The 54805-nt window shown below is 69.2% G+C and carries 57 protein-coding genes and 1 tRNA gene (1 of these 58 running past the window's edge); 32 read left to right on the forward strand and 26 right to left on the reverse strand.

The annotated features are described in order from the left end of the window. A protein-coding gene (locus HDC31_RS00755) for an HU family DNA-binding protein (RefSeq protein WP_017203554.1) crosses the window boundary here: on the forward strand, positions 1-200 show its 3' portion. The gene continues 88 nt to the left of window position 1, outside the view; 200 of the gene's 288 nt are visible here — the last part of the coding sequence; its start codon lies off the left edge, out of view; its stop codon occupies positions 198-200. A gap of 88 nt (positions 201-288) precedes the next feature. Further along, complete coding sequence (locus HDC31_RS00760; RefSeq protein WP_082108679.1) at positions 289-2289, forward strand: cytochrome c oxidase assembly protein; 2001 nt, start codon at positions 289-291, stop codon at positions 2287-2289. A gap of 18 nt (positions 2290-2307) precedes the next feature. Here HDC31_RS00760 and HDC31_RS00765 read toward each other — a convergent pair whose 3' ends face one another. Next, positions 2308-3378 carry a hypothetical protein gene (locus HDC31_RS00765; RefSeq protein WP_046748633.1) on the reverse strand — a complete coding sequence of 357 codons (1071 nt, stop codon included), beginning with the start codon at positions 3376-3378 and terminating at the stop codon, positions 2308-2310. 113 nt (positions 3379-3491) lie between these two features. Here HDC31_RS00765 and HDC31_RS00770 point away from each other — a divergent pair, with 113 nt between their 5' ends. After that, a complete protein-coding gene (locus HDC31_RS00770; protein ID WP_179516076.1) occupies positions 3492-4886 on the forward strand; it encodes an ATP-dependent RecD-like DNA helicase in 1395 nt (464 codons plus the stop codon). 7 nt (positions 4887-4893) lie between these two features. On the opposite strand, the gene HDC31_RS00775 is transcribed toward HDC31_RS00770, so the two are convergent. Together HDC31_RS00775 and HDC31_RS00780 are read right to left on the reverse strand one after the other, a co-directional pair. After that, complete coding sequence (locus tag HDC31_RS00775) at positions 4894-5541, reverse strand: heme oxygenase (biliverdin-producing) (protein ID WP_046748635.1); 648 nt, start codon at positions 5539-5541, stop codon at positions 4894-4896. A 79-nt stretch (positions 5542-5620) separates the two neighbouring features. After that, positions 5621-5935 carry a DUF2470 domain-containing protein gene (locus HDC31_RS00780; RefSeq protein ID WP_113680122.1) on the reverse strand — a complete coding sequence of 105 codons (315 nt, stop codon included), beginning with the start codon at positions 5933-5935 and terminating at the stop codon, positions 5621-5623. A 96-nt stretch (positions 5936-6031) separates the two neighbouring features. Between HDC31_RS00780 and HDC31_RS00785 the strand changes: the two genes are divergently transcribed. From HDC31_RS00785 to HDC31_RS00795, 3 genes are all read left to right on the forward strand, one after another. Beyond that, complete coding sequence (locus HDC31_RS00785; RefSeq protein ID WP_113680113.1) at positions 6032-7324, forward strand: serine hydrolase; 1293 nt, start codon at positions 6032-6034, stop codon at positions 7322-7324. 35 nt (positions 7325-7359) lie between these two features. After that, a complete protein-coding gene (corA, locus tag HDC31_RS00790; protein ID WP_113680123.1) occupies positions 7360-8376 on the forward strand; it encodes a magnesium/cobalt transporter CorA in 1017 nt (338 codons plus the stop codon). 93 nt (positions 8377-8469) lie between these two features. Then, positions 8470-9063: an isochorismatase family protein gene (locus tag HDC31_RS00795; RefSeq protein ID WP_179515720.1), complete on the forward strand. Its 594-nt coding sequence runs from the start codon at positions 8470-8472 to the stop codon at positions 9061-9063. A gap of 16 nt (positions 9064-9079) precedes the next feature. Here HDC31_RS00795 and HDC31_RS00800 read toward each other — a convergent pair whose 3' ends face one another. After that, positions 9080-9295 carry a hypothetical protein gene (locus HDC31_RS00800; RefSeq protein WP_058632992.1) on the reverse strand — a complete coding sequence of 72 codons (216 nt, stop codon included), beginning with the start codon at positions 9293-9295 and terminating at the stop codon, positions 9080-9082. Continuing rightward, entirely contained in the window at positions 9282-10667 is a 1386-nt protein-coding gene (locus HDC31_RS00805) for an APC family permease (RefSeq protein WP_179515721.1), read from the reverse strand. Before HDC31_RS00805 ends, HDC31_RS00800 begins: the two co-directional genes overlap by 14 nt. 240 nt (positions 10668-10907) lie before the next feature. Here HDC31_RS00805 and HDC31_RS00810 point away from each other — a divergent pair, with 240 nt between their 5' ends. Next, positions 10908-11558 carry an MIP/aquaporin family protein gene (locus HDC31_RS00810; RefSeq protein WP_046748641.1) on the forward strand — a complete coding sequence of 217 codons (651 nt, stop codon included), beginning with the start codon at positions 10908-10910 and terminating at the stop codon, positions 11556-11558. A 76-nt stretch (positions 11559-11634) separates the two neighbouring features. Here HDC31_RS00810 and HDC31_RS00815 read toward each other — a convergent pair whose 3' ends face one another. Further along, complete coding sequence (locus HDC31_RS00815) at positions 11635-12645, reverse strand: NADP-dependent oxidoreductase (protein WP_113680117.1); 1011 nt, start codon at positions 12643-12645, stop codon at positions 11635-11637. A 38-nt stretch (positions 12646-12683) separates the two neighbouring features. Next, positions 12684-13880, reverse strand: coding sequence for an MFS transporter (locus tag HDC31_RS00820; RefSeq protein WP_061015131.1), 1197 nt, complete (start codon positions 13878-13880; stop codon positions 12684-12686). 115 nt (positions 13881-13995) lie between these two features. Here HDC31_RS00820 and HDC31_RS00825 point away from each other — a divergent pair, with 115 nt between their 5' ends. The 9 genes from HDC31_RS00825 (at position 13996) to HDC31_RS00865 (ending at position 18646) form a co-directional block, all read left to right on the forward strand. Then, a complete protein-coding gene (locus tag HDC31_RS00825; protein WP_113680118.1) occupies positions 13996-14457 on the forward strand; it encodes a MarR family winged helix-turn-helix transcriptional regulator in 462 nt (153 codons plus the stop codon). 10 nt (positions 14458-14467) lie between these two features. Then, on the forward strand, positions 14468-15283 hold the full coding sequence (locus HDC31_RS00830; protein ID WP_113680119.1) for a sugar nucleotide-binding protein: 816 nt from the start codon (positions 14468-14470) through the stop codon (positions 15281-15283). 44 nt (positions 15284-15327) lie between these two features. Next, the gene (locus HDC31_RS00835; protein WP_046748646.1) at positions 15328-15963 is read left to right on the forward strand and encodes a DUF1684 domain-containing protein; all 636 of its coding nucleotides are present in this window, start codon (positions 15328-15330) and stop codon (positions 15961-15963) included. 153 nt (positions 15964-16116) lie between these two features. Next, positions 16117-16635: an Asp23/Gls24 family envelope stress response protein gene (locus HDC31_RS00840; RefSeq protein WP_046748647.1), complete on the forward strand. Its 519-nt coding sequence runs from the start codon at positions 16117-16119 to the stop codon at positions 16633-16635. Further along, on the forward strand, positions 16632-16820 hold the full coding sequence (locus HDC31_RS00845) for a DUF2273 domain-containing protein (protein ID WP_046748648.1): 189 nt from the start codon (positions 16632-16634) through the stop codon (positions 16818-16820). Before HDC31_RS00840 ends, HDC31_RS00845 begins: the two co-directional genes overlap by 4 nt. Then, on the forward strand, positions 16820-17212 hold the full coding sequence (locus HDC31_RS00850; RefSeq protein ID WP_113680120.1) for a hypothetical protein: 393 nt from the start codon (positions 16820-16822) through the stop codon (positions 17210-17212). The genes HDC31_RS00845 and HDC31_RS00850 overlap by 1 nt, the downstream gene beginning before the upstream one ends. Further along, positions 17209-17793, forward strand: a complete 585-nt coding sequence (locus HDC31_RS00855; RefSeq protein WP_058633000.1) for a DUF6286 domain-containing protein — start codon at positions 17209-17211, stop codon at positions 17791-17793. Before HDC31_RS00850 ends, HDC31_RS00855 begins: the two co-directional genes overlap by 4 nt. After that, positions 17790-18404, forward strand: coding sequence for a hypothetical protein (locus HDC31_RS00860; protein ID WP_046748651.1), 615 nt, complete (start codon positions 17790-17792; stop codon positions 18402-18404). The genes HDC31_RS00855 and HDC31_RS00860 overlap by 4 nt, the downstream gene beginning before the upstream one ends. 38 nt (positions 18405-18442) lie before the next feature. Beyond that, the gene (locus HDC31_RS00865) at positions 18443-18646 is read left to right on the forward strand and encodes a hypothetical protein (protein WP_045263865.1); all 204 of its coding nucleotides are present in this window, start codon (positions 18443-18445) and stop codon (positions 18644-18646) included. Positions 18647-18687: 41 nt separating this feature from the next. On the opposite strand, the gene HDC31_RS00870 is transcribed toward HDC31_RS00865, so the two are convergent. Then, a complete protein-coding gene (locus HDC31_RS00870; protein ID WP_046748653.1) occupies positions 18688-19692 on the reverse strand; it encodes a LacI family DNA-binding transcriptional regulator in 1005 nt (334 codons plus the stop codon). 162 nt (positions 19693-19854) lie between these two features. Between HDC31_RS00870 and HDC31_RS00875 the strand changes: the two genes are divergently transcribed. The 6 genes from HDC31_RS00875 to rhaI are packed head-to-tail and all read left to right on the forward strand — an operon-like array spanning position 19855 to position 26108. After that, positions 19855-21381, forward strand: coding sequence for a sugar ABC transporter ATP-binding protein (locus HDC31_RS00875; protein WP_046748654.1), 1527 nt, complete (start codon positions 19855-19857; stop codon positions 21379-21381). A 23-nt stretch (positions 21382-21404) separates the two neighbouring features. Next, positions 21405-22397 carry an ABC transporter permease gene (locus HDC31_RS00880; RefSeq protein WP_113680124.1) on the forward strand — a complete coding sequence of 331 codons (993 nt, stop codon included), beginning with the start codon at positions 21405-21407 and terminating at the stop codon, positions 22395-22397. After that, positions 22394-23446 (forward strand): ABC transporter permease, encoded by a 1053-nt coding sequence (locus HDC31_RS00885; RefSeq protein ID WP_113680121.1) that lies wholly within the window; start codon positions 22394-22396, stop codon positions 23444-23446. Before HDC31_RS00880 ends, HDC31_RS00885 begins: the two co-directional genes overlap by 4 nt. A 46-nt stretch (positions 23447-23492) precedes the next feature. Beyond that, positions 23493-24524 (forward strand): rhamnose ABC transporter substrate-binding protein, encoded by a 1032-nt coding sequence (gene rhaS, locus HDC31_RS00890; RefSeq protein WP_046748657.1) that lies wholly within the window; start codon positions 23493-23495, stop codon positions 24522-24524. A 58-nt stretch (positions 24525-24582) separates the two neighbouring features. Next, entirely contained in the window at positions 24583-24945 is a 363-nt protein-coding gene (locus HDC31_RS00895) for an L-rhamnose mutarotase (RefSeq protein ID WP_058633004.1), read from the forward strand. Then, positions 24942-26108: an L-rhamnose isomerase gene (rhaI, locus tag HDC31_RS00900; protein ID WP_061015125.1), complete on the forward strand. Its 1167-nt coding sequence runs from the start codon at positions 24942-24944 to the stop codon at positions 26106-26108. The genes HDC31_RS00895 and rhaI overlap by 4 nt, the downstream gene beginning before the upstream one ends. A gap of 2 nt (positions 26109-26110) precedes the next feature. Here the strand turns inward: rhaI and xylB are convergent, their stop codons facing one another. From xylB to HDC31_RS00925, 5 genes are all read right to left on the reverse strand, one after another. Continuing rightward, positions 26111-27508, reverse strand: coding sequence for a xylulokinase (xylB, locus tag HDC31_RS00905; protein WP_179515722.1), 1398 nt, complete (start codon positions 27506-27508; stop codon positions 26111-26113). Between the two features lie 118 nt (positions 27509-27626). Continuing rightward, a complete protein-coding gene (locus HDC31_RS00910) occupies positions 27627-28643 on the reverse strand; it encodes a substrate-binding domain-containing protein (RefSeq protein ID WP_171011038.1) in 1017 nt (338 codons plus the stop codon). 125 nt (positions 28644-28768) lie between these two features. Continuing rightward, positions 28769-29776, reverse strand: a complete 1008-nt coding sequence (locus HDC31_RS00915) for an ABC transporter permease (RefSeq protein ID WP_045263874.1) — start codon at positions 29774-29776, stop codon at positions 28769-28771. Continuing rightward, complete coding sequence (locus tag HDC31_RS00920) at positions 29773-31365, reverse strand: sugar ABC transporter ATP-binding protein (RefSeq protein WP_179515723.1); 1593 nt, start codon at positions 31363-31365, stop codon at positions 29773-29775. The genes HDC31_RS00915 and HDC31_RS00920 overlap by 4 nt, the downstream gene beginning before the upstream one ends. Further along, on the reverse strand, positions 31362-32408 hold the full coding sequence (locus tag HDC31_RS00925) for an NAD(P)-dependent alcohol dehydrogenase (RefSeq protein WP_179515724.1): 1047 nt from the start codon (positions 32406-32408) through the stop codon (positions 31362-31364). Before HDC31_RS00925 ends, HDC31_RS00920 begins: the two co-directional genes overlap by 4 nt. Positions 32409-32564: 156 nt before the next feature. Between HDC31_RS00925 and HDC31_RS00930 the strand changes: the two genes are divergently transcribed. Continuing rightward, positions 32565-33497, forward strand: coding sequence for a sugar-binding transcriptional regulator (locus HDC31_RS00930; RefSeq protein ID WP_046748663.1), 933 nt, complete (start codon positions 32565-32567; stop codon positions 33495-33497). A gap of 19 nt (positions 33498-33516) precedes the next feature. Here the strand turns inward: HDC31_RS00930 and HDC31_RS00935 are convergent, their stop codons facing one another. Next, positions 33517-34965: a rhamnulokinase family protein gene (locus HDC31_RS00935; RefSeq protein WP_179515725.1), complete on the reverse strand. Its 1449-nt coding sequence runs from the start codon at positions 34963-34965 to the stop codon at positions 33517-33519. Positions 34966-35018: 53 nt separating this feature from the next. After that, positions 35019-35804, reverse strand: a complete 786-nt coding sequence (locus HDC31_RS00940) for an SDR family NAD(P)-dependent oxidoreductase (protein WP_046748665.1) — start codon at positions 35802-35804, stop codon at positions 35019-35021. 117 nt (positions 35805-35921) lie between these two features. On the opposite strand from HDC31_RS00940, the gene HDC31_RS00945 reads away from it, so the two are divergent. The 3 genes from HDC31_RS00945 to HDC31_RS00955 all read left to right on the forward strand — a co-directional run bounded on the left by HDC31_RS00945 (position 35922) and on the right by HDC31_RS00955 (position 40228). Beyond that, positions 35922-36683, forward strand: a complete 762-nt coding sequence (locus HDC31_RS00945; RefSeq protein WP_058630755.1) for a DeoR/GlpR family DNA-binding transcription regulator — start codon at positions 35922-35924, stop codon at positions 36681-36683. A 102-nt stretch (positions 36684-36785) separates the two neighbouring features. After that, positions 36786-38822, forward strand: coding sequence for a bifunctional aldolase/short-chain dehydrogenase (locus HDC31_RS00950; RefSeq protein WP_179515726.1), 2037 nt, complete (start codon positions 36786-36788; stop codon positions 38820-38822). Continuing rightward, a complete protein-coding gene (locus HDC31_RS00955) occupies positions 38819-40228 on the forward strand; it encodes a rhamnulokinase family protein (protein WP_179515727.1) in 1410 nt (469 codons plus the stop codon). The genes HDC31_RS00950 and HDC31_RS00955 overlap by 4 nt, the downstream gene beginning before the upstream one ends. 75 nt (positions 40229-40303) lie before the next feature. Here HDC31_RS00955 and HDC31_RS00960 read toward each other — a convergent pair whose 3' ends face one another. The 3 genes from HDC31_RS00960 to HDC31_RS00970 form a co-directional block, all read right to left on the reverse strand. Further along, entirely contained in the window at positions 40304-41845 is a 1542-nt protein-coding gene (locus HDC31_RS00960) for a serine hydrolase (RefSeq protein WP_179515728.1), read from the reverse strand. A 163-nt stretch (positions 41846-42008) separates the two neighbouring features. Then, entirely contained in the window at positions 42009-42932 is a 924-nt protein-coding gene (locus tag HDC31_RS00965; RefSeq protein ID WP_113681873.1) for a DUF1295 domain-containing protein, read from the reverse strand. A 17-nt stretch (positions 42933-42949) separates the two neighbouring features. After that, complete coding sequence (locus HDC31_RS00970; RefSeq protein ID WP_113681874.1) at positions 42950-44788, reverse strand: long-chain fatty acid--CoA ligase; 1839 nt, start codon at positions 44786-44788, stop codon at positions 42950-42952. Between the two features lie 150 nt (positions 44789-44938). Between HDC31_RS00970 and HDC31_RS00975 the strand changes: the two genes are divergently transcribed. After that, on the forward strand, positions 44939-45619 hold the full coding sequence (locus HDC31_RS00975; protein WP_113681875.1) for a hypothetical protein: 681 nt from the start codon (positions 44939-44941) through the stop codon (positions 45617-45619). Positions 45620-45669: 50 nt separating this feature from the next. Here the strand turns inward: HDC31_RS00975 and HDC31_RS00980 are convergent. Then, positions 45670-45743 (reverse strand) — tRNA-Gly (locus HDC31_RS00980). Between the two features lie 102 nt (positions 45744-45845). On the opposite strand from HDC31_RS00980, the gene dcd reads away from it, so the two are divergent. Together dcd and HDC31_RS00990 are read left to right on the forward strand one after the other, a co-directional pair. Further along, entirely contained in the window at positions 45846-46451 is a 606-nt protein-coding gene (gene dcd / locus HDC31_RS00985) for a dCTP deaminase (protein ID WP_045263886.1), read from the forward strand. Between the two features lies 1 nt (position 46452). Next, positions 46453-46962 carry a hypothetical protein gene (locus HDC31_RS00990; protein WP_179515729.1) on the forward strand — a complete coding sequence of 170 codons (510 nt, stop codon included), beginning with the start codon at positions 46453-46455 and terminating at the stop codon, positions 46960-46962. A gap of 10 nt (positions 46963-46972) precedes the next feature. On the opposite strand, the gene HDC31_RS00995 is transcribed toward HDC31_RS00990, so the two are convergent. After that, a complete protein-coding gene (locus tag HDC31_RS00995; RefSeq protein WP_179515730.1) occupies positions 46973-48004 on the reverse strand; it encodes an FUSC family protein in 1032 nt (343 codons plus the stop codon). 43 nt (positions 48005-48047) lie between these two features. Continuing rightward, complete coding sequence (locus tag HDC31_RS01000; RefSeq protein ID WP_113681502.1) at positions 48048-48452, reverse strand: hypothetical protein; 405 nt, start codon at positions 48450-48452, stop codon at positions 48048-48050. A gap of 70 nt (positions 48453-48522) precedes the next feature. Here HDC31_RS01000 and HDC31_RS01005 point away from each other — a divergent pair, with 70 nt between their 5' ends. Beyond that, complete coding sequence (locus HDC31_RS01005) at positions 48523-48945, forward strand: MarR family winged helix-turn-helix transcriptional regulator (protein WP_046748676.1); 423 nt, start codon at positions 48523-48525, stop codon at positions 48943-48945. Positions 48946-48960: 15 nt separating this feature from the next. Here the strand turns inward: HDC31_RS01005 and HDC31_RS01010 are convergent, their stop codons facing one another. Both HDC31_RS01010 and HDC31_RS01015 read right to left on the reverse strand, forming a co-directional pair. Further along, entirely contained in the window at positions 48961-49866 is a 906-nt protein-coding gene (locus HDC31_RS01010; RefSeq protein WP_218867272.1) for an NAD(P)-dependent oxidoreductase, read from the reverse strand. Positions 49867-49890: 24 nt separating this feature from the next. Beyond that, entirely contained in the window at positions 49891-51351 is a 1461-nt protein-coding gene (locus tag HDC31_RS01015) for an MFS transporter (protein WP_061017726.1), read from the reverse strand. 116 nt (positions 51352-51467) lie between these two features. Between HDC31_RS01015 and soxR the strand changes: the two genes are divergently transcribed. Continuing rightward, the gene (gene soxR, locus HDC31_RS01020) at positions 51468-51908 is read left to right on the forward strand and encodes a redox-sensitive transcriptional activator SoxR (RefSeq protein ID WP_046748766.1); all 441 of its coding nucleotides are present in this window, start codon (positions 51468-51470) and stop codon (positions 51906-51908) included. 27 nt (positions 51909-51935) lie between these two features. On the opposite strand, the gene HDC31_RS01025 is transcribed toward soxR, so the two are convergent. Together HDC31_RS01025 and HDC31_RS01030 are read right to left on the reverse strand one after the other, a co-directional pair. Then, positions 51936-52262: an NIPSNAP family protein gene (locus HDC31_RS01025; protein ID WP_113681211.1), complete on the reverse strand. Its 327-nt coding sequence runs from the start codon at positions 52260-52262 to the stop codon at positions 51936-51938. An 18-nt stretch (positions 52263-52280) separates the two neighbouring features. Further along, a complete protein-coding gene (locus HDC31_RS01030) occupies positions 52281-53138 on the reverse strand; it encodes an alpha/beta fold hydrolase (protein WP_179515731.1) in 858 nt (285 codons plus the stop codon). 73 nt (positions 53139-53211) lie between these two features. Here HDC31_RS01030 and HDC31_RS01035 point away from each other — a divergent pair, with 73 nt between their 5' ends. Next, on the forward strand, positions 53212-53856 hold the full coding sequence (locus HDC31_RS01035) for a TetR/AcrR family transcriptional regulator (RefSeq protein ID WP_046748681.1): 645 nt from the start codon (positions 53212-53214) through the stop codon (positions 53854-53856). 71 nt (positions 53857-53927) lie between these two features. Here HDC31_RS01035 and HDC31_RS01040 read toward each other — a convergent pair whose 3' ends face one another. Next, the gene (locus HDC31_RS01040) at positions 53928-54725 is read right to left on the reverse strand and encodes a hypothetical protein (protein WP_179515732.1); all 798 of its coding nucleotides are present in this window, start codon (positions 54723-54725) and stop codon (positions 53928-53930) included. Between the last annotated feature and the right edge of the window lie 80 nt (positions 54726-54805).

The raw sequence follows: 54805 nt of genomic DNA on the forward strand, positions 1-54805 counted from the left end.
TCGACTCGCTGTTCGCCACGGTCTCCGACGCTGTTGCCAAGGGCAGCAAGGTCTCCATCCCGGGCTGGATCTCCTTCGAGCAGGTCGACACCGCTGCTCGCACGGGCCGCAACCCGCAGACCGGTGCCGAGATCAAGATCCCGGCCGGCAAGCGCGTCAAGGTGACCGCTGGTTCCAAGCTCAAGGCTGCCGTCAAGTAATTCGACCGCACCTCTTCGAAGGCCGCTCCCGTTCCGACGGGAGCGGCCTTCGTGCTTTCTCATCGCCGGGCGCGCCTAGGCTGGAGGGGTGAGTTCCCGCAGCGAGTCGACGAGTCGGATTTCGGCGTATCGCGTGTCCGGCGTCGCCATCCTCCTCGTCGCCGCCCTCGTGGCCCTGGTGCTGGCGCTCCTCGTGGGCGGCGGGGCCAAGCCGCCCCTGCTGCAGGACCCCGGTCCGTTCGTGCTCTGGGGCACGCCCGTGGCCAAGCTCGTCATGAACGTCTCCGGTGCCGTCATGCTCGGCTCGCTCGTGCTCGCGCTCTTCGGTCTGCGCGCGGGGGAGCGGTCGTTCGATGCGGCTCTGAACATCGCCTCGGTCGGTGCCGCCGTGTTCACGGTGTCCGCGGGCCTCGCCGGGTTCCTGGCCTTCATGGCCGCCTTCAACCCGAAGCTCAGCATCGAGCGCGAGTTCGGCTCTCAGCTCGGCCGCTTCCTGCTGGAGCTGCCACTGGGTCAGTCCTGGCTCATCACCACCATCTTCGGTGCCATCATCACGGTGCTGGCGTTCGCCTGGCGCTCGTGGACGCCCACGCTCATCACAGCGCTGCTCGCCGCGGCGTCCTTCCTCCCCCTCGCGACGCAGGGGCACGCCGGAGACCTCGCCGGGCACAATATGGCGGTGAACTCGATCCTGCTCCACACGATCGGCGCCGCGGTCTGGCTCGGTGGCCTCCTGCTGCTCGTGCTGCTGCGGGGGCGGACCGACGTCGACCCCGTGCGCCTCGTCGGCCGCTACTCCTCCCTGGCGATCGCCGCGTTCGCCGTGGTGGCGTTCTCGGGGGTCACGCGGTCGGTCGTCGCGGTCGGGAGCTGGGAGGCCCTGTGGGCGACTCCGTACGGCTGGATCGTGCTCGCCAAGATCGCCCTCCTCGGGGGCATGGGACTGCTGGGCGCCTGGTACCGGGCCCGCCTCATCCCCAAGCTGACGGGTCAGCGCGCTGCGGGCTGGTTCTGGCTCCTGGTGCTGTGCGAGGTCGCGCTGATGGGCCTCGCCTCGGGTGCGGCAGCCGCTCTCGCACGCACGCCTCCGCCCACCGGTGAGGTCGCTGCCTTCGCCCAGACCCCCGCACAGATCCTCACCGGCTCGACGCTGCCTCCGGAGTTGACGCTGGAGCGCTGGTTCACCGCCTGGGACTTCGACGTGCTCTGGCTCGTCGCTGCCGGCTTCGGCCTGTTCCTGTACCTCGCCGGCGTGCGACGCCTGCGGCTGCGCGGCGACCGGTGGCCGATCCATCGCACCGTGTTCTGGGTGCTCGGCATGCTGTTGCTGGTCTGGGTGACCAGCGGCCCGCTCAACGCGTACCAGGAGTACCTGTTCAGCATCCACATGATGGGCCACATGATGCTGTCGATGGCCATCCCGCTGCTGATGGTCTCCGGCGCCCCCATCACGCTCGCCCTCCGCGCGATCCACAAGCGCGACGACGGCACGCGCGGTGGTCGCGAATGGATCATGTGGGCCGTGCACTCTCCGTTCGCGCGCGTCGTGACCCACCCGTTCGTCGCTGCCGCGATCTTCATCCTGTCGCTGTGGGCCTTCTACTTCACCGATCTGGTGCGGTGGTCGATGTACGAGCATCTCGGCCACGAGTGGATGGTGATCCACTTCCTGATCTCGGGCTATCTGTTCGTGATGAGCCTGATCGGCGTCGACCCCGTCCCGTACCGTCTGCCGTACCCTGGCCGTCTGATCACCCTGATCGCTGTGATGGCGATGCACGCCTTCTTCGGCATCGCCATCATGATGCAGGAAGGCCTCATGGTCGCCGACTGGTTCGGCTCGATGGGGCGCGACTGGGGTGTCGACCCGATGATGGACCAGTACGTGGGGGGCGGCATCGCATGGTCGATCGGCGAGATCCCCACCCTGATCCTCGCGATCACCGTCGCGATCCAGTGGAGCCGAAGCGACACGAAGCTGCAGAAGCGCCGCGACCGGCATGCCGACCGCACCGGGGACGCGGAGCTCGAGGAGTACAACGCCAAGCTGGCGGCCCTCGCCGAGCGCGACAGCCGCGAGGGGCGCTGACGCCGAAGCGGGGTCCGGTCAGTCGACCGGGGCTTCGCTGGGGGAGCCGACCCTGATCGATGCCGTGCCGTCCGGCAGGATCGTGATCGTCCCGTTGAGCTGGAACGGCACGTCTTCGGACAGCGGCTGGACCTTGCCGTCGAACAGCGACCTGATGTCGACGTCGACGTGGGCGACCGCGTCCGTCGACGGAATCTGCCACTGTCCGCCGTCGGGTGCGACCGTGACACGGGGCTGGGTGGCGATCGACCACTTCGGAGCGGACGCGAGACGATTCGTGACCCGCAGGCCGAACGGGCAGGCGGTCGGCTGGAGGACCTCCTGCGTCGTGCACTCGGCGAGGAAGGACTCGACGCGCTCCTGGACCACGTCGATGAACGCCTCCGTCGGCTCGGTCTGCACATCGAGCGGCGTGATGGCCAGCGGTGTGTCCGCGAGAACCCCGTGGCCCGAGGCGGTCGAGATCGGGGTGTCGACCGTCACCGCATACAGTCCCGGTGTGAAGACGAGCAGGGGCAGCGGGTCGAGCGAGGCGGCGTCGACCCCGTCGACCGAGATCTGGCGCCTGTCGACCTCGAACCCGTTCACGGCGAACCGGTCTGCGCCACGCAGCGTCAGATCCACCACGGCCAGCGGGCTGGTGGTGAAGCGCCAGTTCGGGGTGACGCCCGCCCATCCGTCCTGCTCGATCAGGAAGGTGCTGGTTCCCGGATGGCCGCTCGCCCGGTAATCGACGGTGACGGCCGTACCGCCTTCCGCCGGCTCCTCGGAGGTGACCTTCACATCGGTCAGGGGGGCGAGCGCGGCGTGACGGAGCATGGCCTCGGACGCGGCGGGATCGATGCCGGCGGCGTCGAGGGTCTCGCGGTCGACCGCGACACCCGGCACGCGCAGCGCGTCGGCGGCGCGGCCGGAGGAGAGCAGGTCGAGGTAGCGCACCACGAATGCCGACGGTCCGTAGAACTGCTGGTAGAGCGTGGCTCCGCCTGCCCCGAGAGCGGCGACGAGCACGAGGCCGACGACGGCGAGCATCGCCAGGTCGACCCCCAGGCGCGCGCGCCGGGGCGCGCTCGCACGTGCCCGGTCCATGGCGTCAGTCTAGGAGGGCGTCCTGGGGGGACGCCGAGCGTCGGCGGCCGTGCGCGGATGCCGGGACGTAGCATGGACGAGCGCCCTGTCCGTCCGCTGCCCCTGTGAGAACCGTGTCCCTTCCCGCCCTGTCCGAGGAGCAGCAAGAGCTGTTCCGGCTCATCGAGGACACCGGTGAACACGTCTTCATCACCGGACGAGCCGGGACGGGCAAATCGACCCTCCTTCAGCACTTCGCCTGGAACACGAAGAAGCAGATCGCGATCTGCGCGCCGACCGGCGTCGCGGCGCTCAACGTCGAAGGGCAGACGATCCATTCGCTGTTCCGACTTCCGATCGGCCTGATCGGAGATGCGGACATCGATCAGAACGATGCGACCCGCCGCATCCTGAACGCGATCGAGACGCTCGTGATCGACGAGATCTCCATGGTCAATGCAGACCTGATGGACGCCATCGACCGCTCGCTGCGGCAGGCACGGGGCCGCAGGGGCGAGCCGTTCGGCGGCGTGCAGGTGGTCATGTTCGGCGACCCGTATCAGCTCGCTCCCGTGCCGCCGCGCGGCGACGAGGCCCGCTACGTGCAGGACCACTACCGCTCGTTCTGGTTCTTCGACGCGAAGGTGTGGGCGGGAGGTGGCGGTGGGGCCGGCGAGTCGGATCAGGACGGCCTGTTCGCTGTCGACACGCGGGCGGAGCTGCACGTGCGCGAGCTCGTGCAGATCCATCGCCAGTCCGACGACGGGTTCAAGGCCATGCTGAATGCCGTCCGCTACGGGCGCGTCACCGCCGAGATCGCCGGGGTGCTCAACACCCAGGGCGCGCGGACGCCGCCCGATCCCGAGCCGGGTGAAGTGCCGATGATCACGCTCGCCACGCGCAACGACATCGTGAACAGCATCAACAGTCGACACCTGGCTGCGCTGCCGGGTAAGGAGCAGACCGCGCGCGCAGAGGTGAGCGGAGACTTCGGGAGGGGCGAGGCCGCGCTCCCCGCCGAGTCGGAGCTGAAGCTCAAGGTCGGCGCGCAGGTCATGTTCCTGCGCAACGACACCGCGATGTCTGGCGAGCCGCCGCGCTGGGTCAACGGCACGATCGGGACGGTGGTGCGCATCCTCGGAAGTGCCGTGCGGGTCGACATCGACGGCGAGGAGGTCGACGTCGAGCCCGCCGTATGGGAACGGTTCCGCTACGCGTACGACCAGAACACCAAGAAGCTCACCCGCGACGTGGTGGCCGAGTTCACGCAGTTCCCGCTGCGGCTGGCGTGGGCGGTCACGATCCACAAGTCGCAGGGCAAGACCTATGAGCGCGCGATCATCGACCTCGGCTCCGGAGCGTTCGCACCGGGACAGACGTACGTGGCTCTCAGCCGGCTGACCTCGCTCGAGGGGCTCTACCTGTCGCGTCCGCTGCGCCCCCGCGACATCCGCGTGGACGAGGACGTGCGTCGGTTCATGCGCGACGCCTGGCTGGCCGCATCGACGCCGGAGCTGCCGAAGAGCTGAGCGCGGGTCAGGCGGCGGCGCGTGCGCGGTCGAGGTCTTCGAACAGCTCGGTGTTGAAGCGGTAGGCGAGCAGCACCTCGTCGATCACGCGCTCGCGCTCGGCATCGTCCCACGGCGCGGCGTCGAGCTGCTCGCGGTACACGTCCTTGAACGCGGCGGGGTCGGCGATGTCGTCGAACAGGTAGAAGCCGATGCCGTTGGTCTCGAAGCCGAAGCGGCGAGCCATCACGCGTCCGATGAAGATCCCGCCGGACAGGTCGCCGAGGTAGCGGGTGTAGTGGTGCGCGACGAAGCCGCCGGCCCAGGTGGCGCCGACCTGCCGGATGCGGTCGACGTAGCGCTGCGTCGTCGGCAGGGCGACGATCCGCTCGCGCCAGTCGGCTCCGAGCAGGAACTCGAGGTCGGCTTCGAGCGCCGGGAGCCGGGTGAGCTTGTCGGTGATGAAGACGGAGGCCACGGGATCCTGGCGCATGCGGTCACCTGCGGATTCGAGCGCCTCGTAGATGAAGTAGTGCTGAGCGACGAGCGAGATGTAGTCCTCGCGAGACCCTTCGCCCTTCAGGAGGTCGGACATGAAGCCGGCGGTCTCGCTGCGGGAGTGCGATCCGGACGAACGCTCGCGCAGGGCGGCGGAGAAGGAGAGGATCTCGGGCATGAGGCAAGTGTAAGGCTTGCCTTACCTCAGGGGAAGTCCGAGTCGGCAGGCGTGCGCAGTCGTCAGGCGTGCGCAGTCGTCAGGCGTGCGGTCGGGGCTCGACGCCCAGGCGCGCGCACGCGGCGTCGTAGAGTGCCACGACCTCCCGGCGCACGGACGGGCGGTCGGCGATCGGACCGCCGGGCCACGGCACGCGCAGCTCGGTCACGATGCCGTCGCGGGTGATGTCCCATGTCCCCGCCTCGCCGTCGAATCCGGTCATGACGGAGTCCGTGATGTGCGCGTCCGAGGTGTCGGCGAAGGCTCGTGCGATGAGCAGGTTGTCGTCGGTGTGGTCGCCGTTCATGTGGCGGAGGACGGCGGTGATCACGTCTGCATCGAAGGTGTGGGGCACGCTCCCCACCCTATGTCGACCTCCGACCCCGTCGCGGGGCCGACTTTCAGCATCGGCGCTCTAGACTCGGGAGACACGTCTTCGGGGGTTCTATCCATGCAGCTTCTCTCGTCGCGCCGGTGGCGCGCCGCAACGGCGACGGCGGCCGTGCTCGCTCTCGTCCTCACCGGATGCTCTTCCGAGGAGTCCTTCTCCTACACGCCTCCCGCTCAGGTGGACGGTTCGCTCCCTGACGACACCGTCGCCGCGATGCAGGCGGCCGTCGAGAACGCGATCACCGCGTCCGGCGCGTCGGGCGCCATCGTCGGCGTCTGGGCGCCCTGGAGCGGAAGCTGGGTGGCGGGCATCGGCACTCAGGATCGCGAGGGTGGAGCCGAGCTGTCGACGGACATGTCCTTCCGCATCGCGGACGTGACCCGTCTGATGACCTGCGACGTCCTCTACGCCCTCGCCGACCGGAAGGTGGTCGAGCTGGACGCGAACGTCGCCGACTACGTCTCCGGTGTCGCTGACATGCGCGAGGAGGGTGTCACCCTCCTCGACCTCTGCAACGGGACCAGCGGTGCCGGGTCCTCCGAGGAGACCGTGAAGTCGGCCTGGCTGAACACCCCCGACCGGGTGTGGTCCCCGCTGGAGCTTGCGGGCTTCGGCCTGGCACGCGACCGGGTCGCACCGCACACGACGTTCCGCGACTCCGACGCCGGCTACCTGCTGCTCGGCCTTGCTCTCGAACGCGCCTCGGGCATGACGGCCTCCGAACTGATCGCGGAGTACGTCACAGAGCCGCTCGGACTCTCGGACACCTCGCTGCCGGGACCGACCCCAGGGAAGCCGGGAAGCGGGGAGTCCCTGAACGGACACTTCCTGAACGCCGTCGAGGGCGGATACGACTGCGCGGCACCCGTCGACATCAGCACGCTGTCATCGAGCACGGGCTTCACCGATTCGGGCGTCGTGTCGACCATCACCGATCTCGGCCGGTATGCGCAGGCCGAAGCCCAGCAGGCGCTGCGCACGAAGGACAAGCCTGACCGCTTCGGCGACCCGTTGCCGGCCAGAGACGGCGCACCGTCTTGGTACCAGGCCACCGGTGGCGCCTACCTGGTCGGCTCGATGATCGGCCAGCACGGGTGGACCCCGGGTTACGCCACCGCGGCATACTCCGACCCGGCGACCGGATTCACCGTGGCCGTCGTGCTCAACGACTCCACGGGTGGAGCGCTGTTCGCCCAGCAGCTCTCGTGGGAGCTCGCCGCCATCGCGTCGAAGGCCCCGGCAGCGGCCGGTCAGACGGCACCGGAGTTCGGGCTGCCGTTCACGGCGGAGCAGTACCACCAGGGCACGGCCGAGGCCGCGCTCCCGTGCGTGGCCCCGCCCGCCGCCGAGTGAGCCGCTCCGACTGACAGTCGCGCGAAGGGGTGACGATGGCGATCATCGACAATGCGATCTACGTGGATGGCGTCCGCACCGAGAACCCGGTGACGCTCAGCGAGACCTTCGAGCGCATGCGCGAGCGCGGCGGCATGGGCTGGATCGGCCTCTACCGGCCGAGCGAGGAGGAGATCCGCGCGGTCGCCGACGAGTTCGGCATCCATGCGCTCGTCGTGGAGGACGCCCTCTCCGGTCATCAGCGCGCCAAGCTCGAGCGCTACGGTGACGTGCTGTTCATGGTGCTGCGGCCCGCCCGATACCTCGATGACGTCGAAGAGGTCGAGTTCGGCGAGGTGCACGTCCTCGTCGGGCCGGACTTCGTCGTGACGATCCGGCACGCGGAAGCCCCCGATCTCGGTCGTGTCCGACGGCGCCTCGAAGCCGACACCGCGCTCCTCTCCCACGGTCCGGAGGCCGTGCTCTACGCCATCCTCGACGAGGTCGTCGACGAGTACACGCCAGTGCTCGCCGGCCTCGAGAACGACATCGACGAGATCGAGAGCCAGCTGTTCGAGGAAGACACCGACGCCACGCAGCGCATCTACGACCTGGGCAGGGAGGTCATCGACTTCCAGCGTGCAACGCAGCCGCTCTCGGGAATGCTCGAGGCGCTCCTGCGCGGGTCCGACAAGTACGAGGTGGGCGAGGAGCTGCGTCGCTACCTTCGCGACGTGCTGGATCACACTCTGCGCGTGAGCGACCGCGCGACCACGTTCCGCACCGTGCTCGACAACGCGCTCACGGTGGAGTCGACCATCGTCGCGCGTCGCCAGAACGAGGAGATGCGGCGGATGACGGAGCTCAGCATCCGTCAGAACGACGAGGTCAAGAAGATCTCGGGGTGGGCGGCCATCCTGTTCGCCCCGACGCTCGTCGGCACGATCTACGGCATGAACTTCGACCACATGCCCGAACTGCACTGGCTGCTCGGCTACCCCATGGCGATCGCGATGATGGTCGCGCTGGGCTTCGGCCTCTACGCCGCGTTCAAGCGCAAGGGCTGGCTCTAGGCGCCGTCGCGGTGGCCGGAGCTGTCCGGAATCGTATGCTCGGCGACGGTTCCTCTCCTTGCCGACGAACCAGGCACCGGCGACGATGAGCGGATGAACGCTCACTCCGACACCGCCCTGCTCGTCGTCGATGCGCAGGAGTCGTTCCGTCAGCGCGCCGATGACTGGGCGGCCACCGCGAACCCCGCCGTGCTCGAGAACATCGCACTCCTCGTCGCGCATGCCCGTCGCGTGGGGGACGAGGTCGTCTGGATCACCCACTCCGAGCCCGGGTCCGGCGGCGTGTTCGACCCGGTCAACGGGTTCGTGCGCGTGATCGACGCTCTCGAGCCTCTCGCCTCGGAGCCGGCGCTGACGAAGACCACCATCAACGCCTTCGCGTCGACCGACCTCGAGGAGAGGCTGCGCCGCGACGGCATCCGCCGGCTGGTGGTGTGCGGCATCCGCACCGAGCAGTGCTGCGAGACGACGACTCGGGTGGCGGCCGACCTCGGCTTCGAGGTCGAGTTCATCACGGACGCCACCACGACGTCGTCGATCCCGGCGGCGGGTGCTCTGGCGGCGGTGTCGGGGGAGGACATCATGCGACGCACCGAGAGCATCCTCGCCGCCCGCGGCTTCGCCACGATCGGGAGCACGCGGGAGCGGGTGGGCGCATCCGTGGATGAGGCGCCCGCCGCGCCGTGACCCTGAGCAGGGGGACTCAGTCCTCGGGGTCGGCCTCTGGCATGCCGGGCCCCGGGCCCGGACGCACCGGCGCCTCGGGGGCGATGTCGATGCGGGTGTTGCCGTCGTGCTCGGTGACCTCGACGCGGGGGGCGGCGTCGGCCTCGGTGGCGTCGGGGGCTGACGTCAGCTGATCGTGTCGCTTCTCCGCGCTCGTCATCTCGTCGTCCGACGTGTGTTCAGGCGTGCTCATGGTTCTCCTTCTGGTCGCCGGCGGGCTCTCCGCCGGAGGGGGCGTTCTTCTTCTCCGCATGTCTTCTGCTCCAGCGCGCCAGCGCGTAGAGCATGCCGCCGACCGCGAGCAGGATCGCCCCGAAGAGCCACACCGCAGGTCGCTGCTGGGTGAGCAGCAGGATGCAGGAGGCGATCCCGAGCACGGGCACGAAGGTCCAGACACGGAAGTGGTCGTGCTCGACGCGGTCGCGACGCAGCACCAGCACGGAGACGTTGACGCTCAGGAAGACGACGAGGAGCAGCAGCACCACGGTCTCGGCGAGGGTGGCCAGATCGCCGACGAGTGTCAGGCCCATCGCCACGAGGGTGGTGGTGAGGATCGCGACCCATGGGGTCTTGCGCTTCGGGAGCACGCGTCCGAGAGCGGAGGGAAGCAGCCCCTGCTCCGCCATGCCGTAGGTGAGACGGCTGACCATGATCATCGTGAGCAGGGCGCCGTTGGCCACGGCGACGAGCGCGATCAGGCTGAACAGCCACGACGGGATGCCTGCTCCCGTCGCCTCGACCACGGCCAGCAGCGGGCCGCTCGACTCCTGCAGCTCGGCGGGCGGCAGGGCGATCGAGCTCGCGAGACCCACCAGGATGTAGACGGCGCCGGCGGTGATGAGGGCTCCGAACAGGGCGCGGGGATACGTGCGACGCGGGTTCTTCACCTCTTCGATCATGTTGGCGGAGGTCTCGAAACCCACGAAGGAGTAGTAGGCGATGACCGCTCCGGACAGCACGGCGATGGCGACGCCGGTCCCCTCAGGGCCCTCGACGGTGCGGGAGGCATCGCCGCCGCCGCCGAAGAAGAAGACCGCCACCACGGCGATCACGATCACCAGGCCGCTGAGCTCGATCGCGGTCATCACGAGGTTGGCGCCCATGGATTCGCGGATTCCGCGGGCGTTGAGGAGGGCGACGAGTGCGAGGAAGGCGATCGCGACAGGGATGGTGGGCAGGTCGAGGAAGGTGCCAAGGTAGTCGCCGGCGAACGCGATGGCGAGTCCGGCCGCGCTGGTCACGCCCGCCGCGAGCATGCTGAACCCCACCAGGAACGAGACGAGGGGGCTGTGGAACGCGCGCTCCGCGAACACGGCAGCGCCCCCAGCGCGAGGGTACTTGGTCACGAGCTCGGCATACGATCCGGCCGTGAGCATGGCGAGCAGCAATGCCAGGAGCAGCGGGGCCCACAGCATCCCCCCGACCTTCTCGGAGAGCACACCCATCAGCGCGTAGATGCCCGCACCCAGCACATCGCCGAGGATGAACGCGAACAGGAGGGGGCCGGTGATCGCTCTCCGCAGGCGGGTCGGGGATTCGGCCTGCGGCGCGGTCTCGGTGGTCATGCGAGCAGGCTAAACGGGCGCTCAACGGTCCGACCACGGGGTTGACATGGCCGGACCGGACCACGAGGCAGGCGGCCGTCTTCCGTGCCTCCGCCCCGGAGTACTCAGCGGATTCACAGAAAGTCCGCGCGGCTCCCGGAATCGCGGCCGGCGCGGCGATATCCTCGGTGCCGCACGAGGGGCGGACCGGCCGGATGCGCGGGCTTCCTCTCTCGAACTCCCAAGACAAGGGGCTCTCTCATGACCGGTACCGCACGCAAGGCGCTCGCAGAAGCGATCGCCACCTTCCTCTTCGTCCTCGCGATCATCGCGGCAGTGAACAGCGACAGCCCGCTGACTCCGCTCGCGATCGGTTTCACCCTGATGGTGCTCGTGTTCTCGACGGGCCACATCTCCGGTGCTCACCTCAACCCGGCCGTCTCGGTCGGTGTCTTCCTGCGCGGCGGCCTCAGCGTCGTCGACTTCATCAGCTACCTCATCGCCCAGTTCGTCGGTGGTGCGGTCGCTGCGCTCGTCAGCATGTCCGTGTGGCCGGCGGGCGAGAAGGCCATGGTCATCGAGGTCGGCCCGGCGTTCCTGGTCGAGGCGCTCTTCACGCTGATCCTGGTGTGGGTCGTGCTCAACACGGCCACGTCGAAGGACACCGCCGGCAACTCGTTCTACGGGCTCGCGATCGGTGCGACCGTGTTCGTCGGTGCGGCGACCGTCGGATCGATCTCCGGTGGTGGCTTCAACCCCGCCGTCGCACTCGGCCTCTCGGTGAGCGGCCACTTCGCGTGGAGCTCGCTGTGGCTCTACATCGTCGCCCCGGTCGTCGGTGCCGTGATCGCGGCGATCCTGTTCCGCGTGCTCAACACGGACGACGCCAAGAAGATCGCCGCCGCGGAGTAACCACCGCTGCATGCACGAAGCGCCGCATCCTCTCCGGGGGTGCGGCGCTTCTGCGTGGGGCGGCAAGCATCCGTCGTCAGAGTCCGCCGTGCGGGGGATGCTCGTGGGGGCGACGGCTCGTAGCGGTGGTGAGCACGATCTTCCCGGACGCGCGTCCGGCGATGGACCTCGTGTATGCCGCTCTGACCTCCTCGAGCGGGTGCACGGAGTCGATCGGCATCTCGACGCGACCGTCGGCGATCAGCTGCGCGATGATCCCGAGCTCTTCGGTGCCGGCAGCCGACCCTCCGACGCCCCGGACCGGATGCCGCGCGCGGGCGTCGTAGTCGGCGATCGTGTTGATGCGGTCGGCGGGAACGCCGAGTGCGAGAGCCAGCTCGACCGAGCCGTGGCCGACCGTGTCGAGGACGGCGGTGACGCCCTCCGGCGCGGCGGCGCGGAGCAGATCCGCGAGAGCAGGCCCGTAGGGGAGAGGCTCGATGCCGAGGCGGCGCAGCAGGGGGTGATTCCTCGGGCTGGCCGTTCCGAGCACGCGGGCCCCGCGCAGCACGCAGAGCTGGGCGGTGAGGATGCCGACACCGCCGGCTGCACCGCTGACGAGGACGACATCACCCGCGGTGATCCCCAGTGACCGCACACTGGCGACGGCTGTGCGGCCGGTGACGTTGAGGGCGCCTGCTTCGACGAGACCGAGACCTGCGGGAACCTCGACCAGCACGGCGGGGTCGATCACGAGGTGGTCCGCCTGCGCGTGGTAGCGGAGCCCACCGAACACCGCATCGCCGATCCGCCAACCTCGCGCGTCGTGAGCCCGGGCTTCGCCCGCCCCATCGCCGAGCGCCTGGATCGTGCCGGAGAAGTCGTAGCCGTTGCCTGAAGGGAGGCTGCGCTCGTAGGGATCGTGCATCGGCCGTCCGCTGAACAGCTTCCAGTCCACCGGGTTCACTCCGGCGGCCGCTATGCGGACGAGCACTTCGCCGCGGGCCGGGCGCGGTACCGCTCGACGTTCGAGTTCGAGCACCTCGGGGCCGCCGAAACGGCGGAACACGACGCGTCGTGATGTCGTGTCCGCCGGTTCGGATGCCATGAGGCCAGCCTAGGAGCCGGTGAGGGTCCGGGCGCGGCTCAGTCGACGGGCACGGGTGTGGTCGCGGTGGGGGTCGCCTCGCGGGTCGCGGTGCTCCGCGCACGCGCGGCGGCGGCGACCATCACGATCAGGGCGATGGCGGTGAGGATCGCGCCCAGCCAGATCGGGGAGGTGTAGCCGAGTCCTGCGGAGATGCCGAGTCCGCCCGCCCAGGCGCCGAGTGCGTTGCCGACGTTGAACGCGCCGATGTTGGCCCCGGAGGCGAGGGTCGGAGCGCCTCCGGCGTACTTCATGACACGGCTCTGCAGCCCGGGAACGGTGCCGAATCCGAAGCCGCCCATCAGGAACAGGGCGATGATCGTCGCGATGCCGGACTGCGCTGACATCGCGAACACGGCGAGGACGACGACGAGTGCGGCGATGAAGATCAGGAGAGTACGGTCGATCGCGCGGTCGGCGAGACGCCCGCCCAACCAGTTGCCGAGCACGAGGCCGGCGCCGAAGAGCACCAGCAGCCACGGCACGGCGGACGACGCGAATCCGCTCACCTCGGTCAGCGTGTAGGCGATGTAGGTGAAGGCGCCGAACATCCCGCCGAACGCGAGGATCGTGATGACGAGCGAGAACCAGACCTGTCCCGAACGGAATGCCGCCAGCTCCCCGCGGAGGCTCACCTGTTCGGTGGGGCGGGGGAGGCGCGGCACGAGCAGGGCGATACCGATGAACGCCAGCACGCCGATGCCCGAGATCGCCCAGAAGGTCGAGCGCCATCCCAGCTCCTGGCCGAGGAAGGTGCCGAACGGCACTCCGAAGACGTTCGCGGCAGTGAGGCCGGTGAACATGATCGCGATCGCGCCGGCCTTCTTCTCGGGGGCGACCAGGCCGGCGGCGACCACGGAGCCGATGCCGAAGAACGCGCCGTGACAGAGGGCGGCGACGATGCGGCCGACCATCGCTGTGCCGTAGTCGTCCGCGAGCGCGGTGAGCACGTTGCCGATGATGAAGAGCACGATCAGACCGAGCAGCACGGGCTTGCGGGGCAACCGCGTGGCCGCTGCGGTGAGCACGAGTGCGCCGACGACGACGGCGAGTGCGTAACCGGAGATGAGCCAGCCGGCAGCCGACTCGGTGACCCCGAAGTCTCGGGCGACGTCGGGGAGCAGGCCCATGATCACGAACTCGGTGAGCCCGATGCCGAACGCCCCGATGGCGAGGGCGATCAGTCCTAGAGGCATGACGACTCTCCTGATAGATTGGAGGGAATGTTTGCAGGCGCGGCATATTGCGCGTCGAAGGACAATGATTGCACACGCAAGTATATGGCGCAAGCAACTATCGCGGAGGGTGGCCATGGGAATCGGTGACGACGCCGTCGAGGTGCGCGCACAGGGGTGGCGCACGCTCGCCGCGCTGCACGGGCTGATCGAGACTGCTCTCGAGCGGCGCCTGGGTGAGACGGTCGAGCTCTCCGTGGTCGAGTACACCGTGCTCGATGCCCTCGATCGCCAGGACGGGTGGCACATGCGCATGCAGCAGCTCGCCCGTGCGGCAGCCCTGAGCCCCAGCGCCACCACGCGGCTGGTGAACCGGTTGGAGGATCGAGGCCTCCTCATGCGCATCCTCTGCGCCGACGACCGTCGCGGCATCTACACCGAACTCACTCCCGCCGGCCGCGAGCTGTACGAACGCGCGCACCCCATCCACGATGCGGCGCTCGAGCAGGTGCTGGAGGAAGCAGCGGCGCAGCCCGAGCTCGCTCCCGTAGTCGATGCGCTGCACGGCGTCGCACTCCCTGTGCTGACCGCCGGCTGAGCGGAGCTCCGTGAGCGCTCTCGATCCGGCACCCCGCCGCACCCTCCTCGTCGGCTACGGCAAGCTCGCCACCCGCCTCGCGCCGCTGCTTCTCGCCCGCGGCGAGGAGGTGATCGCGCTCCGACGCACCGAGGGAGCACTTCCCGACGGGGTCGGGGGCATCGCCGCCGACCTGGCGCACCCGCCGCCGACTTCTCTCGAGCGGGTCGACGCGGTGCTCGTCACGCTGCCGCCCGGCGATACCGAGACCTCTTACCGCACGGCTCTGGGGCACCTCGCGTGCGCCCTCCCGGATCCTCCCGCCCGGACGGTCTTCGTCTCCTCGACAGGGGTGTTCGAGGGGGCGGATCCCGATCATCCTCTGACGGAGGAGGACGAGCCGACGCCGACGACACCGCGATCGCGCGGACTCGTCGACGGCGAGAGGGCCGCGGTGGAGCTCTTCGACGCCGTCGTCGTGCGCCCGGCTGGCATCTACGGGCCGGGGCGGGATTTCCTGGTGCGGAAGGTGCGCGAGGGCGCGGCCGTCGATCATTCCCGCCGCACGAACCGCATCCACGAGAGCGACCTCGTGCGCACCCTCGACCTGCTGCTGCGGATGGACGACCCGCCTCGCGTGCTGCATGCCGTCGACCAGGGCCCCGCTCCACTCGGAGACGTCGTGCGGTTCCTCGCCGCACGGCTGAATGCGCAGGTGCCGCCGGATTCGGGGCCGGCCGGACCGCGCGGCGTCGTGTACGACGGGACTCTGCTGCTCTCCCTCCTCGGTGGCCTGGAACACCCGACGTACGAGTCGGGCTACGCGCGGATGGTCGACACCGCGTGACGGGGGCCGCACCGGATCTCCGCGACGGCGTCTAGCCTGAGGGCATGACCAGCGCACCTGCACGCACCGCCCTCGAGGTCGTCGACTGGCGACGTCGGGTGTTCGCCCTGTACGACGCCGTGCGCGGCGCCGACTCCGCGGAGGAAGCGCACGAGCTCTGGCGGATCGAGCGCGACGATCTGATGCTCCACCACCCGGCGACGCCGCTGCTGCCCGAAGACCGAGCGCTGTTCGAGGGGCTGCCGATCGCCTCGTACGACGCGCAGTGGCGCTTCGAGCTGCCGATCCTCCCCGCCGACCCCGGGGGGTTCGACTTCGCGACCGGCACCGACGGCATCGTGCCCTTCGAGCGGATCGGGCGCGTGGAGGTGCCGGATGCGGGGTCGCTCGATGTCTGGCGACTGACCACTTACGGCGGCGGGCTCTTCGTGCCCGTGCGCGATGCGCTCGCCGGGGGCGTCGGCGGGACCTACGGCGGCGGACGCTATCTCGTCGACACGATCAAGGGCGCCGATCTCGGATCCGATGCGGCGCGTGGCACGATCGTGCTCGACTTCAACTTCGCCTACAACCCCTCGTGCGCGTATGACCCGGCTTGGGCGTGCCCGCTCGCGCAACCGGGCAATGTGCTCTCCGTTCCGGTCCCCGTCGGCGAGATGTACGGCGGCGCGGGCGTCTGAGTGCCCCGTCGGCGGGCGTTCCCGGGCGCTGCGGAAACGACTTTGTGACGAATCCGCCGGCACATCCGTCCTATCTCCGAGCGAGCGTTTCGCTCCCGGCGGGAGTTCCACACGGGACCCACGACCGGTCTTCAGATCGAGATGGGACACCTCATGGCAAACCAGGACCAGACCACCCCCGCTCCGGCCGAGAAGGAGCTCGCACAGGCCGCTCCGAAGGCCGCCGGCGCTTCCGCGTCGCGCGTCGACCGGTCGAGCGGATTCTCCTCTTCGCGCGTCCCCGCCGACGAGAACGCCGCGGGCAAGACCACCATCGCCGACGGTGTCGTGGCCAAGGTCGCCGGCATCGCCGCGCGTGAGGTCGCCGGCGTCTACGCCCTCGGTGGCGGAGGCGCACGCGCCTTCGGCGCCATCCGCGACGTGATCAACGCGACCGACCTCGCGCAGGGCGTGAAGGTCGAGGTCGGCGACACGCAGGCAGCGGCCGACCTGACCATCGTCGTCGAGTACCCGGCGCCCATCCAGGACGTCGCCAACAACGTCCGTGCCGCTGTCGCCGGTGCGATCAGCCGTCTGGTCGGTCTCGAGGTCGTCGAGGTCAACGTCGAGGTCAACGACGTGCACGTGCCCGGTGACGACAGCGACGACAACGAGGAGTCGCGCGTCTCATGAGCGCCACCACGGTCGGCGCCCTGATCGGCGCACTGCTGGCCCTCGCCGCCCTGCTGTTCGGGTTCTGGGGATTCCTCCTCATGGCTCTCTTCGCGGGCATCGGGGCGCTCGTCGGCCGGATCGCCTCCGGCAAGCTCGACGTCCGCGGACTCGCCGACGTCTTCACGGGGCGGCGTACCTCCTGATGGGTGCCGACCAGCACATCGCCGGCGGCGCGCTCTCCGGAGCCGCCGCCGGCGGGGCCGCCGTCCGCGGTCGCGTCGAGGTGAAGGACCGCGTCTACCGCACCGTCACCGAGAAGGCGTCCGCGACGTTGATCGGGGTGCCTCGCAGCGACGTGAAGGTCGATGTCGCGGAGCACCCGCGCGGGGTCACCGTGCGCATCGCCACGCCCCTTCCCGCCCCGAGCCTGGACGACACGGCAGCGATCGCTCGGGCCGTGCCCGTCCTGGAGCGGGCACGCGAACTGCAGGAACAGCTGCAGCAGAACCTGAGCACGATCCTCGGGCGCAACGTCATCCGCATCAACCTCACCGTCACCGGTGCCGTCATCCCGGAAAGGAGACGAGTGCAATGAGCACCCCGGTCCTGCGCCGCGTCATCCGACGCGAGACGCACTCGCCGCGAACCGTCGCGATGTTCGTCGCGGTCGTCCTGCTCATCCTCGCCCTCGCGTACATCGGACTCGAGATCGTGCTGAGCCTCGCCGCGCAGCCCGCCCTCCTGGTCGGTCCTGCCGCAGCGGCGGGCTGGTTGATCGGCTTGCCCACGGCACAGCCCGCCGGTCTCGTGATCGCCGGCAGTGTCGTGCTCGCCCTCATCGGACTGGTCTTCATCGTGCTCGCCGTCACACCGGGACGCCTGTCGAGGCATGTCCTCGATGCGGGTGGACGCGCGGTCGTCGTCGATAACGGCGTGATCGCCAGCGCCCTGGCCCAGCACCTCGCCGAGGAGACGGGTCTCGCCCGCGACAGCATCACCGTCGGTGTCGGACACCGCACCGTCGACGTGACCGTGCGCCCCGGCATCGGAGTGCCGCTGGACAAGGCCGACGTGCAGGCGGCGGCCGAAGCGGAGCTGCAGACGTACCGGCTGACCGACAAGGTGCGCACCCGTGTGCGCATCGAGCGTCCCACCGAGAAGGAAGACGAGCTGTGAACAACACGAATCGTGCGTTGAACCGCATCCTGCTGCTGATCATCGGGCTGCTGTTCCTCGCCCTCGGTGCGGTAGGCATCGCCATCATGAGCTGGCCCACCCTGTCGGACATCTGGACCGCGGCAGGCAAGGACGCCCGGTCCTGGCTCGACCAGGCCATCGCCGCGACCGCGATCGCCGGTGGCGGCCTGTCGTGGATCGGCATCGGCGCGGTCGCAGCGATCGTGGTCGTGATCGTGCTGCTGATCCTCGCGCTCACGAGCATCGCGGGGCGTCGGTCGAAGACGGTGCTGCGTTCCAGCGGGGCGCAGAATCCGCTGGGTCGGGTGACCGTGAACGAGTCGTTCGTCTCCGACGCCGTGAAGAACTCCCTCACCACCCGCGATGAGGTTCTGTCCGCGCAGGTCACCGCCAATGACATCCGTCGCCGTCCTGTGTTGCACGTGGCTGTGACGCCGCGTCAGAACACCGATCCGCGAGAGCTCGTCGACCACGTCGATCGCCTCCTCGCCAACCTCGCCGTGCTGACGGGGCGCGACACCGACACCTTCGTCTCGGTGCACACGAGCCTGCGGGCTCGCCTCGCCCACGACCAGCGTCGGCTCTCCTGACCCGACGCTCCTCCGCAGTCCCCCAGAAAGCAGGCATCATGCGCAACAAGATCCTCCTCATCGTCGGCGTCGCCTTCGTCGCGTACGTGTTCGGGAGCAGAGCGGCAACGGTGCAGATCAACAAGGGTGAGTCGGTGAGGCATCAGCTGGTGCGGATGTGGAACGACCCGAAGGCCAGGAAGCAGCGCCGGAAGACGGCGGAGAGAGCAGCGAAGAAGGCGAAGAGAGCCCTCGGGCGCTGAAAGGCTCCGCGGCGAACGGCCCCGCGGCGAACGGCTCGCTCTCAGGCCGGTCGCGCGGTCGACTCCCGCACGACGAGCTCGGGCTGGAACACCACGCGTTCCCGCCCGGCGTGACCGCCGGCTTCTCGCAGCATCAGATCGACGGCCGTGTATCCGATGAGTTCGGCGGGCTGGCGGATCGACGAGAGCGGGACCACGGCGGCGGCCGCGAAGTCGATGTCGTCGTAGCCGATGAGGGCGATCTCGTCCGGGACCCGGATGCTGCTGCGCATCATGAGTGCTTGCAGTACCCCCATCGCGAGGAGGTCGTTCGCGGCGAAGACGGCATCGGGTCGATCTTCGGGTGCGCGTGCGCTGAGGGTCTCGCCGGCGGCACGGCCCGAGAGCACGCTCAGCGAATCGGTCAGGATCACTTCGAGGGAGATGCCGGCCTCGTTCGCGGCTCTGCTGGCTCCCTCCAGGCGGTCGACCACCTGTCGGATGCCCATCGGACCCCCGACGAAGGCGATGCGTCGTCGTCCCTGCGCCGCGAGATGCTGCACGGCGAGGTAGCCACCGCCGACGTCGTCGACCGATACCGAGGAGAAGCTCTCGTCGGCGACTTCCCGGTCGACGAGCACCACGGTGGTGCCGCGATCGCGCAGACGTCGCAATCGCGGGAGGTCGTCGGCGAGCGGAGAGATGAGCAGACCGGCGATGCGCTGCTCCTCGAAGAGGTCGATGTAGGCGCGCTCGCGTTCGACCTTCTCGTCGCTGTTGCCGAGTGTGACCGTCATCCGCGCCTCGGCGGCCCGTTCCTCGGCGCCGCGGGCGATGTCGGTGAAGAACGGGTTGCGCACGTCGAGCACGACCAGGCCTATCGAGCGACTGTGTCCTGCGCGCAGCTGCCTGGCGGCGTCGTTGCGCACGAAGCCGAGCTTCTCGATCGCCGCTGTGACGCGTTCGACGGTGGCGGGAGACACCTTGTCCGGGTGGTTCAGGACGTTCGAGACGGTCCCGACCGAGACGGATGCGGCGAGTGCGACATCTCGAACACTGACGACCACGGCGTGATTCCTTTCCGCGCCATCCGCGAAACCTGTCCCTGAAACGTACCACCGACCAAACCGTGACTTGACAGGAAGCCAGCGAGAGTCATAAATTTCAGATGCTCCGCTCTTTAAAACGATTCAATCCGCAGGGATGATCCTGCAGCTTAGGTCCGATCGATGACGATTCCCTCTGATACCTCCGGTGCTCCGCCGGCGCTCGAACTCCGCGACATCCGCAAGTCGTTCGGCGCGGTGGTCGCCCTCCGTTCCGGGACGCTGTCGGTCGACGGCGGGTCCATCCACGCCCTGGTCGGCGAGAACGGCGCGGGCAAATCCACCCTCGTGAAGATCGTCGCCGGTCTCTACCAGCGCGACGACGGGGTGTTCCGGTTCCATGGAGAGGACGTGGACTTCTCCTCCACCGCGCAGTCCAAGAGCGCGGGCGTCGCGGTGATCTATCAGGAGCCGACGCTGTTCCCCGATCTGTCCGTCACCGAGAACATCTTCATGGGCCGACAGCCGACCGGGCGCTTCGGCCGTATCGACCGCAGGGGGATGCGCCACGAGGTCGAGCGCCTCTTCACCCGGCTCGGGGTCACCATCGATCCCGACCGTCCGGCGGAGGGTCTGTCCATCGCCGATCAGCAGGTCATCGAGATCGCGAAGGCCGTCTCGCTCGACGCGAGTCTGCTCGTCATGGACGAGCCGACGGCCGCGCTCTCCGGCGTCGAGGTCGAGCGGCTCTTCACGATCGCGCGGAGTCTGCGCGACGAGGGTCGTGCGCTCATCTTCATCTCGCACCGCTTCGACGAGGTGTTTTCACTCTGCGACACCGTCACGGTCATGCGGGACGGTGCGTACATCGCCACCAGCGCGATCGCCGACACCTCGGTCGAGGAGATCGTGCACCAGATGGTCGGTCGCGAGGTGACCGAGCTGTTCCCCAAGCAGCAGACGACCGTCGGCGCGCCGCTGCTGGTGGTCGAGAACCTCACCAGTCCCGGCGTCTTCCACGACATCTCCTTCACCGTGTGCGCGGGCGAGATCGTCGGTCTCGCCGGCCTCGTCGGAGCCGGACGCAGCGAAGTGGTGCGTGCCGTCTTCGGCGTCGACCCGTACCGCGAGGGCTCCGTCACGATGCAGGGCGCACGCATCCCCCGCAGCCGACCCACCGAGGCCATGCGTGCGGGCCTCGCCCTCGTGCCCGAGGACCGCCGCAAGCAGGGGCTCGTGATCGAATCGGGCGTCGGCGGCAACATCACCCTCTCCATCCGCCGCCAGCTCGCGAAGCTGGGGTTCCTCACCACCGGCATCGAGAACCGCGCTGCCCGGGAATGGGCGACCAGGCTCGAGGTCAAGACGCACGCCCTCGACACGGTCGCGGCGACACTCTCCGGTGGGAACCAGCAGAAGGTCGTCCTCGCCAAGTGGCTCGCCACGAAGCCGAAGGTGCTCATCATCGACGAACCGACCAGAGGGATCGACGTCGGCACCAAGTCGGAGGTGCACCGACTGCTCTCCGAGCTCGCGGGGCAGGGGATGGGGATCCTCATGATCTCGTCCGAGCTGCCGGAGGTGCTCGGCATGGCTGACCGCGTCCTCGTCATGCGCGAAGGGCGCATCACCGCGGAGATCGCCCGCGCGGAGGCGACTTCCGAGAACGTCATGTACGCCGCCACGCACGCATCGGAGCTCTCCTCGTGACCACCGCCATCCCCGTCTCGTCGATGACGAAGAAGCTCTCCGCGCTCGGTCGGGCGCGCGAATTCGGCATCCTCCTCGCCCTGGCACTCGTGATCGTCGCCGCCACGACGAACAACTCCAACTTCCTGTTCAGCCCTGACGGCTGGCGCGACCTGCTGCTCACGCCCTCGATCCTCGTGCTGGTCGCTGTCGGGCAGGCCATCGTGCTCATCACCCGCAACGTCGACCTCTCGGTCGGCTCGGTCATGGGGCTCACCGCCTACCTCACCGGCCGCCTGTTCATCGACGTGCCCGGCATCCCCATCGTGATCGTGGTCGTGGCCGCCGTCGTCTTCGGTGCCCTCCTCGGACTCGTCAACGGGGCACTGGTCGCCTTCGCCAAGGTGCCGGCCATGGTGATCACGCTCGGTACGCTCTACGCCTACCGCGGCATCAACGTGCTGTGGACCGGCAGCGACCGGGTGAACGCGTCCGACATGCCGAAGGACTTCCTGGCCCTCGGCACCGGGCAGCTCGTGGGCATCCCGATCCTCACGATCGTCGCCCTCATCGTGCTCGCCGCGGCCGCCTGGTACATGAAGAACACGCGCGGTGGTCGGGAGTACTACGCCATCGGATCCGATCCGGCGGCTGCGGAGCTCTACGGCCTGCGCGTCACCCGTCGCGTGCTGACCGCCTTCGTCGTCTCCGGGGCGCTCGCCGGTCTCGCCGGAGTGTTCTACGCGGCCCGCTACGGCACCATCAACTCACAGGCCGGAGCCGGGTGGGAGCTCGACGCGGTGGGTGCCGCCGTGATCGGCGGCGTCGCCATCACCGGCGGAATCGGCTCCGTGTGGGGCGCGGCGATCGGTGCGGTGCTGCTGCTCACGATCAACCGGGCGCTCCCCATCCTCGGCATCCCCGACTTCTGGCAGCGTGCCGTCGTCGGCCTGCTGATCATCGGCGCGATCGTGCTCGACCGCGTGCTCGCCGTCCGCCAGAAACGACGGCTCATCGAAGCGAGGGACAAGTCATGACCGCCGCGACCACGACCGCGACCACCCGGGTCATCCGCGACTTCGACAAGCCGCTCTGGCGCCGCGTGCTCCTCACCAGGGAGATGGCGATCGTCGCCCTGCTGATCGTCGTCATCATCGTCTCCGCGAGCACCGTACGCGGGTTCGGGCAGCCGATCACGCTGACGTACCTGCTCCTCGACATCGCGCCGATCCTCCTGATCGCCCTGCCCATGACGCTGGTGATGATCACGGGCGAGATCGACCTGTCGGTCGGCAGCATGGTGGGCCTCTCCAGCGTCGTCACGGGGGCTCTCGTGCAGGGCGGGATCCCCTTCGAGGTCGCGGCTCTCGCGGCGCTGCTCGTCGGTCTGGTCGGCGGCGCCTTCAACGGATTCCTCGTGACCGTCGTCGGTCTGCCGTCGCTCGCCGTGACCATCGGCACGCTCGCGCTGTTTCGCGGCCTCGCGGTCGGCCTGCTCGGAACGACGGCGGTCACCGAGTTCCCGGAGTTCTGGACCGATCTCGCCAAGGCGAAGCTCGCCGGCACCACGATCCCCGTCATCATGATCCCGTTCCTGCTCCTCCTGGTCGCGTTCATCCTGCTGCTGCACTACACACCGTTCGGTCGTGGCGTGTACGCGATCGGCCTCTCGAAGGACGCCGCACGGTTCTCGGGCGTGCACGTGGAGCGCACGAAGTTCATCCTCTTCGTGCTCTCCGGAGTGGTCGCCGCGTTCGCCGGGATCTTCTACACCCTCCGCTACGGCAGCGCGCGGGGCGACAACGCCACCGGCCTCGAACTGCAGGTGATCGCGGCGGTCGTGCTCGGCGGCGTCTCGGTCTTCGGCGGCCGGGGCAAGATCTACGGGGTCGTCGCGGCGGCGCTGCTCATCGGCTCGCTCGCCAGCGCACTGCGTCTGATGAACGTGACCTCCGACGTGATCAACATCATCACCGGCGCCCTCCTGGTCACCTCGGTGGTGGCCGCGAGCTTCCTCGCCTGGCTGCAGAAGGCCCGTCGCAGACCGGGACGATCGACCACCGGCGCCGCACCCACAGCTTCATGACGCCGACGCCGCGGTTGCGGCACACCCTCACGAAAGGAACAGAACAATGATGTTTGCACGTAAACGCGTGACCGCTGTCGCTGCGCTCGCGGTCGCCGCCGCGGTCGCCCTGTCCGGATGCACGAGCACCGGTGGCGACGGTGGCGGAGGCGACGGCGGTGACGGCAACCTCGCCGTCACCTTCCTGCCCAAGAACCTCGGAAACCCCTACTTCGACACCTCCAGCAAGGGTGGCAAGGCCGCCGTCGAGGAGTTCGGCGGCACGTTCGCCGAGGTCGGGCCGGCCGAGGCGACTCCCGACGCCCAGGTCAGCTACATCAACACCGCGACGCAGCAGGGCGTCGGGGCACTCGTCGTCTCGGCGAACGACCCGAAGGCCATCTGCGACGCGTTGAACGAGGCCCGCGACGCGGGGGTGAAGGTCGTCACCTTCGACTCCGACACCAACCCGGAGTGCCGCGACGTCTTCGTCAACCAGGCGGATTCGGAGGGCATCGCGAAGGCGCAGGTCGACCAGATCGCCGAGCAGATCGGCGGTGCGGGAGAGATCGCCGTCCTCTCGGCCTCGGCGAACGCGACCAACCAGAACGCCTGGATCGACCTGATGAAGGACTACCTCGCCAGCGACTACCCCGACATCACCCTGGTCGAGACGGTCTACGGCGATGACGACGACCAGACGTCGTTCGACAAGACCGCGGCCCTGCTGCAGACCCACCCGAACCTGAAGGGCATCATCTCGCCCACGACGGTCGGCATCGCCGCAGCCGCCCGCTACCTGTCCACCTCGGACTACAAGGGCAAGGTCGCGCTGACGGGCCTCGGCACGCCGAACCAGATGCGCGAATACGTCGAGGACGGCACCGTCACGTCGTTCGCCCTGTGGAACCCGGAGGACCTCGGCTACCTGGCGGCCTTCGCGGCGCAGGCGCTGATCGAGGGCGACATCACCGGCGAGAAGGGCGACACCTTCACCGCCGGCGACCTCGGTGAGTACACGGTCGGGGAGGACGGCGTCGTGGTGCTCGGCGATCCGTTCGTGTTCAACGCCGACAACATCGGCGAGTTCGACTTCTGATCACCTTCGGGCGTCCGGCCGGCACGAGTGTCGGCCGGACGCTCCCGGAAAGGTCCCCATGATCCGCGTATGCGTGAAGCTCCAGGTGCGTCCGGAGCTTCTGGACGAGTACCGCGAGCGTCACGCGCCGGTGTGGCCGGAGATGCTCGCCGAGATCGCCGCGGCCGGTCGCCGCAACTACTCGCTGTTCCTCGCTCCCGACGGTGAGCTCATCGGCTACTACGAGACCGACGACGATGTCGCGGCGCAGGCATACCTGGCCGCGTCGCCGGTCGCCGCCCGCTGGGAAGCCGAGATGGCCCGCTTCTTCGTCGGCCTCGACGGCCGCCCTGACCAGGCGGCACCCACACTTCCCGAGGTGTTCCACCTCGAAGACCAGCTCTCCACCTCCGGTCTCCCCAACGAAAGCAGCGCATCGTGAGCATCCTCAGTCCCTCGAACCTCGCCATCCTTGCCCAGCAGGGCATCGAGCTTCCCAGCTGGGCCTTCGGCAACTCCGGCACGCGTTTCAAGGTGTTCGGCACTCCCGGCACCCCGCGGGACCCGTGGGAGAAGATCTCCGACGCCGCACAGGTGAACCGCTACACGGCACTCGCGCCGGCGGTGGCGCTGCACATCCCGTGGGACGTGGTGGATTCGTACTCCGACCTGCGCAAGCACGCCGAAGACCACGGGGTGACCCTCGGCACCGTGAACTCCAACACGTTCCAGGACGACGACTACAAGTTCGGTGCCCTCACGCACGAGGACGCGGCCATCCGGCAGAAGGCGATCGACCACCACCTCGCCTGCATCGACGTGATGGATGCGACCGGCAGCCGCGACCTCAAGATCTGGCTGGCCGAGGGGTCGAACTATCCCGGGCAGGCCGACATGCGGGGGCGTCAGGATCGACTGCAGGACTCGCTGCAGAGGATCTACGACCGCCTCGGCGACGACCAGCGCCTGGTGCTCGAGTACAAGTTCTTCGAGCCGGCGTTCTATCACACCGACGTTCCGGACTGGGGAACCTCCTACGCGCAGGTCAGCTCCCTCGGTGACAAGGCGATGGTCTGCCTCGACACGGGCCACCACGCGCCAGGCACGAACATCGAGTTCATCGTGATGCAGCTGCTGCGCCTCGGCAAGCTCGGCTCGTTCGACTTCAACTCGCGTTTCTACGCCGATGACGACCTGATCGTCGGAGCCGCCGACCCGTTCCAGCTGTTCCGCATCCTGTTCGAGGTCATCCGCGGCGGCGGGCTGAACAACCCCGACGTCGCGTTCATGCTCGACCAGTGCCACAACGTCGAGGACAAGATCCCCGGCCAGATCCGCTCGGTGCTGAACGTGCAGGAGATGACCGCCCGTGCGTTGCTCGTCGACCGCGACGCCCTCACCGCCGCGCAGAAGTCGGGGGACGTGCTCGGAGCGAACGCCGTCTTCATGGATGCGTTCTACACCGACGTGCGTCCGGCCCTCGCCGAGTGGCGCGAGACGCGCGGTCTTCCCGCAGATCCCATGGCCGCGTACCTCGCATCCGGATACCAGGAGAAGATCGCCGCCGAGCGTGTGGGCGGTGTGCAGGCCGGCTGGGGCGCCTGAGCTCAGCTCCGCGCGGCGTACTGCTCGCGGATGATCGGCCGATGGTCGACCGCGAATGCACGTGCCTCGCCGTCGTGCCACGACGGACGCTCGCCGGTGAGCGCCCACGCCGCCTGCACGGCAGCACCGCGGGCGACCGCCTCGTCGATTCCCGGCACCACGATCGGCACGTCGAAGACCTGCGCCGCGATCCGCGAGACCGCCGGGTTGCGTGCGGCGCCACCGATGAGCAGGATGCGCGAGGCCGGCACCCCGCACCGGCGGATGGCGTCGAGGCCGTCGGCGAGCCCGCACAGCAGTCCTTCCACCGCGGCACGCGCCAGCGTCTCCCTGCGCGTGGAGGCGAGCGACATGCCGAACAGCGTGGCCGTGGCATCCGGACGATTCGGGGTGCGCTCTCCCTCGAAGTAGGGCTGCAGCACCAGTCCGCCCGCACCCGGCTCTGACTCCAGCGCCAGGCGTGCGAGTTCGGCGTGATCGACGCCGAGCAGACCCGCGACGGCATCGAGCACCCGCGCCGCGTTGAGCGTGGCGACGAGGGGAAGATGGTTCCCGCTCCCGTCAGCGAAGCCGGCGACCGCCCCGGTGGCGTCGGCGATCGGGTGTTCGGACACGGCGAAGACCGTGCCGCTCGTGCCGATCGAGATCACGGCGTCGCCCGGTCGGGCATCGAGTCCGAGCGCGCCCCCGGCGTTGTCCCCCAGACCCGCGCCGACCACCGTGCCCGTGCGGGTGACGCCCATCCTCTCGGCAGGTCCGAGCACCTTGGGGAGGTGCGGGACGCGACCGAACGCCCGCGCGAGCAGATCGAGATCGTAGGCACCGGTCGAGGCGCTCCAGTACGCAGTGCCGCTGGCATCGGAGCGGTCCGTCGCGAGCGCCTCGAGGTCGGGGCCGAGGTCGCTGGCGCCGGTCGGCCCGAAGCCGCGCAGCCGCCAGGAGAGCCAGTCGTGGGGCAGGGCGACGGCAGCGACCCTGGCCGCATTGGCCGGCTCGTGCTCGCGCAACCACCGCAGCTTCGCGCCCGTGAACGACGCCACGGGCACGACTCCGACCCGGCGCGCGTATTCCTCGGCACCGACTTCGGTCACGAGCGCCGCCGCGGCCTCGGCGCTGCGGACGTCGTTCCAGAGCAGGGCGTCACGCACCACGCGCCCCTGCACGTCGAGCGCCACGAGCCCGTGCTGCTGGGCGGCGACCGAGATCGCGGCGACGTCGTGCAGTCCGCCGGCATCGACGATCGCGCTCTGGAGTGCCGACCACCAGGCCTCGGGGTCCACCTCCGTGCCGGACGGATGCGCCGCCCGGCCGGAGCGCACGATCTCTCCCGTCTCCAGGTCGTGCACACTCACCTTGCAGCTCTGCGTGGACGAATCCACCCCGGCGACGTATATCGGCATCCGCTTCTCCCTCATCCGTGAACGACCAGTCCGTGGAACACCAGTGCGTGAGACACCAGTCCGTCGAACACCAGGGCCGCGAAGACACCGAAGCATCTCCGCGGCCCTGGCGCTGCTGTCACTCGGACTGGCCGGTGAGACCCTCGTAGGCGATGTTGCCGCTCTTGAGGTTCTTGTTGGTCATCTCGCTCAGGTTCTTCAGGAACGCGTCGCGCTCCGTGACCACGTGACCGATCGCCTCGTCGACGTTGTCCTTGGTGATCGCGGGCATCAGGTAGACGGGGTTCTCCTTGACGTCCTCGCCCCGCACGATGGCGGCGGCGTAGGCGACACCGGCCGACAGCTCGACCGTGCCGTTCTGCAGCGAGGTTCCGATGAAGTCACCGTTCTTGACGGCCTCGAGGCCGTCGGCGATCCCGTCGATGCCCACGATCGGCACGTCGGTCATGCCGGCTTCTTTGAGCGCCTGCAGTGCACCGAGGCCCATGTCGTCGTTCTGGGCGATCACGCCGTCGATGTCATCGCCGAAGGCCGAGATCCAGTTGCTGACCTTGTTGACGGCCTCATCGCGCTTCCAGTTCGCGGTGTCCTTGGCGAGCACCTTCACGTCGGGGTTCTCGGCGAGCACGTTGTCGATGCCCTTCCCGCGGTTGATCTCGCCCGAGCCTCCGAGCGGTCCCTGCAGGATGATGACGTTTCCCTTCCCGTCGAGGGCGTCCATCATCATCTGCGCCTCCTGCTCACCCGCGGCCACGTCATCGGGCTGCACCGAGCCGGTGAGGTCTTCGCTGTTGAGCGAGGCGTTGACGTCGAAGAAGGGGATGTCGGCGGCCTTCGCGGCGGCGATCTGCGGCTGCAGCGAGTCGGCCTGCACGGGGATGACGACGATCGCGTCGACACCGGCCGTCACGTACTGGTCGACCTGGCTGGCCTGGGTGTTGACGTCGAGGCCCGCGGAGTTCCACAGGATCTCGATGTTGTTCTCGTCGGCGTAGCGCTCGATGCCCTCTTTGCCCTCCGTGACGAAGGACGACATGTCGTAGACGCTCACGCCGATGGTGATGCGCTCCTGACCGCTGTCGTCTGCGCCGCCGGCGTTCGCGTTCGGGTCGCCGGCGCCGCACCCGGCGAGCATCAGTGCTGCGACGGAGGTGACGGCGAAAGCCGCGGCGATGCGGCTCTTCTTGGTGAACATGGGATTCCTCTCGTTGGGTGGTGCGATGAAGCAGGGTCTTCTTCGTCGGGGTGGTCGTCGGTGTGCTAGCGGCTTCGTCGTCGGGTCGCCCACACGTCGACGGCCACCGCCGCGACGATGAGCACGCCCTTGATGACCTTCTGCCAGTACGCGGGCACGGTCAGGATGTCGAGACCGTTGTTGAGCGTCTGGATGAGGAGCAGGCCGAGGGCGGTTCCCCAGATCGAGCCGCGACCGCCGAGCAGGCTCGCCCCGCCGATCACGACGGCAGCGATCGCGTCGAGCTCGTACCCGACGCCGAGGTTCGGTGCGCCGAGGGTGACGCGGCTGGCGAGCATGACGCCGGAGATCCCCGCGAGCATGCCGGAGATGGCGTACACGCTGAAGATGGTGCGGCCCACGTTGATGCCGGCGATGCCCGCGGCGATCGGGTTGCCGCCGATCGCGTACACGCGCATGCCCCACGTGGTGCGGCGCATGATGATCGCGAGTCCCAGGATGCCGACGATCATCAGGATCACCGGGAGCGTGAGCCCGCCGAACTGCGCGTTGGCGATGCGGGAGAAGTCGGCAGGCAGCCCGGTGATGGGGGCGCCGTTGCCCGCGACATAGGCGACGCCGGATGCGAGAGTGAGCATCCCGAGCGTCGCGATGAAGGGTGGCACTTTGATCACCGAGACCACGAAGCCGTTGATCGCGCCGGCGATGAAGCCGACGACGACACCGGCGACGATCGCGAGCCAGATCTGGTCGGGGAAGGCCTTCGCGGTGAGGCTGCCGAAGACGGCGGATGCGGCGATGACACTGCCGACCGACAGGTCGATGCCGCCGGTGAGGATCACGAGCGTCTGTCCGAGGGCGATCAGGGCGAACGGTGCCGCGGCGACGAGGATCGTCTGCAGGTTGTCGACCGTGCCGAAGCGCGCGCTGCGGTAGAGGAAGAAGGCGATGATGAGCACCATCACGATCACCATCGCGTAGCGGATGGCGAGGTCGCCGAACCAGGTGGGGCTGAAGCGTTTCACTTCCGACTCGGGCACGAAGGTCTGCGCGGCGGTGCGGGTGTCGGTCATCGGTCGTCCTTTGCGGAGGGGGCGGTGCTGCTGGCGGGGGCCTCGGAGATGTCGAGTCCACTCGCGAGGCGGAAGATGCGGTCCTGCACGTCGGGCTGCTGGAGGGCGGCCCGGTCGAGCTCGGCGACCACGCCCCCGTCCTTGAGCACGAGAGCGCGATGCGACAGCGCGAGGATCTCCGGCATATCGCTCGAGGCCATGACCACGGCCATGCCGGAGGCGGCGAGGTCGGTGATGATGCGGTAGATCTCGCTGCGGGCGCCGATGTCGACGCCGCGGGTCGGCTCGTCGAGCAGGAGGACCTTGACCTCGCCGGTGAGCCAACGCGCGAGCACGACCTTCTGCTGGTTGCCGCCGGACAGCGTCTCCATGAGCTGCCCGAGGCCGCGGCTGCGCAGCCTCACCGAACTCATGACCTCGGAGACCGCGTCCACGCGGCTGCGGCCCTTGAGCCATCCCGCGACGGAGAACTGATCCATGCGCGGCAGGGTGGCGTTCGCCAGGATGTCCATGCTGAGCACGGCGCCAGCGCCCTTCCGGTCCTCCGGGACCAGCGCCATGCCTGCGGTGATCGCGTCGGCAGGGCGTCCGCGGCGGACGCGACGGCCCCCGACGGCGATCTCGCCGGCGGTCGAGGAGCGCACTCCGAACAGCGCCTCGATGAGCTCGGTGCGTCCGGCGCCGACGAGCCCTGCGAGTCCGACGATCTCGCCGCGGCGCACCTGCAGGTCGACCGGCTGCGGAGCCGGCGTGTAGTCGAGGCCGCGCACCGAGAGGGCGATGTCGTCGGACGCGGGCGGCAGGTCGGGGAAGAGGTCTTCGAGCTCGCGGCCGATCATCGCGGTCACGATGTCGTCGTCGCTGAGTTCCGAGAGCGGCGCGTCCGCCACGAGGCCGCCGTCGCGGAGGACCACGACCCGATCGGCGATCGCGCGGATCTCCTCCATCTTGTGCGTGGTGAAGAGGATCGCGACGCCGCGGTCGCGCAGCATCCGCATGTTCTCGATCAGACGGGCCACCTCGCGTTCGGCGATCGCGCTGGTCGGCTCGTCCAGCAGCAGCACGCGAGCGCCGGTGCTGGTCGCCTTGACGATCTCGACGATCTGGCGCAGGCCCACCGGCAGGGACCCCATCCGCGTGGATGGGTCGATGTCGACGCCGAACTCCGCGAGCATCTCCTTGGCCTCTCTGGCCATGCGACGACGATCCACGAGCCCGAGGCGCCCCCGCAGCTCCCGTCCGACGAAGATGTTCTCGTACACCGTGGTGTCGAGGATCGAGGCGAGCTCCTGAGGCACGATGGCGATGCCGCGCTGGTGGGCGTCACGTGCCGATCCCGCGGCCAGCTCCTCGCCCCGGACCAGCACCTGACCGGCGTCCGCCTTCATCTGGCCGGAGGCGATCTTCATGAGCGTCGACTTGCCTGCGCCGTTCTCGCCCGCGAGCGCGGTCACGGTGCCCGGCTCGAGATGCAGCCCGACACCCTTGAGCACTGGTACCCCGCCGAACGCCTTGCGGATTTCGATGCACGCGAGCATGTCGGGCTGCTCGTCGAGGGTGATGCTTCCCGTGCGCTCGAGGTCGGTCATGCGTCCCCCGCGTGCTCGCGGCCGGGGCGCACGATGCTCTTCAGCGTCGAGGGCTGCGCGGCGGAATCGAGTGCCTCCCGGACCTCGGCGATACCGAACGTGCCGGTCACGAGGGCGTCGAGGTCGACGGCGCCGGAAGAGACGAGCTCGATCGCGGTCGGCCAGGTGTTCGCGTAGCGGAAGATGCCGGTGACGACCAGCTCGCGGTTCTGGATGGTGGAGACGGGGAGGGCGATCTCGTCGGCACCCATGCCGACGAGTACGGCCACGCCGCCGGGCTTCAGCGCGGAGATGCCCTGCTTCACGGCGACAGGGGAGCCCGAGGCGTCGACGAAGGAGTCGTATCCCGAGCCGAGGGGACCTGCGGCGGGGTCGACCGCCTCTGTCGCGCCGAAGCGCAGGGCGACCTCTCGGCGTTCCGCCATCGGATCGCTGATCACGATCTCGGTGGCGCCGAAGGCCCGTGCGGTCTGCGCGGTGACGATGCCGATGGGGCCGGCCCCGGTGATCAGCACCCGGCTGCCCGGGCGCACCCCCGCCTTCTGCACGGCGGCGATGGCGACGGACAACGGCTCCATGAGCGCCGCGGCGTCGTCGCTCACGGAGTCGGGCACGGCGTAGGCGAAGTCGCCCTGGATCGCGACGTACTCGGCGAAGGCGCCATCGATGGGTGGGGTGGCGTAGAACTCGATCTGCGGGCAGAGGTTGTAACGGCCGCTCCGGCAGAACTCGCACACCCGGCACGGGCGCTGCGGTTCGATGGAGACGCGCTCGCCGAGGCGGGAGTCGTCGATGTCGGCGCCGACCGCGACGATGGTGCCTCCGGCTTCGTGGCCGAGGACGAGCGGCTCCTCCACGACGAAATCGCCGATGCGTCCCTCGTGGAAGTAGTGGACGTCGGAGCCGCAGATGCCGACCGCGTTCACCCGGACGATCACCTGATCGGGGGCGGGGGCCGGCACGGGGCGGGTCTCGATCGTCAGCTCGCCGGCTCGGACCAGCACGCTCGCACGCATGGTCGTCGGCAGTTCAGTGCGCTTCATCGGGCTCCTCGTGGTGCGTGTGCAGTCGCGCGGTCGTGATTGCTCGACCGACATTAGCCATGCGTGACGGATGAGACAACCAGGTGCTCAGATGAGCGCAAACGGTCGGATCCGGATATGCTGATCGGACTTGGCGGCGTGAGAGGAAGAGGCGACATGGGACCCGATGAGCTGGTGCGGATCTCGCACGTCGCACGCCGGCATTACCTCGAAGGGCGGACGAAGATCGAGATCGCGGAAGAGCTCGGTCTCTCGCGCTTCAAGATCGCCCGGATGCTGGAGGATGCGCTCGAGCAGGGGCTGGTCAAGATCACGATCGAGGCGCCGGACTCGCTCGATCTCGACCTGTCGATGCAGTTGCGTGCTCGGTTCGGCCTCACGCGCGCTCTCGCGGTGATCACCCCGGGGACGACGCCCGAGCTGATCCAGGACCGGTTGGGTCGTGCCGCCGCCGACCTGCTCAGCGAGATCGTCACCGACGGCGACGTGCTCGGGCTCACGGCCGGTCGCACCCTGACCGCGATGGCCGGGCACCTGCGCACCCTGGCGACGTGCGAGGTCGTCCAGCTCGCCGGGGTCGCCGCGCCGACGCCCGAGAACGGCGTCGAGGTGATCCGCCAGGTGAGTCGGATCTCGGGCGGTCGCTCCCGCGCCATCTTCGCGCCCCTGCTCGTGGAGACCGCAGCGACCGCCTCCGCTCTGCGGCGCGAACCCGGCATCATGGAGACCTTCCGCCGGTTCGACTCGGTGACCAAGGCCGTCGTCGCGGTCGGATCGTGGAGTCCGCCCGACTCTCAGCTCTACGACAATGCGGGGAGGGCGGGCGCGCTCGACGAGTTGCTCGCCGCCGGCGTCAAGGCGGAGATCTGCGCGACGCTCATCGACGAGAACGGAGCCGTGGTGGGGTCGGTGGCCGAGCGGTCGCTCGCGGTGTCCACCGAGCAGCTGCGGCACATCCCCGAGGTGATCGCGGTGGCCGGCGGCCCGTCGAAGACAGGTGCCGTCATCGCCGCGCTGCGTTCCGGGATCGTCGACTCCCTGGTGACGGACGCGGCTCTCGCCCGACGGCTGCTCGAGTCGCCGGTCTGAGCGCGACCGGCGCACCACATCAGCGCGGGGCGGGTTCGTAGTTGCGCAGCTCGGTGGAGGCGCGCACCATGCGGCGCAGGTCGGCGAGGCTTCCGTGCACTGCGCCGTGCGCACGGGCCTGCACCAGGAGGTTCCCCATCGATGTGGCCTCCGATGGCCCGGCCGTCACCGTCCGGCCGGAGCGATCCGCGACCGCCTGGGCGAGGATCGACGACTCGGAGCCGCCCCCGACCAGATGGATGACCCGCACGTCCACGCCCGAGAGCGTCGCCGCTTCCTCGACCTGCCGGGCGACGAAGGCGCCGAGGCTCTCCAGCACCAGCCGCACCACTCCGGCGCGGTCGGTCGGCATGCGTCCGCCGGACTCGGCCACGAGTTCGGCGATGCGCGCGGTCATCTGCCCCGGTCGCAGCAGGCGGGGGTCGCCGGTGTCGACCAGCACTCCGGCGCTCGGGGCGGCGTCCGCACGGGCCAGCAGGTCGCGGCGGGCGGCTGTGCTGCGCGCCCCCCAGTCGTCGAGCCCCCATTCCCGCATGCATTCGTTGACGATCCAGAGTCCCGCGGCTATGCGCAGGAACCGTACGGTGCCGTCGAGGCCGAGCTCGTTCGTGAAACCCGCTTCGCGGGCCTGGTCGCTGGTGATGAGGTGATCGACCTCGACGCCGGTGAGGATCCACGTGCCGCACGAGACGTACGCGAAATCCTGATCGCGGGCTGGCACGGCGATCACCGCGCTCGCGGTGTCGTGTGAGGCCACGGCGGTGATGTCGGTCGCGTCCCCGGGGGCGAGGATCCCCTCGGAGACACGGCCGGTCACCGTGCCGGGGAAGACGACGTCGGGGAAGATCCTCGACGGCAGGCCCAGAGCCTCGATCCGGCTGACATCCCAGCCGCCGCCGCGGGGGAGTGCGAGGCCGGTGCTGGAGACGTTCGTGGCCTCGGCGACGTCCGCGGCGCCGAGCCAGCGTCCGAGCAGATCGGGCATCAGCAGCATCTGCTGCACGGTGTCGAGTCGTCCGGCCTCCCGGTCGGCCGCCAGCTGATAGATCGTCATGATGGGGAGCGCGGTGACCCCGGTCGTGCGGAAGGCCTCGGCGGCGGGCAGGATCTCCTCGACGATCGGGAAGCTGCGCTCGGTGCGGGCGTCGCGCTGATGGAAGGGAGCATCGAGGAGACCGTCGTAGCCGAGCAGGCCGTAGTCGCCCGACCACGCGTCGACGCCGATGCTGGTGAAGGCCGGCCCCTCCCTGCGCAGCCGGGTGAGGCCGACGAGTGCATCTCGATACAGCCGTTGCGCGTCCCACCGCAGGCCGAGCTCATCCGTGAACGCACGGTTGCGGAACCGGTGCACCCCGTCGATCCGCAACCGCTCGCCGTCGACGGTCGCGCTCACGACACGACCGCTGGACCCGCCGAGATCGACGGCGGCAGCTCGGAAGGTCGCCGAGCCGAGGGGCAGTTCGGGCATGCCACTCAGCCTATGGCCGGGCCTCTGGTTCGGGCCTATGGTCCGGTGAGCCCTCAGACGCTGGTGTATCCCCCGTCGATGAGGATGCTCTGCCCCACGACATAGCTCGAGCGCTCGCTCGCGAGATAGACCAGCAGGTCGCCGAGCTCTTCGGGTTGTCCCATGCGCCCCGCCGGGATGCGCCGTACCCACTCGTCGGCCATCTCGGGGTTCTCCGCCACGAAGTCCCTGGTCATGTCGCTGGCGAAGTATCCGGGGGCGATCGCGTTGACGCGGATGCCGAGAGGCCACCATTCGATCGCCGCGCTCTTCGTGAACATCGACACCGCGGCCTTCGAGGTGTTGTAGGCGGCCTGGGTCTGCGGGATGTTCACGGCGAACGCCGACATCGACGACACGTTGACGATGCTGGCCGGGTTGCCGCGGTCCGCCTCGACGTGCCGGCGTGCGAACTCACGGCTCGTGACGAAGGTGCCGGTGACGTTGACGTCGAGCACCCGCCGCCAGTCGTCCGTGCTGGTGTCGAGGAGGGGCGTGCCCGATGTGATGCCGGCGCTGTTGACGAGCACGTCTGCCGCGCCCAGCCGCTCGCCGATGATGTCGAAGGCGGCGGCGACGGATGCCTCAGAGGCGACATCGACGCTGACGCCCAGGCAGCGTCGACCCGAAGCGGACTCCAGGGCATCGGCGGCTTCGGCGACGGTGTCGAGGCGGTCGAGGAGTGCGACCTCGGCGCCCCCGGAGGCGAGGGCCTCGGCCATGGCGTAGCCGAGGCCCCGCGCTCCGCCGGTGACGACGGCCACGCGGCCGAGGAGTGGTTCCGTGGTGTTTCCGAGCATGAGCAGAGCCTAGCGGGGGCGCTCAACCTGGAACACTCACCGCTCATATGAGCGCGCGCGATCGAGGTCGCTGGTCGCGCGATCCGTCTCATCGCGCGCACCGGATAGATTCCTCCCATGGCTCTTTCCGGCAATCTCGAGGCGCAACGACGCCGAGACGAACTCGTCGAACTCGCCAACGGCCCCCAGGGTGTGATGATCGAGGCTGCGGCCGAGCTCTTCGCGGTGTCGTCGATGACGATCCGTCGAGACCTGCTCGAACTCGAGGCGGAGGGTCGTGTGCGCCGCGTGCGCGGCGGGGCGACGGCGGCGCCGCGCGCCCGCCCCTTCGATGCGCGTCGGGCCATCAGGGCCAGCGCGAAGCGAGCGATCGCCGAGAAGGCCCTGCGCCTCGTCCCCGCCCAGGGGAGTGTCGCCTTCGATGCCTCCTCGACGGTCAACATGCTCGCGTCGGCGATCGGGCCGCGCGCAGGGCTCACCGTCTACACGAACTCGTTCGAGTCGTTCCAGGTGCTGCAGCCGCTGGACGGCGTCACCGCGGTTATCTCCGGCGGCACGGCCGAGCCCACCACGGGCAGTCTCGTCGGGCCGATCGCCCGCCGGAGCATGCGCTCGGTCTACTTCGACGCGTTCTTCTCCTCGGCGGATGCGCTCGACGGTGCCGACGGCACGTCCGAGGTGTCGGTCGAAGAGGCCGAGCTGAAGCAGGCGATGGCCGCGAACGCCGGAACGACGGTCGTGTGCGTCGACTCCAGCAAGCTCGGCCGTCGCTCGGTGGCCCGCGCGCTCGACGGCGATGAGATCTCCGTGCTGATCACGGAGCTCGATCCCGCGGACGAGCGGCTGGATGCCTTCCGAGGGATCGCGGACATCCTCTGATCACCGGAACCCTTCTCCTTGACGTCGGTTCGTGTTATCTTTCACATGAAGTAACAGTATGAGTGTGCACGGTCGTGTGCACCGCCCCTGTCTTGGAGAGTCATGACCAACGCCACCGCCGCCGCTCTGATCGCCCGGTCGAACCGCCTCGGCGCCGACCCGAAGAACACCAACTACGCCGGCGGGAACACCTCCGCGAAGGGCACCGAGATCGATCCGGTGACGGGGCAGCCGGTCGAGCTGATGTGGGTCAAGGGTTCGGGTGGCGACCTGGGCACGCTGACCGAGCAGGGCCTCGCGGTGCTGCGCCTCGACCGCATGCGCGCTCTCGTCGACGTGTACCCCGGGCTCGACCGCGAGGACGAGATGGTCGCCGCGTTCGACTACTGCCTGCACGGCAAGGGCGGGGCTGCGCCGTCGATCGACACCGCCATGCACGGCCTGGTCGACGCCGCCCACGTCGACCACCTGCACCCCGACTCGGGCATCGCGATCGCCACCGCGGCCGACGGAGAAGCGCTGACCGCGAAGATCTTCGGTGAGAAGGTCGTCTGGGTGCCGTGGCGGCGGCCCGGCTTCCAGCTCGGACTCGACATCGCCGAGATCAAGAAGCAGAACCCGCAGGCGATCGGCTGCATCCTCGGCGGACACGGCATCACCGCCTGGGCCGGCACCTCGGAGGAGGCGGAGGCGAACTCCCTCTGGATCATCGACACCGCAGCCGCCTACATCGCGGAGAACGGCAAGGCCGATCCGTTCGGCGGCGTCCGCTCGGGCTTCGAGGCCCTCCCGGCTGGGGATCGGCGTGGGCGCGCGGCGGCCCTCGCCGGCACGATCCGCGGCATCGCCTCGACCGACAAGCCGATGGTCGGGCACTTCACCGATGCCGACGTGGTGCTCGACTTCGTGGCCTCCGAGAAGGCGCCGACGCTCGCCGCCCTCGGTACCAGCTGCCCCGACCACTTCCTGCGCACCAAGGTCAAGCCGCTGATCCTCGACCTGCCGGCCACCGCATCCGTCGAGGAGCAGATCGCCCGCCTGCACGAGCTGCACGCGCAGTACCGCACCGACTACCAGGCCTACTACGACGCGCATGCCACGGCCGAGTCGCCCGCCATCCGCGGCGCCGACCCGCTCATCGTGCTGATCCCCGGCGTGGGCATGTTCTCGTACGGGGCCAACAAGCAGACCGCCCGCGTCGCCGGCGAGTTCTATGTGAACGCGATCAACGTGATGCGCGGCGCCGAAGCGCTCTCGACGTACGCTCCGATCTCGGATGCCGAGAAGTTCGACATCGAGTACTGGGCGCTGGAGGAGGCCAAGCTGCAGCGGATGCCGAAGCCGAAGTCGCACCAGGGACGCATCGCCTTCGTCACCGGTGCCGCCTCCGGCATCGGCAAGGCCATCGCCACCCGTCTCGCCGCCGAGGGTGCGTGCGTCGTGATCGCCGACCTCGACCTCGAGAAGGCGCAGGCGGCGGCCGCCGAGCTGGGGAACACCGATGTCGCGATCGGCATCGCCGCGAACGTAGCGGATGCCGACGCTGTCCAGGCCGCGTTGAACGAGGCTGTGCTCGCCTTCGGCGGCGTCGACCTCGTGGTCAACAACGCCGGGCTCTCGCTGTCGAAGCCGCTGCTGGAGACCACGGAGAAGGACTGGGATCTGCAGCACGACGTGATGGCGAAGGGGTCGTTCCTGGTCTCGAAGGCCGCCGCTCGGGTGCTCATCGACCAGAAGCTCGGCGGCGACATCATCTACATCTCGTCGAAGAACTCGGTCTTCGCAGGACCCAACAACATCGCCTACTCCGCGACCAAGGCCGACCAGGCACACCAGGTGCGGCTGCTCGCGGTCGAGCTCGGCGAGTACGGTATCCGTGTGAACGGCATCAACCCCGACGGCGTGGTCCGCGGCTCGGGCATCTTCGCCTCCGGGTGGGGTGCGAACCGTGCCGCCACCTACGAGGTCAAGGAGGAAGACCTCGGTCAGTACTACGCCAACCGCACGATCCTCAAGCGCGAGGTCGTGCCCGAGAACGTGGCGGACGCGGTGTACGTGCTGACCGGTCCCGAGCTCAGCCGCACCACGGGCCTGCACATCCCGGTCGACTCCGGCGTCGCCGCGGCGTTCCTGCGATGAGCGTGCGCGCGGTCGCGGCCGTCGATCTCGGGGCGACCAGCGGCCGCGTGATGATCGGGCGGATCGGGGAGGGGCGGCTCGAGCTCGAACTCGTGTCCCGCTTCCCGAACGGTCCCGTGGAGCGGGAGGACGGACTGCACTGGGACTTCGACGCCCTATATGCGCACGTCGTGGACGGGCTGGCGGAGGCGGTGCGGCGGGAGCCGACGATCGAGAGCATCGGGATCGACTCCTGGGCCGTCGACTACGGCCTGCTCGCGGACGGCGTTCTCCTCGCCGAGCCGTTTCACTACCGCGACTCCCGCACGGCTCAGGGCGTCGCCGAGGTGCACGCCATCGTGCCGTTCTCTGAGCTGTACGCTCGCAACGGCCTGCAGTTCCTGCCGTTCAACACCCTGTACCAGTACCGGGTGGACGAACGGATGACCGCGGCCGACACCGTGCTCCTCCTCCCCGATCTGGTCGCATTCCTCCTCACCGGTGCCAGCGTCGCCGAGCGCACGAACGCCTCCACGACGGGGCTGCTGAGCATCGACGACGGTGATTGGGACACCGACCTCGCGACGCGCATCGGCATCCCGCCGCGTCTCCTGCCTCCGTTGGTCGACCCCGGCGCGGTGATCGGGTCGCTGCAGCCCGAGCTCGCCGAACTCGTCGGCAAGGCTCTCCCCGTGATCGCCGTCGGGTCGCACGACACCGCCTCTGCCGTCGTCGCCGTCCCCATGACATCGCCCTCAGCCGCCTACATCTCGTGCGGCACGTGGGGCCTGGTGGGTCTGGAACTGGCGGAGCCCGTGCTGACGGATGCGGCGCGCGAGGCGAACTTCACGCACGAGCTCGGCGTAGACGGTCGATACCGCTTCCTGCACAACGTCACCGGCCTGTGGCTGCTGAGTGAGAGCGTGCGGGCGTGGGAAGCTCAGGACGGTGCACGCATCGACCTGACCGAGCTGCTCGCGGAGGCGGCCGCCGTATCGGACGACGTACCGCTGTTCGATGCGAACGATCCTTCGCTCAGTGCACCCGGCGACATGCCCAGCCGCATCGCGACGCTGGTCGAGGCGTCAGGAGCATCCGCTCCGACGGAGCGAGCCGTGTTCACGCGCAGCATCGTGGAGAGTATCGCCGCGGCGTTCGCCGAGACCGTGCGAGCGGCGTCCGACCTCTCCGGGCGTGAGGTCGACGTGATCCACCTCGTCGGCGGCGGATCCTTGAACGCGCTCCTCTGCCAGGCCATCGCCGATCGTTCGGCCCTGCCGGTGCTGGCCGGCCCCGTCGAGGCGACCGCGCTCGGCAACGTGCTCGTGCAGGCGCGTGCGCTGGGCGCAGCGGTCACCGACCTGGAGGGGCTGCGCGAGCTGGTCGCCGCCACGCATCCGGTCCGTCGGTTCGAGCCGCGCGGCTGACCGTTCCGCTGACCGCGCGGCTGACCGTGCGGCTGGTCGCGCCGCTGACTCGATGGCGCCCTGACGGGCGCGACGTCAGATGACGTGCGTGTTCGGCAGCGAGCTCACGGTCGGGCGGGCGTAGGCGCGGCGCCGGGCGGAGATGTCGGTCGGGCGGGCGGCGCGCGGAACGCTCCGATCGACCGCCACGACCTCGAACTCCTGGATCTGCGCCGGCCGCACCGGGGTGAGGTGGATCATGCAGATCAGCTCGCCGCGCTCGCCGGGGATCGACCAGGTGATGTCGGCCGGTGTCGCCGCGGAGACGACTTCTGGCGTGCCGAGGTCGTCGCGCAGCGGACCCACCAGGGCGATGAGCTCCTCGATCGCGGCCCGGCGCTGGAGGAGCGGGCGGTCGAAGTCGATGTTGTCGGCGAAGATCGCGGCAGCGGCGTCGTCATCCCAGGACCGGATCAGCGCGTCGGCCGCGGACATCAGCCGACGTGTCTCCGGCCACGGCTGCACGGTGCGGGCGGGGGCGTCGTGAAAGGCGAGTGCGCGGAACAGCGCCTCCTCCGAGAGGGCGACCGGGTTGCTCCGGTGGCTGTTCGTGAAGATGACGATGCCCATGCCGGACCCCGCGTGCCACACCATGTTCAGGATGAACCCCGGGAGGCCGCCGCTGTGCGTGACGATGCGTCCGCGGTGCAGGTCTTCGCGCACGAAGAGGCCGAGCGCGTAGCCGCCGGCGACGAACTTCCAGGAGCCGTCGGGGCGGGCCTGCAGCGAGGGGATGTCGACCTGATGGATGCGCTGCAGCTCTCGTCGTGAAGCCCGGCTCACCACGGCATCGTCGCTGCCAGGCAGTGTCGATGCCGCGAGGAACCTGACCCAGACACTGAGGTCGTTGATGGTCGACTGCATGCCACCGGCCGCGGCCATGGCGTCGGACACTTCCGACGGGAAGCCCACCCAGTCGCCCGCGGTGTCCAGCGAGTAGCCGACCGCCCTCGCGAAGCCGCCCTCCGGGGCGCGGTTGTCGAACCACGTGCTGTTCATCCCCAGCGGGCGCAGGATCTCATCGGTGACCCAGTCCTCGACACGGCGGCCCACGGCTGTGCCCACCGCGAGACCGGCCATCGTGAAGCCGATGTTGGAGTACTCGAAGGCGCTTCCGGGGTGGGTGCTGTAGTTGAAGCCGGGTCTGATCCGTTCGACCAGCTCCGCTTCGGAGAGGCCGAGAAACGGGTCGACCCAGGAGTTGTCCTCGGTGAGACCGCCGCCCATGCTGAGCAGCTGTCGCAGGGTCGGGGCGATCGCCGGTTCCTCGCCCACGGTCCCGTGCCATTCGGGGTAGAAGTCGGTGATGGGAGCCTCCAGGTCGAGGAGGCCGCGGTCGCGGGCGAGCAGGGCACCGAGCGCGACGAAGCTCTTGGTCATCGAGGCGATCGGGAAGACGGTGTCGGCGTCGGGAGACGTGCCTTCGTCGTCGGCGGTGCCGAACCCGCGCGTGTGCTCCAGGCCGTCGGGTCCGACGAGGCCGTACACCAGACCAGGCGACTGACCCGCGGCCGTGTACTGCCCGAAGAACGCGTCGAGCTGATCGACGAGCGGCACGACGAGGGTTTCGCTGGACATGGAGACTCCCTTGTTCTCGCGGTCGGCATTCGGCCGTCGCGCTGGTTCGTCTCCACACTCGCGTGTGCCGGGCTCGAAGTCATGTCCGCGGGCACCGAGTGTCGGCTCCTGCTTGTGCGAGGTGACGAAGAAGCGGCTCGGAGCGGGCTGGCCGGGACCCCGTCTACCCGGCAGTCTCCCGCATCGCGGGCCGGGTGAGCTTCGGGATCAGTACCGGAGTCTGTTCGCGGTAGGCGACGTAGTCGGCCCGGTCGCCCCACTTCTTCTCGGCGCGCGCTTCGAGCAGGGGGATGCCGCTGACGCGGGTGAGCAGCAGGATCACGAACAGGGGGGAGAGCAGCGCGACCCACTGCCATCCGACGAGCACGGGGGCAGCGGTGAGGAAGACGCCCACCCAGATGACGATCTCGCCGAAGTAGTTCGGGTGACGGGACCGCGACCATAGGCCGGTGCGGATGAACTCGTCCCGGTTGCGCGGGTCGGCGCGGAACGCCGACTTCTGGGCGTCGGCGACGATCTCGATCACCATGCCGAGGGCCCAGACGACGATGCCGACGACGGTCAGCCATCCGATCGGCGCGCGGGAGGAGGCATCCGCACTGATCGCGATCCAGGCGGCGGCCGCGGTCAGCGACACCCACGCACCCTGGATCACCCACACCTGCAGGAACCGCAGCGGCGACCCCTTGATCTGGTCGAAGCGCCCGTCGGATCCGGCCTTGTGCACGCGCAGGGCCAGGAACGAGCCGAGGCGCGCGGCCCACAGCATGACCATCGCCGCCAGGATCCAGCTCCGCGGGTCGGGCATCGGCGCCAGCAGGACGAGTGCTGCGGAGATCACGAAGAACGTGAGGCTGCCCGTCAGGTCGAAGAACCGTTCGGTCTGCAGCAGCATCGCGGGGATGAACGCGATGACCTGGATCGCGAAGGCCGCAGCGACGGCGAGGGCGAACAGCGGCACGCCGCCGATGGTCGCACCGCCCTGGCTGCCGGCGATCGCGACGAGCGCGCCGACCACGAGGGCGACGACGATCGCGATGAGAGAGGAGCGCGAGGAGGTCGGACGGGTGGGGGTGGGGGAGGACATGGTGTGCTTTCCGATTCTCAGAGGTACAGGTCTTCGACGGCGACGGCGGCGCGATCCAGCACGACGCTCCGCTTCAGCTTCATGGTGGGGGTGACGAGTCCACGGTCGTCGAGGTCGGCGAAGACGACGCTGAACCGGCGGACCTGCTCGCTGCGCGCGACGAGCGCGTTGGCCTCGTCGACGGACCGCTGCAGGTGAGCGTGCAGGGCCGGGTCGTCCACCGTGCGGATGTCGGTCGGGCTGGTCGTGCTGGTCGAGGGGATGCGGCTGCCCTGCGCTTCGGCCCAGGCACCGGCCTGCTCCGGATCGAGCACCAGCAGCGCGGAGAGATACGGCTTCCCCTCGCCGACCATCACCGCGTGCGAGACGAGCGGATTCGCCTCGACCGCGCTCTCCCAGCGGGTCGGCACGATGGTCTTGCCGTTCGAGGTGACGATCACGTCTTTGAGCCGTCCGTCGAGGATCAGCCTTCCCTGCTCGTCGAGCCGCCCGAGATCACCGGTGCGGAAGAAGCCGTCGATGAACGCACCGTCGTCGTGCGCGGGGTCCCGGTACCCGTCGAAGACGCCGATGCCGCGGGCGAGCACTTCGCCCTCGTCACTGATGCGGACCGTGAGCCCTGGCAGCGGTGCGCCGACGGTTCCCGAGGCGATGCGCCCTGGCAGGTTGCCGGTGAGCGGTGCGGTCGTCTCGGTCAGTCCGTAGCCCTCGATGACGGGAACCCCGATGCCGCGGAAGAACAGCGAGAGGTCGGCGTCGAGGGCGGCGCCGCCCGACAGGATGTAGCCGACCCGCCCGCCCATCACCGTGCGAAGGCGGCCGTAGAACAGTGCATCGAAGAGGCGGTGGCGCAGGCGCAGGCCGACGGTGCGTGCGGCGCCACGACCGGCATCGACTCGCTCGGCGCTGCGGCCCCACGCGATGGCCGTCGCCTCGGCATGCGCCCAGATCTTCGTGAGTCCCTTGTCGGCGGCCTTGCCCGCGGCGGCCGCCTGGATCTTCTGCAGCACCCGCGGCACGACCACCAGGAACGTCGGTCGGAGGGTGTCGAGCGTGGCGACGACGGTCGAAGGGTCGGACAGGTGCGCGATGCGCATGCCGCTGGCGAGGCAGATCAGCTGCAGGCCGCGCGCGAGCACGTGAGCGAGCGGGAGGAAGATGACCGTGTTGCCGGACTCGTTCACGATCTCGCGGTAGGCCGCGGCGATGTTCAGCACCTGACCGAGGAAGTTGCGATGCGTGAGCACGACGCCCTTGGGCTCGCCCGTCGTTCCCGAGGTGTAGACGATCGTCGCGGGGTCACCCTGCGTTGCTGCCGTCCTGCGGGCCTCGAGCTTTTCGTCGGTCACGTCGATGCCGCGGGCGGCCAGGTCGAGGAGGGTCCACGGCGAGGTCTCGGCGCTCATCACCCACGCCCCGAGGGTGACTCCGCCGGCGTGCGAGAGCGCCGACTCGAGCAGCGCCGCATGTTCGGTCGTACCGCCGATGGCCAGGCGCACACCGGCATCCGCGACGATCGCGTCCACCTGTGACCCCGACGAGGTCTCGTAGATCGGCACGACGACAGCACCGGCGTACCAGGCCGCGAGGTCGGCGACGGCCCATTCGTAGCGGGTGGGCGCCATGATCGCGATGGGGTCGCCGATTCGGATGCCCTGGGCGATGAACCCCTTCGCCAGAGCGCGCACCTCGTCCTCGAACGCGCGGGTGGTGACCGGCCGCCAGGAGCCCGTCGACGCGTCCTCGACCTCGAACGCCACATGGTCCGGTGCGGCGGCGGCCCGCGTAGCCAGCAGGTCGGTGACGTTGCGGTGGCCGTCGAGGGCGGCGAGCGGTGGTGTCGACGATTCGATCATCGTGGCTTCTCTCGGTCGTGCGGACGGCGCGGAGGGCGCACGAAATCGCCCTTCCTGTCTCTGTTCGGAACCGATGACGATTCGGATGGGATGCTTTTTCGCGGCCGTCCAGGCATCGAGAACGGGAAAGCGATCTGCCGGTATGGCGTCATGTCCGGCACGCAGAAGGTCGCCCCCGCGCTCGTCGTGATCGGTGTGACCGCCGCAGTGCTCGTCGGGTGCACCTCGCCGGTGGCAGTCCAGACGCCCAAGGCATCCGCTCCCGCGGTCGACCTCCGGACGGCGGCCGAGGCTGCCTCGACGCCGAAACCGACGGAACCGGAAAGATGCTCCGGCATGTCAGAGGTCTACAGCGACGGCGACGGTCTGTATTGGGAGCGCCACGGAACGCTCCGTGATCTCGGCGCGCGCGAGTTCGCGCGGGGCGAGGTGACAGTCGATGAGGACGGCACCCCGGTGACGTATACCGTCGAGCCCGGCGACGTCGAAGCCGTGGTCGCTGAACGGCTCTGCGCGTACCCGAACCTCGGCTCCATGAACCACCGGCGGGATATCCACCCTGGGCAGGTGCTCTGGCTCACGCCCGACCCCGATCTTCCCTGGGTGCCGTACTACAACCCTCATGACGCCCCCGGTGGGTTCCAGCAGATTCCTTACCAGCAGGCCATCGAGTCCGCGGGCGCGGCGGTCGATGCCGGTGACGTGGACACCGTGCGGGCGATCTGGAACGGCACGCTCAAGGGCATGTTCGCGACCCAGGAGACCATCGACGCCGTTCAGAAGGTGGTCGATTCCGGCGACCTCGAAGCGCTCCGCCAGCTCTTCTCCTGACGCCGCTCGGTCACGGACCCTTCGGCGGGGAGAGCTCGGTAAGTCACACGTGGAGGGGCTGACGGGAATCGAACCCGCGCTGTCTGCTTGGGAAGCAGAAGTTCTACCATTGAACTACAGCCCCGTACCCGCATCCGAGGAGCGGGCGAACGCCAGCCTACCCGTCCGGTGCCCTTTGGCCAAAGCAGGCACGGCGTCGGAAGCCCCTGGCAACTAGGCTGGTGCCGTGCTTCTCAGCGACCGCGACATCAAGGCAGAACTCGCATCCGGCCGCATCGGCCTCGACCCGCGTGAAGACGGGATGATCCAGCCGTCGAGCATCGACGTGCGTCTGGACCGGTACTTCCGCCTGTTCGACAACCACAAGTATCCGTTCATCGATCCGTCGGTCGACCAGCCGGAGCTCACGCGCCTGATCGAGGTCGACCCCGACGAGCCGTTCATCCTGCACCCCGGCGAGTTCGCGCTCGGGGCGACGTTCGAGCAGGTCACGCTGCCCGACGACATCGCGGCACGTCTCGAGGGCAAGTCGTCGCTCGGACGCCTCGGACTCATCACGCACTCGACCGCGGGTTTCATCGATCCCGGCTTCACAGGGCACGTCACGCTCGAACTCGCGAACGTCGCGACCCTGCCGATCAAGCTGTGGCCGGGCATGAAGATCGGTCAGCTGTGCTTCTTCCGGCTCACCTCTCCCGCCGAGAACCCCTACGGATCCGGCCCCTACGGCAACCGCTACCAGGGTCAGCGCGGACCGACGGCCTCCCGGTCGTTCCAGAACTTCCATCGGACGGATGTCGGCACCACCGACGTCGGAGCAGTCGGAGGCTGAGATGACCGACGCGAGCGGCACGCAGCCGGAAGAGCCCGTCATCCCGGAGCAGACGCCCTCCCCGGAGGGCCCCGATCTGCCCGAAGGGCTCGATCTTCCGGACGAGTCGCTGATCCCGCCCGCCGACGTCGTGATCCCGCCGCCTCCGCCCGAGATCCCGATCCCGGACGGGCTGCTGACCCCGCCGCCGTCTGACCTCCCGTCCGCCGACGCGGTGATCCCGCCGCCTCCGCCCGCGACGCGGCGCGGCGACCGTGCCCGTCCGACTCCCGCCATCCTCGAGGGGGAGCCGCCCGCCGCGGTGGCCGATGACTGGGCGCTGCCGTCCGTCGCCCCCGAGGTGCCGACGTCGGGTGGCTACCGCGTGCTCACCATCGTGATCTTCGCGTTCCTGTTCCTGCTCCTCGTCGCCGCGATCGTCGTGGGCGTGTACCTGCTGAACACCACCAGCTTCCCGTTCGCGGGCGCCGACGTCGCAGCGTCGTCGATCTCAGGCGTTCCGCTCCTGTGACCTGCTGAGCTCAGGAGCGTTTCGGGGCCGTCCTGCGTCGAAGTGCTGCCGAGGCGACGGCGACGATCGTGCCGACGGCCACCCCGATCACGGTCTCGATCGCGCGGTCCTGCAGCAGCATGTCGACGGGCGTGGGTGCGGCCAGGTGCACCATGAGCAGGGCAAGCGGGGTGATGAAGATCATCGCGATGCCGTAGTTGCGGCCGACGAACAGCTCGGCGGCGGCCTGCAGCACGACCACGAGGGCGATCACGGCGAGTGGGGGCAGGTCGATGGCGAGGATGCCGGCGGCGACGAGCACTCCGAGCAACGTGCCGACAAGGCGCTGGATGCCGCGGATCACGCGGGCGTTGAGCTGAGGTCCGCTCACGGCGGCCACCGCGCCGACCGCCGCCCAGTACCAGTGCGAGTCCATGATCAGCAGCCCGGCGAAGCCCGCGACCAGGATCGCGACTCCGACCGACGCAGCCATCTCGCCCGCGATCGGGCCGACGGGCTGCAGGGTCTTCGGCGGCACGTCGTCGGTGCTGCGGGTGAGGATGCCGATGAGGGCGGTGATGGCCAGGCCGAACAGCACGCTCGGTCCACCGACCAGCAGCACGTCCCCGAAGGAGGCGGCTGTGGCGGGGATCGTCGCGCAGGCTCCGACCGCGAACACCGGGAACAGCGGCCCCGGCGGGTGCCACCGCATCGTGTAGGCGAGCAGGGTGACGGCCGACGCGATGACCGCGACCACGAGGATGCTGGCCGGGGCCGGGGCGGCGAGGACCGACAGTGCCGTGCCGACGAGCATCGAGGCGAGGATCACGCCACCGGCGCTCGCCTGCATGCGGATGCGGTCGCGGAACACGTCGTGCCGCCCGTAGAGGGCGGCGAAGGCGCCGAAGCTGGCGTAGATGCTGAGGTCGAGGCGTCCCAATGTCCAGAGCACGAGTAGGGGGACGGCCACGCTGACCGCGGCGCGCAACGCCACCCGGTGGTCGCCGCGGTGCGGCTCGACGCGCAGAACGCCGGTCCACACCCTTCCCCGCGAATCCGCCACTGATCCAGCCTACGTCCGACTCCCGACCGCCTCCGTCGTCGGGTCAGACTGCCGAGGCGCGTAGGAGCAGCCGGGTCTTCTCCAGGATGTGGTTCAGTGCTCGTGCGGCGGCGAGCGCGTCGTCGTGATCGACCTCGTCCCAGATGGGGCCGGCGACGCGCGCGATCTCGCGGCTGATCGCGGCCACCAGTGTCGTGCCCGTGGGGCTGAGGTGAGAACCCTCGACGAGTCCCCGCTCCTGGAGGGCGCGGAGGAAGAGCGCGGAGTCGGGGTCGTGTAGACGGTCAGCGACGAACCTGTCCACGCTGCCCTCTCCCTCGAACTGGGAGACGAGGCGCAGCGTCACCCATTCCCGTTCCGACAGGGCGTGGGGGGAGAGCAGGGTGAGCAGGAGGGCGTTCAGCGCCTTCTCCGTCTGGCCGATGAGCTGCGGGCCGAAAGGGATCATGAGGGCTCCATATCGTTGGTGCGGCCAACGGTAGCACATCATTGGTGATGCCAACGAGTAGCATCGGTTCATGGATCGACTCGAACACAGGGCGACGTGGTGGGTCAGTCGGGCGCACCTGCGCTCCCACGCGCTTCTGCAGGAACTCTTTGCCGACGTGGGCGCTCGCGCGTACCACTACCGGCTGCTCGCGGCAGTGGAAGAGGCGGGCCCGATCAGTCAGGCCGACCTCGGACGCGCGACCGAACTCGACCGCAGCGACGTCTCGGTGGCACTGGTCGTGCTGGAAGAGGGCGGGTTCGTCGCGCGTGCCCCTCATCCGTCCGACCGCCGCCGCAACGTCGTCAGCCTCACCGCAGCAGGCCGCGCCGAGCTCGCCCGGCTCGATGCGGTGGTCGATCAGGCCCAGGAGCAGTTCCTGGCGCCGCTGACCGCAGACGAGCGTGCCGTGTTCCTCGACCTCACCCGCCGGGTCGCTGTCGCGACCGATTGATCGCCCTCCGGCGGGTCACTCGTCTTCCGCCTCGTCGCGGTGGGGTCGCTCGTCGTTCAGCACCTCGAACAGGCTGGAGAACCCCTGGTCGCCGTGGCCGTCGGAGATCCGGCGATCCATCAGCCGCCTGATCTCCCGCATGCGCACCGTGTCCATGCCGAGCGCTTCGCGATGGCTGACGAGGTCGTCCATGAGTGCTCTCTGCACGTGCAACGAACCCAGGTCGGGCCCGTACTGGCCTGCGGCCACGGCCTCGCCGAAGCTCTTCACCAGCGGCACATATCCCTCGACGGTCCCCGCGACGCGCTCCGCGAACCCCACGACATCGGCCCCCTCGGCCGTGATCAGTGCGAACGTATGCAGCAGTCCGATCAGGAACTCGTAGCCGACCGCCACCTGAGCGAGGAACTCGACGGCCGCGTGGCCCACATCCTCTCCGTGGTATCCGACGGTGCCGAGGCCCTCCAGCGCCCCGCGGTGCGTGTCGAAGCCGACGCGATCTCCGCTGAAGGAGAGGAGCACCTCGGGCGACCCCACGGCGGCGGGGTCGCCCATGATCCCGCCGTCGACATATCGCGCGCCGTGCGTCTGCGCCCACTCCCCGGCCGCTCTGGCCTGGGCAGGAGAGCCACTGGTGACGTTCACGATCACCTTTCCTCGTGCTGCCTCGGCGATCGTCTCGAAGACCGCCTCCACGGCGGTGCCGTCGAGCAGGCATACGATCACGAGCGGGCTCGCGGCCACCGCATCGGCGGCCGTCCGGGCGACATCGGCGCCGAGCGCAGCCAACGATGCCGCTCTGCTCCCGGTGCGGTTCCACACGGTGGTCGGGTGGCCGCGTCCGACGAGCGTCCTCGCTATGGCTGTTCCCATCTCGCCGAGGCCGATGACGGTGACGGGCGTCCTCGGGTTCTCATCCACGTTCATCCTTTATGTCCCTCTCGTTCAGTCGGTGGCGGGTTCGGTGGCGGGAGTGGGAGCGAGGGGTGGGTCGTCGTCCGTCGAGGAGAGGCCGATGCCCCAGCTCGCGCCGCGGGCGACGAAGACTCCGAGCGCCGTGACGGCCGCGAACGCGAGCATGAGCAGTCGGGCGGCATCGACGACGTCGGGCATGGCGAGGTTCACGAGCACGCCGGCCATCGCCGAGCTGAACGCACTCGCGATGATGAAGACGGTGTTGACGGCCGCGGCGGCCTTGGCGCCCTCCTCTTCGCCCGAGGTGCTGCCGAGCGCCGCCACGGTCAGGTGGGGGAAGCCGATGCCGATGCCGGCTCCGGCGAGGAACAGTGCGATGAACCACAGGGCGATGACGAGGACGGAGGGGCCCTCGTGCTGGAGCAGGCCGTAGGCGGTCAGCCCGGCGGCGACCACGAGCGGACCGAGGGTGATGAGCGTGCGCCGGGACCGGATGCCCATCGCGTTCGCGCTGAACACCTGTGTCACCGACCATCCGAGGGACAAGGCTGCGCCGAGGAGCCCGGCGACGAACGGGGCGAGCCCGCCGATCTCCTGCCCGAACAGCGGGATGAATGCCTCGGTGCCGATCGCGAAGGCCAGCACGGCGACCGTGACGTAGACCCACCCGAGCGATGATCCGTGCGCGAAGGTGACGCGCGGCAGGATGCCGGTGCGACCGCGACGCTCGTGGCGCAGGAACCAGGCACCGAGAACGACACCGACGGCGATGGCGACCCCGGTGCCGAGGCCGCTGGGGACGACGCTCGCGATGCCCACGGCGGCGACCCCGCCGGCCAGCAGCAGGAGCGAGCCCCAGGGGAGTGACTCGCTCGACCGCGTGCGAGCGGTCCGCGGCAGTGCGCGGACCACGACGATGCCGATCAGCGCGGAGACCACGGCCAGTCCCACGAAGGTCACCCGCCAGGCATCGAGCTGCGCGAAGATGCCGCCTACGACGGGGCCGACGATGTTGCCGACGCCCCACATCGCCGAGACGAGCGCCGCGCCCCGCGCCCAGAGCCGCTCGGGGAGTGCGCGCTGGATGAGCGCGTAGCCGAGTCCGGCGAGAAGTCCGCCTCCGAGGCCCTGCACCGCCCGCCCGGCGAGCAATGCCCACATCCACGGACTCGCGGCGCAGAGCAGCGACCCGAGAGCGAACAGGCCGAGGGCGAGCAGGTACGCCCGGACGGCGCCCTGCTGGGTGAGAACACGGCTGACCATCATCGAGCTCACCACGGAGGCCAACAGGAAGGTCATCATCGTCCAGGCGTAGAACTCCGCCCCGCCGATGTCTCCCACGATCGTGGGGAGCAGGCTGGTCGTGAGGTAGACGTTGCTCGCTTCGAGGAGCACACCGCCTGCGAGCACGGCGGCGGTCGGTGCGTAGCGACGGCCGAGGAGTTCGCGCCAGCTGCCGGCGGGGGCGGTGCGTTGCGGAGTCTGGGTCATCGGGGGTGCCCTTCGTGGCGTCGATGGGGCGGGAGAGCCGCCCGGCGGCGCCGTGTCTCGGCGGCCGTTCGTCACGCTAATACCTCGAGTAAACTCGAGGTCAAGAGGAGGCGATGATGTCTTTGGAGCCCGACGATCTGCTGGCGATCGGCGAAGTCGTGCGACGCTCCGGCGTTCCCGCGACAGCGCTGCACTTCTACGAGCAGCTCGGCCTCATCGCCTCGACACGGACCTCGGGCAACCAGCGCCGCTACCGGCGCCACATGCTGCGTCGAATCTCTCTGATCGTCGTCGCCAAGCGGCTGGGCATCCCGCTCACCGATGTGCACGAGGTGTTCCAGAGCCTCCCGGTGGACGAGCCGCCATCGCAGCGGGACTGGCAGCGGGTGGCGAAGCTCTGGCGCGCACAGCTCGACCTCCGGCGCACACAGCTCGAGCATCTGCGCCGCGAGCTCACGGGGTGCATCGGCTGCGGGTGCCTCTCCCTCAAGGCGTGCCGACTGCTCAACCCCGAGGATGCACTCGCAACCGACGGTCCAGGACCGCGCCGCATCTGACGGCGGGCGCAAGCCGTTCGGGCGCCGTCAGTCCTCTGGATCGAGGCCTGTCGGCAGCAGCGGTCGCATGAAGGTGCGTTCGTAGCGCAGCACGCACCCGCTCTCGTCGCGGATACGGTCCGCCTCGATGAACTGCGGATCGACCCCGAAGCCCTTCCGGTACACCTCGTAGTCAGCGAGCGACGGGAAGGTGAACAGTGCCAGGGCCTGATCGCTCGCTCCCTCGGAGGGAAGGAAGTAGCCGTGATGTCTGCCGCCGTGATCATCGACCAGCCGCATCCAGGCGCGCGCGAACTCTTCGAAGGCGTCGATCTCGTCCGGATCGATCGTGTACGTCACGACGCAGGTGATCACGAGGTCAGGTTACCCCGGTCACCGCACGTGCGGAGAGGCCGCCAGCGCGATGACGGCATCGAGCGTCGCATCCGCCGACAGCACCCTCGTGTGTCCCTGGCCCTCTGTGCGCACCAGACGCGACCGTGCGCCGTGGGCGTCGTGCAGACGGAGCGAATCGTGGTCGGGCATCCTCCGGTCGCCGCGGTCGTGCACCACGAGCAGGGCGGTGTCGGCGGGGAGAGGGCGCTTCACGGCGTCGTATCGTGCGGTGACGGCGGACTGATCCATGTGCAACCTCCTGCGGAATCGCTCCGACAGACGGGCGTTCGTCGCGGCGTCGAGGTGCAGGTCTGCGCCGAACTGTGCGAGGAAGGCGTCGGGGGCGGCGGCGCCGGCGATCACGGCGACGGCCGGAACCGGAACGGTCGAACGGGCTGCGGTCAGTGCCGCCAGCGCCCCGAACGAGTGGCCGACGATCACCACGAACGGCCCGTGCTCGGCCTGCAGCTGCTCGGCCGCGTCGATCCAGTCGCGGATGTCGGTGCTCCGCCCGGACGATGAGCCGTGCGCAGGAGCGTCGAACGCGATCACACGGAACCCCTCGGAGCGCAGTTCCCGCACCAGCGGCGCGAATTGCGAGGCTCGCCCTCGCCAGCCGTGCAGGAGCAGCGCGGTGTGAGGTCCGGTGCCCCATTCGTAGGTGACGACCTCCTGACCGCGTACCGTGAGCCGGCCCCGTCGGGCGTCGGCGTGCGTGGGAGCGTCCGCTTCACTCACCCGCATCCGCGGCGACGTCGTGAAGAACAGTCGATAGGCGATGTCGCCGGCGAGCGTCGGCGAGACAGCGGCGGCGAGCGGGATGCTGCGGGCGAGCAACGCGGGCACGGACGGCATGGAGGCTCCTTCGCCGGAACAATACGAACGATCATACGTATAGTAAGCGAACGATCGTTCGTATACTAGGTGTGTGACCGAGAGCGCTGTTCTGGACGGGCGGAGGGCCCGTGGTGATGCCTCGCGCCGCATCGTGCTGCAGAGCGCGACCGACCTCGCATCGGTCGAAGGGCTCGACGGACTGAGCATCGGGCGGCTGGCTGAGGCTTCGGGGTCGAGCAAGAGCAGCATCGCCACGCTGTTCCAGAGCAAGGAGGGGCTGCAGCTCGCAACCGTCGCCGCCGCCCGCGAGATCTTCACGGCGCGGATCGTCGAGCCGGCGCGAGTCCATCCGCGCGGGCTGCACCGTCTCGCCGCGCTGCTGCACAACTCGCTGTCGTACTCGCGGGACCGGGTGTTCACCGGCGGATGCTTCTTCGCGGCGACGGCCGCCGACGTCGACTCGAAGTCCGGACCGGTGAGCGATGCGGTGCGGTCGGCGCTGGTCGACTGGTACGGCTATGTGGAGGCCCAGCTGCGTCACGCCGTGGATGCCGGAGAGGTCGAGGCCGACCCCGAGGTGCTCGCGTTCGAGCTCGTCGCCCTGAACGAAGAGGCCAACTCGCGCTCCCTGCTGCTCGATGACGCCCGGCCGTACGCGATCGCCGCCGCCGCAATGCGAGCGCGGCTGCGTGCCGCCGGGGCGACCGAGTCGGCCCTGCTGCTGCTCGACCTCTGACTCTCGGGCGCTGAGAACGCGAAACGCCCCACCCGAGTGTCGGGTGAGGCGTCTCGCAGTGTTGCGGGGGGTCAGGCGTCGCGCCCGCGGGTGAATCCCGCATCGAAACCGCGCTCGAAGGCGTGCTGGGCGATCCGCTCCGCACGGTGCGGACCGTGTCCACGACCGCGTCCGTGACCGTGCTCGCCGTGACCGTGCTCGCCGTGACCGTGCTCGCCGTGACCGTGCTCGCCGTGACCGTGCTCGCCGTGACCGTGCTCGCGGCTGTGCGCGTGCCCGTGCTCGCATGCGTGTTCGCGGTCGAAATCGTGCTCCCGGTCGTGTTCGAAGCCCCGCTCGACTCCCGCGCCGAAGCCACGACCGAAGCCGCGTCCGAAGGGTCGTCCGAAGCCGTGGCCGAATCCGCGACCGTGGCGGGGTCCGCCGAAGCCGTGACGGCGTCCGCGGGGAAGAAGGGTCTCCTCGTCCCATCCGAACGCGCGGGCGATCTTCTCGAGCGAGGCGAGCGTGGTGGCCATGTCCTCAGGGGAGACGGCTTCCTCCACCTTGGTGCGGATGTCGTCGACGATGACGCCGAGGCGATCCTTCGCGGCGCGACCGTCGTCGGTGAGCGCCCAGCCGTCGCCCTCGGGAGAGACCCAGCCGCGCTCGACGAGCCGATGCAGCTTGTGGCCGTTCAGTGGGCGGTCGGACGGGGCGGTGCCGTCGACGATGTTGAGCATGCGCCAGTCGCGACGACTCGCGTGTTCGCCGTCGAAAGCGGCGGCGAACTCGGCCGCCATCAGGCGGTCGGCGGCCTTCAGCCAGTAACCGAAGGGGCGGGAGGTGTTCTGTGGTTCAGAGATGTTCTGTGATTCAGAGGTGTTCATGAGAAGTCCTTTTGTCGGGGTGACGTAGTTGTCAATGTGCATGTGTATGTCACAGTGCATGTACATGTAGTGTGACATGA

This window comes from Microbacterium sp. JAI119 (assembly GCF_013410135.1).
Lineage (GTDB): Bacteria > Actinomycetota > Actinomycetes > Actinomycetales > Microbacteriaceae > Microbacterium > Microbacterium oxydans.

What these genes read in the sequence shown, in the direction of transcription:
- rhaS (WP_046748657.1), top strand. Translation starts at nt 23,493, where the DNA reads ATGATGTTTGCACGTAAACGCGTGACCGCTGTCGCTGCGCTCGCGGTC.
- HDC31_RS00895 (WP_058633004.1), top strand. Translation starts at nt 24,583, where the DNA reads ATGATCCGCGTATGCGTGAAGCTCCAGGTGCGTCCGGAGCTTCTGGAC.
- HDC31_RS00865 (WP_045263865.1), top strand. Translation starts at nt 18,443, where the DNA reads ATGCGCAACAAGATCCTCCTCATCGTCGGCGTCGCCTTCGTCGCGTAC.
- HDC31_RS00910 (WP_171011038.1), bottom strand. Translation starts at nt 28,643, where the DNA reads ATGCTCGCCGGGTGCGGCGCCGGCGACCCGAACGCGAACGCCGGCGGC.
- HDC31_RS00855 (WP_058633000.1), top strand. Translation starts at nt 17,209, where the DNA reads ATGAGCACCCCGGTCCTGCGCCGCGTCATCCGACGCGAGACGCACTCG.
- HDC31_RS00815 (WP_113680117.1), bottom strand. Translation starts at nt 12,645, where the DNA reads ATGGCATCCGAACCGGCGGACACGACATCACGACGCGTCGTGTTCCGC.
- xylB (WP_179515722.1), bottom strand. Translation starts at nt 27,508, where the DNA reads ATGCCGATATACGTCGCCGGGGTGGATTCGTCCACGCAGAGCTGCAAG.
- HDC31_RS00795 (WP_179515720.1), top strand. Translation starts at nt 8,470, where the DNA reads ATGAACGCTCACTCCGACACCGCCCTGCTCGTCGTCGATGCGCAGGAG.
- HDC31_RS00885 (WP_113680121.1), top strand. Translation starts at nt 22,394, where the DNA reads ATGACCGCCGCGACCACGACCGCGACCACCCGGGTCATCCGCGACTTC.
- HDC31_RS00950 (WP_179515726.1), top strand. Translation starts at nt 36,786, where the DNA reads ATGACCAACGCCACCGCCGCCGCTCTGATCGCCCGGTCGAACCGCCTC.
- corA (WP_113680123.1), top strand. Translation starts at nt 7,360, where the DNA reads ATGGCGATCATCGACAATGCGATCTACGTGGATGGCGTCCGCACCGAG.
- HDC31_RS00965 (WP_113681873.1), bottom strand. Translation starts at nt 42,932, where the DNA reads ATGTCCTCCCCCACCCCCACCCGTCCGACCTCCTCGCGCTCCTCTCTC.
- HDC31_RS00765 (WP_046748633.1), bottom strand. Translation starts at nt 3,378, where the DNA reads ATGGACCGGGCACGTGCGAGCGCGCCCCGGCGCGCGCGCCTGGGGGTC.
- HDC31_RS00800 (WP_058632992.1), bottom strand. Translation starts at nt 9,295, where the DNA reads ATGAGCACGCCTGAACACACGTCGGACGACGAGATGACGAGCGCGGAG.
- HDC31_RS00805 (WP_179515721.1), bottom strand. Translation starts at nt 10,667, where the DNA reads ATGACCACCGAGACCGCGCCGCAGGCCGAATCCCCGACCCGCCTGCGG.
- HDC31_RS00835 (WP_046748646.1), top strand. Translation starts at nt 15,328, where the DNA reads ATGACCAGCGCACCTGCACGCACCGCCCTCGAGGTCGTCGACTGGCGA.
- HDC31_RS00785 (WP_113680113.1), top strand. Translation starts at nt 6,032, where the DNA reads ATGCAGCTTCTCTCGTCGCGCCGGTGGCGCGCCGCAACGGCGACGGCG.
- HDC31_RS00975 (WP_113681875.1), top strand. Translation starts at nt 44,939, where the DNA reads ATGTCCGGCACGCAGAAGGTCGCCCCCGCGCTCGTCGTGATCGGTGTG.
- HDC31_RS00840 (WP_046748647.1), top strand. Translation starts at nt 16,117, where the DNA reads ATGGCAAACCAGGACCAGACCACCCCCGCTCCGGCCGAGAAGGAGCTC.
- HDC31_RS00990 (WP_179515729.1), top strand. Translation starts at nt 46,453, where the DNA reads ATGACCGACGCGAGCGGCACGCAGCCGGAAGAGCCCGTCATCCCGGAG.
- HDC31_RS01015 (WP_061017726.1), bottom strand. Translation starts at nt 51,351, where the DNA reads ATGACCCAGACTCCGCAACGCACCGCCCCCGCCGGCAGCTGGCGCGAA.
- HDC31_RS01030 (WP_179515731.1), bottom strand. Translation starts at nt 53,138, where the DNA reads ATGCCGTCCGTGCCCGCGTTGCTCGCCCGCAGCATCCCGCTCGCCGCC.
- soxR (WP_046748766.1), top strand. Translation starts at nt 51,468, where the DNA reads ATGTCTTTGGAGCCCGACGATCTGCTGGCGATCGGCGAAGTCGTGCGA.
- HDC31_RS00920 (WP_179515723.1), bottom strand. Translation starts at nt 31,365, where the DNA reads ATGACCGACCTCGAGCGCACGGGAAGCATCACCCTCGACGAGCAGCCC.
- HDC31_RS00940 (WP_046748665.1), bottom strand. Translation starts at nt 35,804, where the DNA reads ATGCTCGGAAACACCACGGAACCACTCCTCGGCCGCGTGGCCGTCGTC.
- HDC31_RS00775 (WP_046748635.1), bottom strand. Translation starts at nt 5,541, where the DNA reads ATGCCCGAGATCCTCTCCTTCTCCGCCGCCCTGCGCGAGCGTTCGTCC.
- HDC31_RS00820 (WP_061015131.1), bottom strand. Translation starts at nt 13,880, where the DNA reads ATGCCTCTAGGACTGATCGCCCTCGCCATCGGGGCGTTCGGCATCGGG.
- HDC31_RS00935 (WP_179515725.1), bottom strand. Translation starts at nt 34,965, where the DNA reads ATGCCCGAACTGCCCCTCGGCTCGGCGACCTTCCGAGCTGCCGCCGTC.
- HDC31_RS00945 (WP_058630755.1), top strand. Translation starts at nt 35,922, where the DNA reads ATGGCTCTTTCCGGCAATCTCGAGGCGCAACGACGCCGAGACGAACTC.
- HDC31_RS00915 (WP_045263874.1), bottom strand. Translation starts at nt 29,776, where the DNA reads ATGACCGACACCCGCACCGCCGCGCAGACCTTCGTGCCCGAGTCGGAA.
- HDC31_RS00960 (WP_179515728.1), bottom strand. Translation starts at nt 41,845, where the DNA reads ATGTCCAGCGAAACCCTCGTCGTGCCGCTCGTCGATCAGCTCGACGCG.
- HDC31_RS00925 (WP_179515724.1), bottom strand. Translation starts at nt 32,408, where the DNA reads ATGAAGCGCACTGAACTGCCGACGACCATGCGTGCGAGCGTGCTGGTC.
- HDC31_RS00850 (WP_113680120.1), top strand. Translation starts at nt 16,820, where the DNA reads ATGGGTGCCGACCAGCACATCGCCGGCGGCGCGCTCTCCGGAGCCGCC.
- HDC31_RS00955 (WP_179515727.1), top strand. Translation starts at nt 38,819, where the DNA reads ATGAGCGTGCGCGCGGTCGCGGCCGTCGATCTCGGGGCGACCAGCGGC.
- HDC31_RS01005 (WP_046748676.1), top strand. Translation starts at nt 48,523, where the DNA reads ATGGATCGACTCGAACACAGGGCGACGTGGTGGGTCAGTCGGGCGCAC.
- HDC31_RS00930 (WP_046748663.1), top strand. Translation starts at nt 32,565, where the DNA reads ATGGGACCCGATGAGCTGGTGCGGATCTCGCACGTCGCACGCCGGCAT.
- HDC31_RS00875 (WP_046748654.1), top strand. Translation starts at nt 19,855, where the DNA reads ATGACGATTCCCTCTGATACCTCCGGTGCTCCGCCGGCGCTCGAACTC.
- HDC31_RS00825 (WP_113680118.1), top strand. Translation starts at nt 13,996, where the DNA reads ATGGGAATCGGTGACGACGCCGTCGAGGTGCGCGCACAGGGGTGGCGC.
- HDC31_RS00845 (WP_046748648.1), top strand. Translation starts at nt 16,632, where the DNA reads ATGAGCGCCACCACGGTCGGCGCCCTGATCGGCGCACTGCTGGCCCTC.
- HDC31_RS00810 (WP_046748641.1), top strand. Translation starts at nt 10,908, where the DNA reads ATGACCGGTACCGCACGCAAGGCGCTCGCAGAAGCGATCGCCACCTTC.
- HDC31_RS01000 (WP_113681502.1), bottom strand. Translation starts at nt 48,452, where the DNA reads ATGATCCCTTTCGGCCCGCAGCTCATCGGCCAGACGGAGAAGGCGCTG.
- HDC31_RS01040 (WP_179515732.1), bottom strand. Translation starts at nt 54,725, where the DNA reads ATGAACACCTCTGAATCACAGAACATCTCTGAACCACAGAACACCTCC.
- HDC31_RS00880 (WP_113680124.1), top strand. Translation starts at nt 21,405, where the DNA reads ATGACGAAGAAGCTCTCCGCGCTCGGTCGGGCGCGCGAATTCGGCATC.
- HDC31_RS00970 (WP_113681874.1), bottom strand. Translation starts at nt 44,788, where the DNA reads ATGATCGAATCGTCGACACCACCGCTCGCCGCCCTCGACGGCCACCGC.